This is a genomic window from Thermasporomyces composti (assembly GCF_003386795.1).
Classification (GTDB): domain Bacteria; phylum Actinomycetota; class Actinomycetes; order Propionibacteriales; family Actinopolymorphaceae; genus Thermasporomyces; species Thermasporomyces composti.
Map to the genome: position 1 here is coordinate 1 of NZ_QTUC01000001.1, position 57,455 is coordinate 57,455.

Genomic DNA, 57,455 nt, shown 5'->3' on the forward strand with positions numbered 1-57,455 from the left:
CACCACCTCGCCCGCGACCTCGCACACGCCCTGATCACTCGTTCGCAGCGGGAGGCGGCGATCCAGGCGGCCCTCGACGCGGCCGCGGCCGCGGGTCTCGGGTGCGTGCACGAGATGGCCGCGCCGCACCTCAACCCCGAGGACGACCTCGTCCTCCTCACGCAGCTGAGCGCCCGTCGTGCCACCGTCGAGGTCGTCACCTACTGGGGCGAGCACGTCTCCAGCGGTGGTGTGGCGCGCGCCCAGCAGCTGGGCTGCGCGGGGGCCGCGGGGGACCTGTGCGTCGACGGGGCGCTCGGGTCGCACACCGCGGCCCTGGACAAGCCGTACGACGACCGGCCCGACCACACCGGCTACCTCTACCTCGACGTCGACGAGATCGCCGAGCACGTCGTCGCGTGCACGAGGGCCGGGCTGCAGGCCGGCTTCCACTGCATCGGCGACGCCGCCGTCCATGCGGTCGTGGACGGTCTGCGCCGCGCCGAACAACAGGTCGGACTGGAGTCGTTGCGCGCCCGACGGCACCGGCTCGAGCACGCCGAGATGCTCGCGCCGGAGCTGCTGCCCACGCTCGCGACCTACGGCGTCGTCCTCAGCGGACAGCCGGCCTTCGACGCGGCCTGGGGCGGACCCAGCGGCATGTACGCGCGGCGGCTCGGCGCCGACCGGGCACTGCTGACCAACCCCTGGGCCCAGATCGTCGACGCGGGCGTGCCGCTGGCGTTCGGGTCGGACTCGCCCGTCACGCCCTTCGACCCGTGGGGTGCCGTTCGCGCCGCCGTCGACCACCACCATCCAGACGCCCGTATCAGTGTCGAACAGGCGTTCGCCGCCCACACCCGTGGAGGCTGGCACGCGGCCGGCCGCGACGACGGGGGAGACCTGACGGTGGGAGCCGACGCCACGTTCGTGGTGTGGGACCACGCCAGCCCGGACCTTCCCGAGCTGCACCCCGACGCACCATCCCCGGCCTGCGTACGGACCGTCGTGCGCGGCCGCACGGTCTACGACAGGGAGCGAGCATGACGAGAACGTCCCGACGCCACACACTCGACCTCGACCCGGTAGCCGTCCGCAAGGCACGGTCGCTCGCCCGCCGCGCCGGTCGTCCCATCGTGGAGCTGGCCAGGGCGCACACCACGGTCTCCGTCGAGCGTGCTGTCCTGCGCCTCGCCGGCCTGGACGGTGCCGACCCGGAGGGCACCCCGTGGGCCAACCATCTGGTGGACGCGGTGCGAGCCGATGTCGGGCTCGAGCACGGTGTCGCGCTGCCGGTGTGGGACGCGCTCGTCCGCGGCGACGCCGACGACCTCACCACGCTGGCGCAGAAGGCGGCGGCCGGGTCGACCCGGTTCCGACTGCCGGAGGGGCCGGCCGCCACCCGAGCCGCCCGCGCCGCGCGTCGGGCGGTCGCGGCAGGTATCCGACAGATCGACGCCAGACACCGGGAACGTGACCGCCTCGTCGCCCGCTGGGGTCCCGACCTGGCCACGAACGGCGGCCCCGAACGTCCGTGGATCTACCTCATCGTGGCGACCGGCGACATCTACGAGGACATCCCGCAGGCGCAGGCCGCCGCACGCGAGGGCGCCGACGTCATCGCCGTCATCCGCTCCACCGGCCAGTCGCTGCTGGACTACGTCCCCGAAGGGGCGACACGGGAGGGCTACGCGGGCACCTACGCCACGCGGGAGAACTTCCGGCTCATGCGGGCGGCGTTGGACGAGGTGAGCAAGGAGCTGCGCCGCTACGTTCGGTTGACGAACTACGCCTCCGGGCTGTGCATGCCCGAGATCGCCACGCTCGCCGCGCTCGAGCGTCTCGACATGATGCTCAACGACTCGATGTACGGCATCCTCTTCCGCGACATCAACCCCATCCGCACCTTCGTCGACCAGCGCTTCAGCCGACAGATCCACGCCCGTGCCGGCATCATCATCAACACCGGTGAGGACAACTACCTCACCACCGCCGATGCCGTGGAGGCCGCGCACACCGTCACCGTCTCCCAGCTCCTCAACGAGTACTTCGGCAAGGAAGCCGGTCTCGCTGACTGGCAGCTCGGTCTCGGCCACGCCTTCGAGATCGACCCCGACCTGCCGGACTCGTTCCGGCTCGAGCTCGCCCACGCCCTCCTGGCCCGGGAGCTGTTCCCGAAGGCGCCGCTGAAGTGGATGCCGCCGACGCGCCACATGAACGGCGACATCTTCCGGGGCTACCTGCTCAACGGCTTCTTCAACCTCGCGGGCATCCTCACCGGGCAACAGATCCTGCTCGTCGGGATGATGACGGAGGCGGTGGTGACGCCGTGGCTCTCCGACCGTGACCTCGCGCTGCGCAACGTTCGGTACGTCCTCAACGCGTGCGGCAACCTGCGGGAGGACTTCCGGCCCGCACCCGACGGCTTCATCGCACAGCGCGCCCGTCGCGTCCTCGCCGAGGCGATCGACCTCCTGGAGCGGATCTGCGATGAGGGCTTGCTCAACGCCATCGCCGAGGGGACCTTCGGGCTCATGCGCCGGCCCGCCGACGGCGGGAAAGGCCTCGACGGCGTGGCGAGGAAGTCGGACGCCTACTACAACCCCGCCAGCGAGCTGCTCGAAGCCGGTGCCTAGCCGACCCAGCCGACCACGGAAGGAACGCGCGACCGTGACCGCCGACCTTGACACCAGACCACGAGCCGACAGCACGTCCGCACCCGACGCCACACCCGCGGCCGATACCACACCAACTGCCGACAAAGGACCGACGATCATTCGCCCTTACGGCGACAGCACCGGGGACGGCATGGTGCAGCTGTCGTTCACCTTGCCCATCCCGCACGACGCTCGGGCCGAAGGCGCGGCGCTCCAGCTGGCGGAGAAGATGGGCTTGGACCCCGCGATGGTCGTCCACGCCCGCGCCGTGGGGCCGCAGTTCACGTTCTTCATCGTCTACGGCCGGGTCAACCACCTCGTCGACCTGTCGAAGGTCGAGGTCGTCGAACGCGAGTACCCCCTCCTCAGCACCAAGGAGGTCAACCTCGCCATCCGCACCGCGCTGCGGCGCAGACTGGTCGTCGTCGGCGCCTGCGTCGGCACTGACGCGCACACCGTTGGCATCGACGCCATCCTCAACGTCAAAGGGTTCGCGGGCGAGAAGGGCCTGGAGTACTACCGCGAGATCAAGGTCATCAACCTCGGCGCCCAGGTCCCGGTCGAGGACCTCATCGCACGGGCCCGTGCCGAACGCGCCGACGCGATCTTGGTGTCCCAAGTGGTGACCCAACGCGATGCCCACCTGCACGCCACCCGTGCGGTCGTGGCGGCTGTGCGGGAAGCCTTCGACGACGAGCATCGACCGCTGCTGGTGGTCGGCGGGCCGCGGTTCAAGGAGTCGATGGCGGCCGAGCTGGGTGTCGACCGCATCTTCACCAGAGGCACCACGCCTCGGGAGGTCGCGAGCTACCTGGTCCACGCCATCGTAGGCCGGCGGAAGGAGCGTGGAGCGTGAGCGACCAGGTCGACGACAGCCGGCTGGGACTCACTGTCGCCCACCGCCGGTACGTCTCGTACGCCGACGCGCACTACGCCGGCAACCTCGTCGCCGGCGGGTACGTGCTGGGCCTGTTCGGCGACGTCGCCACCGAGGTGTGCATCCGCACCGACGGCGACGAGGGCTTGCTGGCGTCCTACCACGACGTGACGTTCCACGCCCCCGTTCGCGCCGGCGACATCCTGGAGGTCGTCGCGACGGTCACCCGGGTCGGTCGCCGGAGCAGAGACCTCGACTTGACGGCGCAGGTGCTCGCCCGAAGCGCGCCGGAACGCGGCGTCTCGGCGGCTGACGTGCTGCCGGAGCCGCTGGTCGCGGTGACGGCACGGGCGACGGTGGTCGTCCCCTCATGACGTCCGGGAGACGCCGACACGCCGAGAGTCGCGACACGCCGACGCGGAAGAAAAATCTCGCCTCCGGTGAGGCTCGACGCACATGCGTCTGACCTGCACTGTTGTGCCTTTTGCGCAGGTCAGGGCGTGGTTGACAGTAGGCCACCCTCATCTGTCATCGTCTGTACTCACCGCGGTCGAATTCGACCAGGGTGTCCTGACTGCCGGGGGAACCTGACGCCAGTTCTCCCACCACGCCGCGTCAGGAGCCACCCATCATCGCGGTGGGGTGGCCACGGAGCGGCCCGCCGCCCAGTAGACAACGGCTCGCGGCGTTCCGCCGCCTGCCGGTCCGAAGGGTGGGCGGGCCGTTCCGTCTGCCTCACCGCTGCCAGGACGGCCCTCCGCCGTGTCCCGGCTCCGCCCTTCCTCGAGACGACGGGTCGCCCTCTCGCTTCTTCCTCGTTCCTCCTCGGCGGTGTCCTCAGTGGTGCGACCGATCGTTTCCGCCGCTCCCGGATCCCCGTCAGACGCTCACCCGTTGTACCTTCCTGACAGCTGGCGTGCCGGGCGCGGGCGCTCCGCCAACCACATGGTGGCCGGCATCGGATGGGACGTGGGTCTTCCCCGAAGGCCCGAACCTGGTGGAAAGGGCGTGGCGTTGGGGCTGGAGGACGGTGTCGTGGCGCACCGGTCGAGCGCCGCCCGCCGCATGACCGACGGCGCGAACCTGAGCCGGCTCGCGTTGGCGATCGGCTCCGGTGTCCTGCTGGCGTTGGCGTTCCCACCGGTGGGTTGGGCCTGGCTCACCCCCCTCGCCGCCGCCGGGTTGACGTGGGCGTGCTGGGGACAGCGCGTTCGCGACGGCGCGCTCACCGGATTGGCCTACGGGTTCGGGTTCTTCGTCGTCCTCCTGCAGTGGGTCCGAGTGATCGGCGTCGACGGCTGGCTGGCGCTGAGCCTGCTCGAGGCAGCCTTCGTCGCGGCGCTGGGGGCCGCCCTGGCCATCGTCACTCGCCTGCGATGGTGGCCGGTGTGGGCGGCGGCCTTGTGGGTCGGTCAGGAGCTCTTGCGAGGCTCTGTCCCCTTCGGTGGGTTCCCCTGGGGGCGATTGGTGTTCGCTCTCGACGACACTCCGCTGGCACGACTCGCCAGCGTGGGTGGCGCGTCATTCGTCACGTTTGTCGCAGCTTTGGCCGGGAACCTGCTGTTGTGGGCGCTGCTGGCCCGCGGCCGTCGGCTGGTACCGCGGCTCGTCGCCGGACTCGCCGCCGCTTCTCTCGCCTGCGGAGGGTTGCTCGTGCCCACACCGACCACCGGTGACGGCAGCGCGACCGTGGCGGTGGTCCAAGGCAATGTGCCCGGCCGGGGCCTGGACTTCCTCGGCAACGCCCGTACCGTCACTCGCAACCACCTGGAGGCCACCGAACAGCTCATGCGCGACGTCGCCGCCGGCCTGGTGCCCCGGCCCGACTTCGTAATCTGGCCGGAGAACTCCACCGATCTGGATCCCTTCGTCGACCAGATCACGCGCGAGGTCGTGGAGCGCGCGGTCGCGACCGCCGGGGTGCCGGTGCTGGTGGGGGCGGTTCTCCACGGCCCCGGACCCACGTATCGACGTACCACGGGCGTGGTGTGGGATCCCGAGACCGGGCCCGGACAGATCTACGTCAAGCAGCATCCGGTGCCGTTCGGGGAGTACATCCCGTTCCGGAAGCTCCTGCTGCCGCTCATCCAGCGGCTGGAGCAAGTGGGGGCCGACACCTACGCCGGATCGGAGCCGGGATTCCTGCGCATCGCCGGCTACGACGTGGGCGACATCATCTGCTTCGAGGTCGCCTACGACGGCCTCGTCCAGGAGCTGGCGCGGTTGAATCCGGAGCTGCTGGTCGTCCAGACCAACAACTCCACCTACCTCGGCACCGGCCAGCCCGAGCAGCAGTTCGCCATGACGCGGCTGCGTGCGATCGAGTTCGGCAAGACGATCCTGGTCGCCTCGCCGAGCGGGATCTCCGGCGTCATCGCGCCTGACGGGACCGTGGTAGCGCGGTCGCGGGAGGCGACCCGGGAGGTGTTCGTGGAGCGGGTGCCACTGCGCACTGCGCCCACCCTGGCGACCCGGCTCGGCCGCGTGCCCGAGTGGGTGATGACCTTCGTGGGTCTGGCCGCCCTCGCGGTGGCCTGGCGCCGCCGCGAGCGGACGAAGGCGGAGCCGCCTGCCCCGGCCGGTGCCGGACTCCCTCTCGGGCCTGCTGACCGAGTCCCGTCGACGGTCGACGGCGGAGGGCGCCCATGAGCGAGACCATGCGGGCAGGCGGCGATCTCGGCCGCGTGCTCGTCGTCCTGCCCACCTACAACGAGGCCGACAACCTGGAGCCGATCGTGAAGCGGCTCCGGGCGGCCGTTCCCGACGCCGACGTCCTCGTGGCGGACGACAACTCGCCCGACGGCACCGGTGAGATCGCCGACCGCATCGCCGCGACCGACGACCACGTCCACGTGCTGCACCGGACGCGCAAGCAGGGCCTGGGCACCGCCTACCGGGAAGGCTTCACGTGGGGACTGAACCGCGGCTACGACGTCTTCTGTGAGATGGACGCCGACGGGTCCCACCAGCCCGAGGCCTTGCCGACCCTGCTGGAGCGGTTGCGATCCGCGGACCTGGTGATCGGCTCCCGATGGGTGCCCGGCGGCCGCGTGGAGAACTGGTCGCGTGGACGCCAGCTGTTGTCCCGTGCTGGCAACCTCTACGCGCGCCTCGCCTTGGGCCTGCCACTGCGCGACGCGACCGCGGGCTACCGAGTCTTTCGCCGAGCTACCCTGCAAGGCATCGACCTGAGCGGAGTGGCGTCCCAGGGCTACTGCTTCCAGATCGACTTGGCGTGGCGGGCGTATCGTGCCGGTTTCCGCGTGGCTGAGGTGCCCATCGTGTTCCGTGAGCGAGAGCACGGCGCGAGCAAGATGGACCTGGGCATCGTGGCGGAGTCCTTCTGGCGGGTAGCCGCCTGGGGAGCGCGGCACCGCGCGCGACAGCTCCGCGAGCTCCTCACCGGCCGACGAAGGGCGAGCCCATGACGCGTCCGCTCCTGCTGCTGGCGTTCCTCACCATCCCCGTCCTGGAGATCTACGTGCTCATCCAGGTCGGTCAGGTGATCGGCGGCTGGTGGACCGTCGCCGCCTTGATCGCGGTGGCGGTTCTCGGCTCGTGGCTGGTACGGCGCGAGGGCTGGCGCACGTGGCACGCCCTGACCGACGCGCTGACGCGGGGGCGACTGCCGACCACAGAGGTGCTCGACGCGGCGCTCGTGCTCGCCGGCGGGGTCCTCATGCTGGCGCCCGGATTCGTGAGCGACGTCCTCGGGCTGCTGCTGATCCTGCCCGTGACCCGCCCCCTCGCTCGACGCGTGGTGACGTGGGCCGTTGGTCGGCACCTCGCCCGCGCCGCGGGCCGGCTCGACCCGGCTCTGTTCGGGTCCAGGACACCGCCGCCGCGCGGTCCGGTGATCCAGGGCGAGGTCGTCGACGACGAGCGCGTCAACGGCTAGCGCCGACAAGCTAGCGCCGTGCAATGACGAAGCCGCGCCGGCACGAGCCGGCGCGGCCAAGCCAGAGGGTGAGAGGTCTGTCAGGCGCTTCGCCGCTGCTCGGGCGGCTTGGGTGAGTTGTCGTCGCTCGAGTTCTCGTTGTGGCGGTGGAGGTGTTCCGGACCGATCTTCCCGGACCGAAGCAGCTCCAGCCGCTCCGCCAGCAGCTCCTCGAGCTCCTCGATCGTCCGTCGCTCCAGCAGCATGTCCCAGTGCGTCCGGGGTGGCTTCATCTGCTTCGGTTCAGGGCGGTCACCGTCGACACGGACCGCTTCTCCACCGCAGCGGGGGCATTCCCAGACCGGGGGGATCTCCGCGTCAGCGGCGAACGGCAGCTCGAAGTGATGAGACTGGGGGCAGTCATAGCCCACCAGCTGACGCGGCGCGGGAGTGATCTCCCGATCGTCTTCGTAGCTGGCCGCTCCGAGCCGGGAGCCTCGAAGTGCACGCTCCGACATACGCTCTCCATCCCCCTCCATCGATGTATGGGCCTCGATGGCCTCAACGTCTCGCCCCCGGGCAGGATTCCCGGCTCCGGTTCGGATGAACCTTTGCGAGACGCGTCAGTTTCTGGTAGTGGGACCTCGAGCCGGCTGCGTGACGACCGGGCGTCGGGGTGGCACCGTCGCGCGGGGCCACCCTCAGGCTACGTCCGGTCCGTGGAAATGACCGCTTTCGCGCCCAAAACGGTCGACGAGGACCGGCGGTCGGGCGCTTCGGCCGCTGTCAGCTCATCGACTGCGTCGCAGCAACGTCTTCTCCCCAGGGCCGTCATCGTCCAGGGCGACCGCTCACAGGACGGCGGGCTGCTCGTTACCGGCGTCCCGCACGGCGCGCCGCGGATCGACGAGGAGCAACAAGACAAATCCGACGACGAAGAAGAACACCAACGCGACGATCGCCGGTCGGTAGGAGTGGGTGATCTGGTGGACGAGCCCGAACACCAGCGTCCCGAACCAGCTCATACCGCGTTCGCACGCCTGGTACAGGCTGAAGTACTCCGCCTCTCGCCCCTTGGGAACGATCTGGCTGTACAGCGACCTGGACAACGCCTGGGTGCCGCCGAGCACGACGCCGATGGCGACCCCGAGCGCCAGCACGGGCGCCACCTGTCGGGCGGGAAGGAAGTACGCGGTCACCACGATGGCGATCCAGACCCACAGCGCGACCAGGATGGTCCGCCAGCTACCGAACCGACCAGCGATCCTGCCGAACAGCAGCGCGCCGCCGAAAGCCACGAACTGCACCAGGAGGATCGTCGCGATCAGGACATTCTGACCGAGCCCGAGCTGACTGGAGCTGTAGATCGAGGACGCATAGATGACGGTCTGCACACCGTCGTTGAAGAACAGGTACGCCACCAGGAACAGCAGCGTCATCGGGTAGGCGCGCGCCTCGCGCAAGGTCGCCAGGAGCTGACCGAGGGTCTGCCGGGCGGCATTGCCGGATTCGGCGACCACCGCGATCGGCGGCCGGTTGTACAGCCGCACCACGGGAATGATCGTGAAGGCGGCCCACCACAGTCCAGCTGACGCCAGGCTGAGCCGGACGGCCTGCTGGGTGGTCAAGCCCACGAGCTCATGGCCCTGCACGAGGGCCAGATTGAGCGCGAGCAGGAGGCCGCCGCCGAGGTAGCCGAACGCCCAGCCGCGCGAGGAGACCTGGTCCCGCTCGTCCGGGGTGGCGATGTCGCACAGGATGGAGTCGTAGACGACCAAGGACGACGCCAGGCACAGGTTGGCGACGAACAGCAGGACGACGCCGAGCAGCCAGTTCGTGCCGGCGACGAACACCATCGAGGTCGTCGCTGCCGCCCCGATCCAGGCCAAGGCACCGAGCAGGTTCTTCTTGTGACCGGAACGGTCGGCCATGGCGCCCACGAAGGGGAGCAGCAGGGCCGACAGCAGGCTGGTCGCCGTGATGACGTACAGCGGCAACGACCCGGGCGAGACCGGGATGCCCACGATCCGCAGCATCTGCGTGCACGGTCGCTCCGGAGTCCCCGGCGCCCCGCAGGCGGCGGTCTCGGCGACCGACGCCAGGTACGGGCTGAACAGCACCGTCAGGACGGTGGTGACGTACGCGGAGTTCGCCCAGTCGTAGAAGTACCAAGCGCGCTGCTGCCGCCGGCGCTCGCTGGCCTCCGGATACGTCACGGTCGCTGTCGCCACTCGTCTCACTCCACCCACTGGCCGCGGGCGGTGAGGACGTCGCGGAGAGTGTCGATCCGGTCCGTGATGATGCCGTCGACACCCATGTCCAGCAGGTCGTTCATCTGCGCGGCGTCGTCGATCGTCCACACGTGCACCTGCTTGCCCAGGGCGTGCACGCGGTCGACGAAGTCCGGCGTCACGATCCGCAGTCCGCGAAAGCTCACCGGTACCTGCACGCAGGCCGCGTCGGAGAGGACCAGGCGTCGAAGCAGCTGGGGGAGTGGCACGGTGAGCGACGCGACACCGAGCGGTGTCGCTCCGGTGGCGACGCGAGGGCCGAGCAGGCGGTACACCGCCTTGGTCCGATGTCCGGAGAACGACGAGACGCAGATGCGATCGTGGGCGTTGGTCTTGGCCACCGCTTCGGCGAGGGGACGGATGGCGTTCTCGTGCTTGACGTCGATGTTGACCCGGACGTCGGGCCAGGTTCCCAGGATCTCGGCGAGTGTGGGGATCGGCTCTCGGCCGGCGATACGGGCCCGGGCGACCTCGGCATAGGGAAGGTCGGCGATCCGCCCGGACCGATCGGTGACCCGATCGAGGGTCGGGTCATGGAACGCGACGAGCACCCCGTCCGCCGTGGCGTGGACGTCAGTCTCCAGATACCGGTAGCCGAGCTCGATGGCGTTGGCGAAGGCGGTCATCGAGTTCTCGATGCCAACGTTGGGCGGGTAGAGAGCACCGCCCCGGTGGGCGAACGGGATCGGTCCGGGATGGTCGAGGAACGGGTAGCGGCGAGACGTCGCGGGCACGTCGGCAGTATGCCGGGTCCACGGCCGACCGGGTGCGCTTTCGCGATCTTGACCACACTGCGCTCCGAACACACGGCCGGCCTAGAAGCACGCGACGAGACGTGCGACCCACTCCTCGAAGCGCGCGGCCTCGGCGCTCGGTACCGGCTCGGGATGGCTCAAGATGCCGTCCGCCGCGTCCAGCAGGTCCCAGTACGGGTGGTGCGCGTCCGGCAGACCCGTCGCCCGATAGAAGGCCAAGAACTTGTCCGCGACCTCCGTGCCGTATCGGCCGGCGAGGTTGAGTCGCATCCGAGCAAGGTCGATGCCGCGTGGCCCGAGGCAGCCAGTCGTCCAGTCGACCACGCCGACCAGCCGGCCGGTGTCCCACAACGTCTGGCCGGGGTGGTAGTCGCGGTGGATGAACCCCATCGTGGCCGTCGGCGGGCCCGCGGCCAGGATCGCGAAGACTCTCTCCCACAGGCGGGGATTCGACGACCATGCCGGTGGGCGCCGATGCCCGTCCAACTGGGGGTCGTAGTACGGACGGTAGGGCGGAAGCGCCCGAACGACCGGCAGGTCAACCCGGTGGATGGTGGCCAGAGTCTCGGCCATCGTCGCGAGGACGGCCGGGTCGTCAGGGGCTTGTGGTGGGACACCCGGGAGGCGGGTGGTGAGCAGCGTCGGGACATCGCACATGGTCGGCGCCGTGTCCGCGGCGAGCAGACGTGGCGCCGGAACGTCGGTGCTCCCGAGCAGGCCGAGCACGGTCGCCTCGTTCGACGGCGAGTACCACGGGTCGGTCCGCAGCCGGTCCAGGCGGTGGAACCGACGCAGCATGAGGTGGTGCATCACGCCGGACGCGCTCAGCACATCGACCGCGTGCAGTGTCGTGGAGTGAACGCCGAGCAACCGGACGGAGGTGACGACGCTTCCTACCCCCACCATCTCTCGCACCCACGCGAGCGTGGTCTCAGACGGCGGGGGCACACCGTCGGGGCGTCGATCAGAGCGCATGGTCCTCTGGAAGAGTACCGGCGCCACGTGTCGCGAGGGCTTCGGCAGCCTCTCCTAGGGCTGACCTCGAGCATGTCGTTTCGGTGCGGACCGGATAACCTCAGCCCAGAGTCATCGAAGGGGCCGACCACGGGTCGCGCCCACACGCGGGGGTGTCGACGAGAAGGAGGCCGGGTGCGTCGATTCGACGGACGGGTCGCGCTCGTTACCGGCGCCGCCCACGGCATCGGCCGCGCGACCGCCCAGCGCCTGGCCCGCGAGGGGGCGGCTGTCGTCGTCGCTGACATCGACGTCGACGCGGGAGAGAAGGTGGTGGCGGAGCTCGCCGCCACTGGCGCCGAGGCGCTCTGCGTCGCGTGCGATGTGACCGACCGTGAGTCGGTCCACGACGCGGTCAGCACCACGGTCGACCGGTTCGGCGGCCTCGATGTGCTCGTCAACAACGTCGGCGTCGCCACGGACACCCCCTTCGAAGACGTCGGCGAGGAGGAGTGGAGGCTCCAGGTGGACCCCACCCTGAACGGCGCCGTGCGGACCATCCAGGCGGCCCTGCCACACCTCCTCCGGGCCAAGGCTGGAGGCGCGGTGGTCAACGTCGGCTCCGTCAACGGCCTGGCCGCCTTCGGCAACGAGGCGTATTCGGCGGCCAAGGCGGGACTGATCAGCCTCACCCAGAACCTCGCCCTGCGGTACGGCCGGCGCGGTCTCCGCGTCAACCTCGTCGCACCGGGCACGATTCGAACCCGGGTCTGGAGCCAGCGACTGGACAAGGAGCCGGACGTCCTCGAGCGCATGGCCGAGCTGTATCCACTCGGCCGCGTCGGGGAGCCCGAGGACGTCGCGGCCGCCGTCGCGTTCCTCGCGTCCGACGACGCCGCCTGGATCACGGGGACGGTGCTCCGCGTCGACGGCGGTGTGCTCGCCGGCCACACCAGCTTCGTCCGTGAGGTGTTCTCGTGACCGAGTTCGACCTCCTGGTCCGTGGCGGCACGGTCGTCGACGGCACCGGCTCGGCTCCGTTCGCCGCCGACGTCGCGGTACGCAACGGTCGGATCGCCGCGGTCGGTCGGCTCGAGGGCGCCACGGCCGGAACGGTCATCAACGCGCGGGGCAGGCTCGTGATGCCGGGCTTCGTCGACGCCCACGTCCACGCGGACGCGGTGTTGGAACGCCGCGACGTGTGGGAGGCGATGCTTCGGCAAGGGGTCACCACGGTGATCCTCGGCCAGGATGGGCTCTCCTTCGCCCCTGGGACAGCGGCAACAGTCGACTACGTCGCCCGCTATTTCGCCGCGGTCGACGGTCCGCCGCCGGAGGCGTTCCGCCAGGGCTGCACGGTGGCAGAGTTCCTCGCCTACTACGACCGCAAGACCCCGCTCAACGCCGCGTACCTGGTCCCGCTCGGCACGGTGCGCCACCGCGTCCTCGGCGCCCAGGACCAGCCCGCTGGCGACCGCTTGGGAGAGCTGGTCCGGCTGGTGGACCAGGGCTTGGACGAGGGCGCGGTCGGTGTGTCGACCGGTCTGGAGTACGTGCCGGGGATCTTCGCCGACTTGGCTGAGCTCGTCGCGCTGTGCCGAACCGCCGCACGGCTGGGCGCCCCCTATGTGAGCCACCTGCGCAGCTACGAGGGTGGCACCGCGCCCGGCATGGACGAGGCGCGCGAGCTGGGGAAGGTCACGGGGGTTCCCATCCACGTCTCGCACTACCGCGGGCTGGCCGAGCCCTTGCTCGGCAGACTCGAGCAGTGTCGCGCCGACGGGGTGGATGTCACGTTCGACGCGTACCCGCACCTGTACGGCAACACGATCCTCGCGATGAAGGCACTCCCGCCGTCGGTCCAGGTCGGTGGCGTGGAGGCGACCGTCCAACGACTCGCCGACCCTTCCGTCCGCGCCGAGCTGGCGCGCAGCTGGTTCCCCAGCGTGGAGGAGAGCCTCAGCTCGGCCATCTTCGGCTACATCGCCGCCGCGTCCTATCGCTGGGCGGAAGGCCACACCGTGGCCCAGGCCTGCGAGCGGACCGGCCTGTCGTTCGGTGAGCTGATCTGCGAGGTCCTGGTGGCCAGCGACCTCGCGGTCGGTGCGATCATCCCCGCTCCCGGCGGTGACGACTCCGACGTGCGGGCGCTCTTGCGGGATGACCGGCACATGGGCTGCTCCGACGCCATCTACTTGGGTGGCCATCCCCATCCGCGTGGGTGGGGTGCCTTCGCCCGCTTCCTCGGGCACCACACCCGTGAGCTCGGCGACTGGACCTGGGCGCAGGCGGCGTGGCACCTGGCCGGGCATCCCGCTCGCCGCTTCCAGCTCGCCGACCGTGGGAGTATCGCCGAAGGTTGCGTCGCCGATCTCGTGGTCGTCGACCCCGCGACCGTCACCGACCACGCCACGTACGACAATCCTCGCCAGCTCGCCACCGGGGTGGCGGACGTGGTGGTGGCGGGGGAGCCGGTCCTGCGTGACGGCGCGCTCACCGGCGCCACACCAGGGCGGGCGCTACGGCGAGGGGAGTCTGGACTGTGACCAAGGCGTACGACCCCGAGGTGACGCGGCGCGCGTTGGAGGCGCTCCGACACCAGCGGATCGAGCCCTTTGAGAAAGGATTCACCGCTCTGGCCCCCACCACACCCGCAGAGGTTGTGGAGCGAGGGGTGAGGCTGCGGGACGGGCGGCTGACGTTCCCGCTCATGGTGCTGCGCGAGAGCGCGCTCGAGGCGAACGTCGCCACCATGGCGGCCTGGTGCCGGGAGCATGGCGTCGAGCTAGCCCCTCACGGCAAGACCTCGATGTCCCCGGAGATCACCGCCCGTCAGCTGGCTGCGGGGGCGTGGGGCGTCACCGCCGCGACCATCAGCCAGGCTCGTGCCTTCGTCGAGGTGGGGGTTCGCCGTGTCCTTCTCGCCAACCAGCTGGTGGACCCGGCCGGCATCGGATGGCTCGCCACCGCCATGAACGCCGACCCCGAGCTGACTCTCATCGGTTACGTCGACTCGGTCGATGGTGTGGCCCTGCTCGACCGGGAACTCACGCGACACGGCGCGACCCGACGGCTGCCCGTCCTGGTCGAGCTGGGCGTGCCGGGACGGCGGACCGGGGCTCGCACCCTCGACGCCGCCGTGACGGTGGCCCGCGCGGCCGCGGCGACCACCACGCTCCGCGTCGTGGGGGCGAGCGGGTTCGAAGGTGTCCTCGGTCACGCGCGCACTGAGGACGCGCTCGCGGCCGTGGCGGAGTTCTGCCGACGGATCCGTGCCCTCGGCCTGCGCCTGCTCGACGAAGGACTCATCGACTCCGACGTCGGCCTTTTGCTCTCCGCGGGCGGGAGCACGTACTTCGACGTCGTCGCCACCGAGCTGAGCGGAGCGCCCGCGACCGTCGTGCTGCGCAGCGGCGGCTACGTCACCCACGACGACGGTCTCTACGCCCACGCGACTCCACTGCCGACGGGCGGCGAACCCTACGAGCTGCGAGCGGCGCTGGAGGTCTGGGGTTGCGTGCTGTCCCGGCCTGAGCCAGGACGGGTCCTGGTGGGTGCGGGTCGGCGCGACGTCCCGTTCGACGTCGCCCTGCCGTTGGTCCGAGCCGCGTGGGGACGCGATGACGTGCCACGTCGCGTCGACGGCGTGACCGTGACCGCGCTCAACGACCAGCACGCCTTCCTCGACGTGCCGGCTGAGTGCGACGTCCGCGTCGGCGACCTGGTGTGCTTCGGCATCGCCCACCCCTGCACGGCGTTCGACAAGTGGCGGCTGGTCCCCGTGCTCGACGACGAGGATCGGGTGGTCGAGGTCGTCCACACGCTGTTCTGACCCGCCTCCCGTCGATCCCGGCCGGCCGTCGGGCAACCGACGAGCCCTGTCAAGAACCTCTTGCCAACCGTGCCTGACAACCTGCCAAGGCCGAGTCACCAGGCGTTTCTCAGGCGAGTCGACTGAATCTACTCGGGTCCGGCTAATTCGGTCATTCCTCGCGCGCATCGACCCGGCCTCCCGGAGATCACGGCGACGGCTGGTGGGCTTTGTCCCGTCCGTGCCAGCTCGCAACGACGTCGTGCCTGGCTCGCGCCTCGCAAGGGCTGCCGTGGCGCGGACGTTCGGCTACGTTGCAGAAGCAGCGCCTCCGATGACCAGCGCACAAGCAGGGGGGCGACGCCATGGCCGGGACTCACGTCTGGCACACCCAACAGTGGCGTGACCAGGCGGTCACGTGGGCCACGAGACGTCTCGCGGACCTCGGTCTGCGGGTCACCGGTCCGCCGGAGCAGCCGCATGTGCGGCCATGGTCGACTCTGCTGCGCATTCCCACCAGCGACGGACCGGTGTGGCTCAAAGCCAGTGGTCCCGGGACCGCCTACGAGGCGCGTATTCTCCAGGCCTCCCAGCACTGGGCGGTTCCCCAGTTGCCGATTCCCCTGGCGGTCGACGCCGACCGTGCGTGGTTGTTGCTGGCGGACGCGGGATCTCCGCTTCGTCGTGAGCTGGCCACCAGTAGGAACCTGCGGCAGTGGCTGGCGATCCTTCCTGAGTACGCCCAGGTGCAGATGGCGCTGACCCCACGCGTCGGCGAGATGCTTGCCCTCGGCGTCCCGGACCTACGTCCTCGCACCGTTCCCACCCACTACACGCGGCTGCTCTCGGACCATGTCTGGCTTCGGCTTGGCGCGTCGGACGGGATCTCACGCGATGACCTCCACCGGCTGCGGCAGCTGACGCCGCAGATCACCCGGTGGTCAGAGCAGCTGGAGGCTTTGGGGATCAGCCCCACCCTTCAGCACGACGACTTCCACGACGGCAATGTCTTCGTCCGTCGTTCCAGCAGGGGAGTCGCGTACGTCTTCCTGGACTGGGGTGACGCGTCCGTGGCTCACCCGTTCGGGACACTTCTGGCGAGCCTGCGCAACGTCGCGACATGGATGGACGAGCCCGTCGATCACAAGCTCCTCGGCGCGCTACGCGACGCCTACCTGGAGCCGTGGACCGCTCACTACGACCGCGCCGACCTCCTCGACGCGGTGCGGTGGGCAACCCGCTTGGCGAAGGTGGGTCGGGCTCTGGCATGGCGGCGCGCCTTGACGGGTGCCAACGGAACCGAACGAGCGACGTACGCGGAGTTCGTCGCCGGCTGGCTGCGTGACTTGCTCGCCGACGACTCGTGGTGAGCCGCCGTCAAGCTCCCGCCGCAGCCAGCCAGCACGTAGACGTCAGCGTCGTAGGAGAAACGTCACACGTCAGGCGCGCTTGCGGCGGCGCTTGGAGGCAGCGGTGGTCGGCGCCTTCGCTCCGACGACCTGTGCCCGGATGCTGTCGTAGTCGACCTCGACCTCGGCCAACGCGCGGCCAGCGGCCGAGGTGGGGACGCTCGCCAAAGCGAGAAGAAGGTGTTCGGTACCCACCTGCTCGCTGTTCGCACGCAAGGCCTCGCGTGTCGCGACGTCGAGGACCTTGACACCGCTGCGGCCGAGCGGGGGAGTCTTGACCGACCGACGCGGTCCGTCAGCCGGCAGCTGGGCCCGTGCGGCCTTGCGGACGTCGGCGACGCGCCGCCCCAGCTCCTTCAGCGCGTTGACCGCCCCACTCGAGCGGCTGGCGAGGAGGGCGAGGAGCAGGTGGATGTCCTCCACGGTCGCGTGATGGTGCTCGGCTGCCAGCTCTCGCCCTGCACGCAAGGCCGAGGACGCCCGCGAGGACAGCGGCAGCAGACCCTTGCTCGCGGCGGTCTCGACATCCAGACCCTCGGCGGGAACGAACCGCTGCTGGGCGGCCTGTCTGGTCACCCCGAGCGCGGTCCCGATGTCCGTCCACGACGCCCCTTCACGGCGCGCTTCGTCAACGAAGTGCGCGACAACGTGATGAGCGAAGGCTTCCAGGCGCGCGCCCACCTCTCGCGCGGCGGTCACCCGGTCGAGCGGTCCGCCGGAGCCCTGCTCTGCGGCGATCGTGGTGATGATCTGGTCGAGATCCAAGTCGTTGACAGCCATGGGGCAAGGGTTGTGGGATCATGGTCCACTTGTCAAGTACAAGTTGACGTGATGGACAGGCTGGTTTCGGACCTCATCCCAGCTTGACGCCACCAGTGACCGACTTCGGACATCGACACCCGCCAGCCGACCGGATTGGTCCGCTCGCCAGGCGGTGCGACGAGCCTTGACAGCTAGCCACTCCCGCCGGTGATTCCCGTCGCGCCCGGCCGCTGCACTCTTCCTCGCCCGCTTCCGCCGAAGCCGGCCAGGAGGCGGGCCACTCATCGTCGCCACCCGGCGCAAGCGCACCTTGACGCGAGGATGGGTGACCAGACTAAGGCCGACCAGTATAGGCACCGCACTCGCACCAGAGCACCGGGGGGAGGCGCCGACACGGGTGACCGCGGGACCGTCGGCCGACGGAAGCGCGGCCGCTCGATCACCCTCGCCGTCCACCGTGAGCCGTCGCGACGTCTCACCGAACCCACCGGATGACTACCCTGTGCGATGCTCGCGAAGGACGGACGCACGGAGGGGGGTCGTGGCCGAGAAACTCGTCTTTCGCGTCCTGGGGTCGCTGGAGGTCCGACGCGGTGACACTCTCATCCCCATCAGGGCCGGCAAGCACCGTGCCCTGTTAGCGAGCCTGCTGGTCTCGCCCAACCGTCTCGTCCCGGTCGACCAGCTCTGCGAACGCCTGTGGGGCGACGACCTCCCTCGGACCGCCCGCGCCACGCTGACGACGTACGTCATGCGACTGCGACGCGCCCTCGCCCAGCCGGGGACCCGACCGGACCACCTGGAAAGCGCCGGCCCCATCCGCACCCGACCCGAGGGCTACCTCATCGAGGTCGACCCCGACCAGCTCGATCTCCTCCGCTTCCAACGCCTGCTCGCCCAAGCTGACCAGCAAGCCGACGACCCCGCCGCCGCGTCGGCGACGCTCGCGAAAGCGCTCTCGTTGTGGCGCGGACCCGCGCTCGTCGACGTGCCCTCGGACTCGCTCCACCGCGAGGTCACACCGCGCTGGGAGGAACAGCGGCTGCGCGCCCTGGAACGGCGCATCGACGCCGATCTCGCCCTCGGTCGGCACGCCGAGCTCGTGGGGGAGCTGACCGCGCTGACCACCGAGCACCCGCTTCGCGAGCGCTTCTGGTACCAGCTCATGCTCGCGCTCGTCCGCTCCCACCGACCCTCCGACGCGCTCGACGCCTACACCCGGCTTCGCGCGTTCCTCATCGACACCATGGGCTTGGAGCCGAGCCCTGAGATTCGCGAGCTCCACCAACGCATCCTGGCCGAGGACGCCGCACTGCACCAGGTCACGACACCGGGGCGCGGGTCGGTGACGTCGCCGTGGCAGACGCTGTGCCAGCTGCCTCGTGACATCCCGGACATGGTCGGCCGCGCCGACCTCGTCCACCAGATCGAGAAGGCCCTCACCGCCTACGCTTGTGGGGTTCCGGTCGTCACCCTGACCGGCGCCCCGGGCACCGGGAAGAGCACGCTGGCCATCCGGGTGGCCCATCGACTCCGGTCGCGCTACCCCGACGGCCAGCTGTTCGTCCGCCTCACAGGGGCCAACGGCGCCGCGCGCGACCCTGGCGACGTGCTCGGGGAACTGCTCACCGCGGTCGGTGTCGCCCGAGAAGCCCTCCCCGACGATGTCGATGCGCGCGCGGCGGCATGGCGTGCCCGGCTCGCCGACCGCGCCGTCCTGCTCGTCCTCGACGACGCCGCCAGCACCCGACAGGTGCTGCCGCTCCTGCCGGGAACCCCAGGGTGCGGCGTTCTCATCACCGGACGTCGGCTGCTCGCCGAGGTCCCAGGCGGCGCGAACATCGCGGTGACACCGCTGGCCGTGGAGGACGCCACGACGCTGCTCGCCCGTCTCGTGGGCGCCGAACGAGTCGCACGCGAGCCGGAAGCGGCGGACGCGATCGGTCGAGCGTGTGGTGGACTCCCACTGGCCCTGCGCATCGTCGGCGCACGGCTCGCCGCCCGTCCCTCGGCGAGCCTCGCCGCCATGGCCGAGCGGCTCGCCGACGAGCAACGCCGCCTTGACGAGCTGCGCAGCGGGGACCTCGAGGTGCGCGCTGGCCTCGCACTGAGCTACGCAGCGCTGTCGCCGCGCGCCGCCACGGCGTTTCGACGGCTCGGGCTCCTGGCCAACCTCGACGTCGCTTCGTGGGTCGTCGGCGTGCTCGCCGACGACCCCGATGGCGACCTGCTGGTCGAGGAGCTGACCGAGGCTCACCTGCTCACCGAGACCGGTCCCGACGCGACGGGCGAGCCGCGGTATCGGCCGCACGACCTGGTCGCGCTGTACGCCGCCGAGCTGGCCCGGGCCGACGACGCGAGCGCCAACCGCGCCGCCCTCCGACGCCTCATCGACACCCTGCTCGTCCTCGCCGACGCGGCCTACTCCCGGCTGACCACCGTGACCTTCGACGAGGCGCCGGTCGATCCGTTGCCTGCTCGTCCCGCGCACCTTTCCGAGCGCACCGTGGCTCGGCTGACCTCCAACGGTGATGCATGGATGCTCGCTGAGCAGCTGCACCTCGACTGGGCCATCCGCTGCTGTGTCGAGCAGGGCTGGTGCCGAGACGCCGCGCTGCTGACCGAACGCGCTCTCGCCCGCCTGGATCTGCAGCTGCCCCACCACCACGTCCTCGAGCTTCTCGCCCTGGTGCGGGACGCCGCGCTCAGAGCCGGAGAGGAACGCATCGCCTGGCGCATGGACTGGCAGCGGGCGATGCAGCTCGCGACCAGAGGCCTGTCGACCGAAGTCCTCGACATCCTGACCAAGGCCGTGGACGTCTTCGAACGGCTCGGCTCCCATCTGGACCTGGCTTATGCGCTCGTCGCGCTGGCCCACTTCCGCACCGAGCAACAGGCCATCGACGAAGCGCTCCAGCTCGCCGAACGAGCGGTGGACGCCGCGTGCCGAAGTGGACACCGTCCGGCCTTCGCCTCCACGGTCCGCGAGTACGCGTCGCTGCTCGCCCAGCACGGCCGCTACGAGGAGGCGATCCCGCTTCTGGAGGAGGCTTTGGCCATCGCGAGGGAGCTCGGTGGCCCGGTCGACGAGGCGTTGGTGCTGTACCAGCAGGCGCGACACGCGCTGGCACACGACGATCTGGGCCGCGCCGCCGAAGCGGCCAGGGCCAGCGTCGAGGTGCTCGCCGACGTACCCGAGTACCGTGCCCGGGCGTACTGCACGGCCATGGCCGCACGAGTCGCCTCCGCACGTGGCGAAGGGGCCAAGGCGGTCGAGCTCGCGGAGCGAGCACGCGAGGAGTTCGCCCGCCTCGGAGATCGGCTGGGTGAGATCAACGCGATCGCCAGCCTCGCCGAGGCGTACCTGGAGGTCGGTCGGTACGACGACGTCGTGGCCCTGGCCGAGCAGACCTTGCCCCGCTACGCGGACGTGGGTGCGGTCCAACAGGAGGAACGGCTGCGACGCGCTCTGGCGACCGCTGCCCGCGCGGCTGCCGGCCGGAGCGGAGCCGGTGGCGTTAGCGAAACGTCATCGCCGCGCTAACGCGGTCGTGGAGACTTTCCTCTGCCCGTGTGGAGCGGCCCGGTCCGTGGCCATACGTCGCCCATGGCCAGGTGAGGGCTGGGCCGATCTCCTCGGGCCAGGCGCCGGCCTCAGGTCAGGGAGGGAGGGGCCGGACCACGAGGTCCGGGCACGCACTTCTGGACTCACGGGGGAGTGGCGTGCCCGGTCTTACGTGGGCGTGTCTCGCTCAGGCGGACTTCCGGCGTACCACGTCGAGGACGAACGCCTGGATCGTTGCCTCGTCCCGCCAGCTGTCGTACCGGCCGGACGGGCCGCCGTGACCCGCGCCGAGCTCGGTCTTCAACAGCACTGGCCCACCGCCGGTCATGCGGTCCCGCAGCCGCGCCACCCACTTCGCCGGCTCCCAGTAGCTGACGCGGGGGTCGTTGAGACCGGCGGTGACGTAGATCGCGGGGTAGCGACACGTGGCGACATTGTCGTAGGGCGCGTAGGACTTCATCACCTCGTAGATGTCGGGGTCCTCCAGCGGGTTGCCCCACTCGTCCCACTCGCGCACCGTCAGCGGTAGCGACGGGTCGAGGATCGTGTTCAGCGTGTCGACGAACGGCACCTCCGCGACGGCGGCCGCGAACAGGTCCGGACGCATGTTGAGCACCGCGCCGATCAACAGCCCGCCGGCCGAGCCGCCCCGGATGGCCAAGCCGTCCTTCGTCGTCCAACCCTGTGCGATCAGATGCTCGGCGCAGGCGATGAAGTCGGTGAAGGTGTTGGTCTTCTCCTTCTTCTTCCCGTGCTCGTACCAAGCCCGGCCCAGCTCGCCACCGCCGCGCACGTGCGCGATGGCGAACGCCACACCTCGGTCGAGCAGGGACAGGCGCAGGGTCGAGAAGTAGGGGTCGATGGAGTGCTCGTAGGAGCCGTAGCCATAGAGCAGCAACGGCCCGCCCGCGGGACGGTCGTCCCGCCAGACCAGCGAGATCGGCACCTTCGTGCCATCCGGCGCCGTCGCCCATTCCCTCGCCGAGCGGTACCGCGACAAGTCCACGTTGAGCACCGGCTGCTGCTTGCGCAGCGTCCGCTCGTCGGTGCGCAGGTCGACGTCGATCGTGGAGTTCGGCGTCGTGAGCGAGGTGTACTCGATCCGCAGCACGTGCGTGTCGAACTCCCGGTTGACGCCCACGTGCACGGTGTAGATGGGCTCGTCGAACCGCAGCCGGCGCCGCGGCCCAAGCGTCACCGGCTCCAGCGGCACCGACAACCGCGCGTCACGCCGCACGTCCTGCCCCTGGAGGTCGATGATGTCGAGCTCGGTACGCCCATCGGCGCGCAGGGACACCACGAGGTGATCGGCGAACGCGTCCACCGCGGCAATGCGGACGCCCGGCTGGTGGGGAATGACCGTCGTCCACCGCTCCGGGCCGAAGTCATCCACCGGAGCCTGCGCGAGCCGGAAGTCCGGTCCTTCGTCGTTGGTGACGATCAGGAACCGGTCACCGTGGTGCTCCAGGGTGTACTCGATGCCCGGCCGGCGCGGTGCCACCACCTGCCAGGTGCCCTCCGGGTCGTCGGCCCGCAGGACCCGCAGCTCGCTCGACTCGGCCGCGTGGGCGCTCAGCACCAACCACTGCCGAGACCGGGTGCGGCCCACGCCGAGGTAGAACGCCTCGTCCTCCTCGGTGTACACGCAGACGTCCTCGGACTGGGCGGTACCGAGTCGGTGACGCCACACCTTCCACGGCCGGTGGGCGTGATCGAGCGTGGTGTAGAAGAGGTATCGCTCGTCGGCCGACCACACCGCGCCGTAACCGGTGGGCTTGATCACGTCCGGCAGCAGCTCGCCGGTCCGCAGGTCCTTGATCCGAAGCTCGAACTCCTCGCTGCCGTTGGTGTCGGTCGAGTACGCCAGAAGGTTGCCGGTGGGAGAGACCGACAATGCGCCGAGGCCGAAGTACTCGCTGCCCTCGGCCTCCTTGTTGCAGTCGAGCACGATCTCCTCGTCGCCGCCGCCGATCGGACGGCGCGCGAAGATCGCGTACTGCAGGCCTTCTTCCGTACGGGTGTAGTACTCCCACGCGCCGTCCTTGGCGGGAACGTCCTCATCGGTCTCCTTGATCCGCGAGCGGTACTCGGCGAACAGCTCCTCGCGCAGACCGCCGAGGTGGGCCAGCATCTGCTCGGTGTAGGCGTTCTCCGCCTCGAGGTGCGCTCGGACGGCGGGGTTCTCCCGATCACGCAGCCACGCGTACTCGTCGACCCGCTCGTCGCCGTGGTGCCGGTGGACCGTGGGACGCTGCTCAGGACGGGGCGCGCTCAGCATGCCGATGACCTTACCCGGCGTCGTCGCGGCGACGATCGCGGTGGGCGGGAGGGAGGAGCGGATCCCGCGTCCCGGCGAGACCCGTCCGATGGCTCCCAGCTGCCCTCCGACGATCCTCCGCCCTCCGACCGCCCTCCGGCAATCCCGCGACACCGGAGGAGCGAGGGGGAGGAGTCGTGGACCGTGTCGTGCATCAGGTCTGATGCAGCTATGATGCACCTGTGCGCACCACCGTCGACCTGCCGCCCTCGGTCCACCGCCGCGCGCGGGAGCTCGCGCGTCAACGAGGCACGTCGCTCTCGGCAGTGATCGCCGACTTGACGATTCGAGGGCTCGCGGCGCTCGACGAGCCGGTCACGGTGAGGACAGACCCGGTCAGTGGGCTGCCCGCGATCACGCTGGGGCGCACCGTCACCTCCGCGGACGTCGCTGCGGCGCTGGACGACGAGTGACGGCGCCGTACCTTCTCGACACCAACGCGCTCATCGCGTTGGTGATCGCCGACCACGAGCACCACCAGCGGGTTGCCACGTGGGCGAGGGGAGTGGCGCGGATCGCGGTGTGCCCGATCGTCGAGGGCGGCTTGCTCCGTTTCCTGATCCGGATCGGGGAGTCGACGGCGACCGCCACCGCTCTGCTCGCCGCGCTCGCTGACGCGGACCGGTGCGAGTTCTGGGCCGACTCAATCTCCTACGTCGACGTGACGTTGGACCACGTCCACGGACACCGCCAGGTGACCGACGCCTACCTCGCCGCGCTCGCGGCGAGCAGGGGAGCGCGACTCGCCACGCTTGACGAGGGGCTCGCCGCAGCGCTGCCCGACCAGGTGCTGCTCATTCCGTAGTGGACGCCGGCGTTCCGGCCGCAAGCAGCCGCTCCGCCAGCACCCGACAGCGCCGTGCGAGCTCCGCCGGCTCCAGCACCGTGAAGGCGTAGCCCAAGGCGGCCATGTGCACGAGCAGCAGGTCGAGGTCGTCAGCCCCGCTGATCACCTCGCACTGGAGCGATCCGCGCTCTCGCACCGCGGCCGCCGAGGCTGGTATCCGCGCTCGCACGACGGCGGCCGGTGCCTCCACGAGGAAACGGGCCTGATGTCGGTAGACCCGGCTCGCGACGCCCTCCTGGACGTAGGAAGCCGCATCCGGCGCCGCACGCGGACGGAACCGCCACGTCCGAGCCACCACCGCGGTCATCCGGTCGACTCGGAACGTCCGCCAGTCGTCGCGGTCGAGGTCGTAGGCGAGCAGGTACCAACGCCTGTCCGAGGCGACCAGGCGGTAGGGCTCGACCCGACGCTGGTGCCGCTCGTTCCCCCGCGGGTAGTCGAAGCTGACCTCCACCTCGTCCCGGCAAGCCCGCGCCAGCGTGAGGAGGACCGTGGGGTCCACGGGCGTGCGACCTCCGCCGAACGACTCCACCGACCCGGCCAGGGTGCGGACCTGGTGCCGGAGCCGAGCCGGCAGCACCCGATCGAGCTTGGTCAGCGCTCGAAACGCCGCGTCGCCGGCACCCGCCACCGCGTCGCCGGAACCCGTGAGCAGCGCGAGCGCTGTCGCGATCGCCTCGTCGTCGTCCAGGAGCAACGGCGGCAGGTCACGCCCCGAGCCGAGCTGGTAGCCACCTCCGACGCCCTGGCTGGCGTGCACCGGGTAGCCGAGCGCCCGGAGCCGCTCGACGTCACGCCGAACCGTGCGAGGCGTGACCCCGAGCCGCTCAGCGAGCTCAGGGGCGGTCCACACCCGCCGACGTTGCAGCAGCCCGAGGAGGGCGAGCACCCGCTCGGTCGTACCCCGCCGCTCACCACCGCCCGACACCCGACCACTCTGCCAGAGATAGAGGACCGAACCTGTCCGCATTCGGTGCCAAGGTGGCCGTCATGACTGACAGGAACGTCGACTGGAACCGGGCCCTGCGGGAGCAGTGGGAGTTCCACTGGAACAGCCAGCTTCGCCGTCGTCTCGAAGGGCTTACCGACGAGGAGTACTTCTGGTCACCGGTGCCCGACGCGTGGAGCGTGCGGCCGCGCGGCACCTCGACGGCCCCGGTACAGGCCGGTGTGGGGGAGTTCACGATCGACCACGCGCTCCCCGAGCCGGTGCCGCCGCCCTTCACCACGATCGCCTGGCGGCTCGGTCACGTCATCGTCGGCGTGCTCGCCGTCCGCAACGCGGCCCACTTCGGCGCCCCGCCGGCGTCGTACGAGACCTGGGAGTACGCCGGCACCGCGGCGGAGGCGCTCCACCAGCTCGAGACGCAGCTCGACGTGTGGCTCACCGGGGTACGCGGTCTCGGTGAGGACGGGCTCGCGGTCCCGGTCGGCGAGAAGGAGCCGTACCCGGAGGCGCCCATGGCCGACCTGGTCCTCCACATCCACCGGGAGCTGATCCACCACCTGTCCGAGGTCTGCCTGCTCCGCGACCTCTACCTCCACTCGAGGGGAGGAACCCGATGAGCCGTGAGGTCCAGATCACCGTCGACTGCCACGACCCGGCGCGACTGTCGGCCTTCTGGCGGGAGGTCCTGGGCTACGTCCATCCCGCCCCGCCCGGTGTCGACCTGCCCGACGGCGCCGACCCGCTCGCCGCGTGGGACGAGTTCCTCGAGCGCATGGGCGTACCGGAGGACAAGCGCAACGAGAGGTCGGCCATCGAGGACCCGGAAGGGCGCGGCCCACGGCTGTTCTTCCAAAAGGTGCCAGAGGGCAAGACGGCCAAGAACCGCTTGCACCTGGACGTGCGGGTGGATCCCGGCCTGTCCGGAGAGGAGCGGATGGCGGCGCTGGAGACCGAGTGCGAGCGGCTCGTCGCGCTGGGAGCGACCAGGCTACGCCGCCACGAGCCCGAGCCGCCGTTCAGTGCCGGTTTCATCGTCATGGCGGATCCCGAGGGCAACGAGTTCTGTCTCGACTGAAGCCTGTGTCGAGCGAGGGCGCCGGCAGTTCACGGGAGCTCCGGCGGGCGGCCGGTGCGGTACCGCACCTGTCTCACCGGCCGATGCGCCGACTGCCACGATGGGTGGTATCCAGCTGGCCGGACGTTGAGGAGTACGCGGGTGACCCACAGGCTGCCGGACGAGTTCGTGGCTCGGCTGCGAGACGTCCTCGGGGACGAGCTGCCCGACTTCGTGGCCGCCGCCAGCCAGCCACACGTCCGTGGTCTTCGCCGCAACGCCCGCAAGGTCTCGGCCGACCAGCTCGACGCCGTCCTCGGCGTTCCGCTCGAACCCGTACCGTGGTGCGAGACCGGGTTCCGGCTGCCTGGTGGGACGCCTCTCCGGCTGGGCGATCACCCGGCCCACCGGGCTGGTCTGTTCTACCTGCAGGAGCCGTCGGCGATGAGCCCGGCGGAGATCCTGGCGCGTGGCCTCGCGGAGAGGGGACCCGGGGCGGCGGTGATCGACCTGGCGGCGGCGCCGGGCGGCAAGACCACCCGGCTCACCGAGCTGGTCGGCCCCGACGGCGTCGTGGTGGCGAACGAGGTCGAACGGAGCCGGCTCGGGGCGCTGCACCAGAACCTCGACCGCTGGGGCGCTGCCAACGTCGTGACGTGCAGCCGGCCGATCGCCGACCTAGCTCGGCTCGCGCCGGCGAGCTTCGACGGGGTGCTGCTCGACGCGCCGTGCACGGGTGAGGGCATGTTCCGCCGCGACCCGGAGGCGATCCGGCACTGGAGCGTCGCCGCCGTGCACGGCTCGGCGCGCCGCCAGGCGAGACTGCTCGCCGAGGCTGGCAAGCTCGTGGCTCCCGGTGGCGTGCTCGTCTACAGCACCTGCACCTTCGCCGTGGAGGAGAACGAGGAGCGGATCGCCGCGTTCGTCGCTGACCACCCCGGGTGGACGATCGAGGACTGCACGCAGGGATTCGCCAGGGGACGACGCGTGGGGGATGCGCCGACCGACCGAACCGCCCGGCTCTGGCCGCATCGACTGGCCGGCGAAGGCCACTTCGTCGCGCTGCTGCGGCGGGACGCCACGCCCGAGCCTGCCGCAGAGGCGGCCGGACGAGAGCGGCGTCGGCGGGCCCGCCAGCCAAAGCCGGAGCCGGCCGCCGCGTCCTGGCGCGCGTTCGCGAAGGCGACGGTTCCCGAGCTCGTCGACCTGCCGATCGTCGTTCGCGGTGACCGTGTGTTCGCGCGGCCTGCCACACCCTCTGGTCTGCCTGACGATGTGCTCACCCGGCCGGGCCTTCCGCTCGGTCGGGCCCGACCCGGCAGGTTCGAGCCCGCGCAGGCGCTGGCCGGCTACCTCGACGCGGATCGGGTCGTCGAGGCGCGTGACTGGACACCGGACGACCCGCGGTGGCACGCCTACGTCAGCGGAGCCGAGATCCCCGACACCGGTCCGGATGGGTGGGTTCTGGTCTGCGCGTACGGCTGGGGCGTCGGTTGGGCCCGCAGGCGCGGGAACCAGCTGAAGAACTTCCTGCCTCAGGCGTTGCGCAGCCAGCCGGATCGGGCGCCGAAGGCTCGTCGAGCCGCGACCCTCGACGAGCGGTGACTCGCGTCCACGGGTGTTCGTCCAGAGGCCCTGAGGGCAAGACCGTCAAGAAGCGCTTGCGCCTCGACGCGTGGTGGGCGTTCCGGGCCTCCGGGAACGAGCTGCGCGGGAGGTCCGTGCGAACGCCTCGTCGCGCTGGGCGGGTGCTCTAGCATCGGCCGCACGTCACACGAAGGGGCTCATGTGATGGCAGTGCGGGCGATCGACCTGCAAGTGGACGACGTGCCGGCGGCGACACGAATGCTGGCCGCGGCGTACGGGTGGTCGTCCTGGCGGACGGCCCGAACGTCGGTGAGCTGGACGCAGGTGGTCTCCGCGTGATGCTGACATCGACGGGACGATCCGGCAGTTCTAGCCCCCTCGATAAAGCGCCGATAATCGACATTATGTCAACTAGCCTCCGGGGAGGCCTCCGAACGGAGGCCTCATCCCGCTCTCCCAGCCGGCCCGCGCGCGGTCGTCGCTCTCGCGGCGCCGATCCCCGCGAACGGCTGGCGCACGTCGCCACCGCCGCCCACACCTGTCGTGTGTGCATGGGTCGGCACGTCGTGACGCCCACACGAGTCGCTGGTGAGACACGCCCGTGAGCGCAGACGGCACCGTGAGCTAAGACAGCATGCGAGCCGCGCGGAGATCGAACGTTGGTGCCTCGGCGGGCTGGAAGCCCGGCGCCTGGCTGCGAGGCGGCCGTGTCGAGGTGCGTGCCGTCGAGCACATCGAGCACAGCACCCGCCGCCGTCGCACGGTGTCGCTGGGCTGCCGACTCGTCCCCGGCGAGGCGAGCGGTCTCGGCGAACCGATGATCCATGTCGTGTAATAGGCAATCCACGACGTGGTATGGTTCCGCGCCATGGCGCGACCAAGATCATCGTCGGAGGTGACCGTCGAGGCCGCGACACTGGAGTACCTGGAGATCCTCGAGCGTCGCGTGGCCCGAGCCCAGCTCAGCCCCACCACCCTACTCGCCTACCGACGCGACCTCACCGAGTTCACCACTCTCCTCGGCCCGGACAAGGCCCTCGACGAGATCGAGCCGGACGACCTGGAAGTCGCGCTGACCACCCTCGCCAAGTCTCCGGACCGCCGCTACACCAAGGGCCTCAAGATCGCCGAGGACGGCTCCACTCCCCCTGGTCGCGGCCCACACTCACTGGCTCGCTGGTTCGCCGCCGTTCGCGGGCTGTTCCGCTGGGCCACCGACAAGGGGTACGTCCAGGTCGACCCGACGACCAGGGTCAGCCCGCCCCGTGTCCCCAAGCGAGCGGCGGGCGCGCGGATCGGACTCCAGCTCGACGAGGCGCTCACGCTCCGCTCCTCGCCGGCGAGCCTCCCACGCGAGGCGCTTCGGGCCGACCAGCGGTTGACCTTGCGGGACGAGGCGATCCTGCGCCTGCTCGTGGAGTCCGGACCTCGGGTGTCGGAGGTGTGTGGCGCCAACCGCAGCGACGTCCGTGTACACGAGGAGACCGGCACGCCGGTCCTGCACGTGCGCGGCAAGGGGGGCAAGAGCCGCGACCTGCCTCTCTCGAAGGCCACGCTCACGGCGATCGAGCGCTACTTGGCCGAGGAGCGACCTCCTCCCCCTACACCGAGAACGGACGACCGTGCCGAGCGCATCAAGGTGCAAGACGCCGCGAACGCATTGTTCGTCACCATCCGTGGCCGACGGCTCTCCCCGCGCGACGTCCAACGCATGGTGGAGCGCTACACCCGCCAGTTCCTCGGCCGCCGGGCCACACCTCACTCGCTCCGCCATACCGCGCTGACCATCCTGGCCAGGGCCGGCGTCGACATCGCCACCGTCGCGCAGATCGCGGGACACTCCAACCTCTCCACCACCTCCGTCTACATGGACGACTCCATGAGCGCGGCCGTCGAAGCCATCGCTCGCTCCCCCCTCGCCGGTGACTAGCACGGTCCGGTGGTCCACCAGGAGTACGGGGCACGAGGTTGGCCTGAGGTGGTTCGCTCCTCAGCCGTCGAGCAGCCGCCACGCGGTGAGAGCGAGTCGCGCCCGGGTGAGTCCAGTGGCCTCGGTGAGGTCGACATCGAAGGCCTTCCCGAGCCGGTCGAGCCGTCGAGAAACACTGCTGTGGTGCAGGTGGAGAAGCTCAGCGGCGCGCCGCAGGGACCCGGTCTCGCAGTAGGCCTCCAGGGTCTCGAGATCCTCGGCGCTCTCGGCGACCCGTGTGACCGCGGCCACGTCGGCGTTGCCTCGGACGGCGTCCGGCGGAACCTGGGCGAGCAGCGCGAGCGCACCCAGGTCGTCGTAGTGCACGACCGGCTGGCGCGACGTGGCGAAACGGAGAGCGGTACGCGCTTCCCGCCACGATCGGTCAGGGCTGTCGGCGGCGCCGATGCCGGCGCGCACCCCGGCCGGGAAACGGGTCCGGTCAACGGTCGTCGCGAGGATGACGCCCACACCGGCGAACGTCGCCACCTTCACCGGCCGGGCCGGGCACACCGCGCCGGCCACCTGGCTGAGCGGAAGCCGCGATCGTACGGCGAGGACGCGGACGGGCAGGTCGGCGGGGAAACCCAGGAGCCGTAGCGCCCGGGCTCGTGCCGCCTCGTCGCTGTCGGCGCTGATGACGAGCTCGACCAGGGCGGGGTCGGCCATGGAGGTGCGGGCCGGACCGTACCTCTCGACGACCGCCGCGACGGCGATGGCGAGCCGGTCCAGCATCACCTCGTCGAGCGGGTTCGGTGCGCCAGGGCGTTCCAGCCACACCGTGCCGATCTCCTCGTCGTCGAGCGTGATCGGTGTCGTGAGGGACGCCGGCGCCGGCGGCGAGGCCGCCGGTCGACCGTCGGGTGCCATGCGGATCGCGCGCTCCGAGCTGTGGAGGCGAATCCCAGCCACGCACGCGGCCAACCCCGCGGAGGCCCTCGCGAGCGCCGGGAGATCCACCCGTCGGCGCATCATCGTGTCGTAGAACATGACGATGCGGACCGCACCCTCGACGTGCGAGTCCAGCTGCGACAGCCGTCGGGCCAGGGCCTCCATGCGAGGAGGATAGGCGACGCTTGGCGCGAGATCCGCCTCGAGCATCCGACGGCCGGCGGCTGATCCCGGGGCGGTCGACGGCGAGGATGTCGACATGGACCCCGAGCTCGAAGCCTTCATCCCCTTCTTTCCCGAGCTGGACCTGACGGACCCGGTCGCCGCTCGCGCGACGGCCGCGGCGCTGTCGGCCTCCGCTCCAGCGCTGGACATCTCGGGTATGGAGGTCGAAGACCGCACGGTGCCCGCCGACCCAAACGTGCCAGTGCGGATCTATCGCCCACGGCTCGCCCAGGGCGCGGTCGTGTGGCTGCACGGCGGCGGCTGGGTCATGGGCGACCTCGACTCCGAGCATCCGTGGGCGGCCCGGCTCGCCGACGGCTCCGGCGCGGTGGTGATCTCGGTGGGGTACCGGCTGGCACCCGAGAACCCGTTCCCGGCCGCTCTGGACGATGCCTACGCCGCCTTGACGTGGGTGTTCGAGCATGCCGCTGACCTCGGCATCGACCCGGACCGGATCGCGGTCGGAGGCCACAGCGCCGGTGGAGGACTAGCGGCTGGCGTGGCGTTGCGGGCGCGTGACGAACAGGGCCCACCGATCCGCTTCCAGCTGCTCAACCAGCCCGCACTTGACGACCGACAGACGACCTGGTCGGCGCGACACTTCACCGACACGCCGTGGATGACCCGCGACAGGATCGCCGTGGCGTGGCGCCACTACCTGGGCTCCGCGCCCGCGTCGGCGTATGCCGCCCCGGCCCGGGCCGTCGACCTGTCCGGCCTGCCGCCTGCGTACATCGCGACCGCGGAGTTCTGTCCGAACCGCGACGAGGACATCCAGTACGCGCTTCGCCTGCTCCAGGCGGGCGTGTCGGTCGAGCTGCACCAGTGGCCCGGCACCTTCCACGGGTCGCAAGCGATCGTGTCGGCCGAGGTGTCCCAGCGGCAGATCGCCGAGCTCGGCGCGGTGCTGCGTCGGGCCCTCGCGGCGTGAAGACACGAGGGCCCGTGGACGGAGAACGGCTCCGTCATAGCCACCTGATCAGAGAAAGGACCGATTTCGTGAGGATTCGACGGATGGCATGTGCGGGCGTCGCCACGCTGAGTATCGGTGCCGGCGTGGCGGGCGCGGTCCCGACGCCCGACTCCGCGGAGGCCGCGCCGGCTCGCGGCGCGAGTCCGTCGTCCAGCCTCGACCCGGCGACGCTGGCGTCCGCCCTCGACGGTGTGCACCGTGCGGGGATGCCAGGCATCTACGCCGAAGTACGTGGTGCCGGCCGGGTGTGGCGCGGTGCCTCCGGGATCGCGGACCTCAGCACCGGCCGGCCCGTCCGGCCCGACATGCGGCAACGCGTCGGCAGCATCACCAAGACCTTCACCGCCGCCGCGATCATGCAGCAGGTCGAGAAGGGCCGGATCGAGCTTGACGCGCCGATCGGCCGCTACCTGCCACACCTCGTCCCCGGGGAGCGCGGCCAGAAGATCACCATCCGGATGCTGCTCAATCACACCAGCGGCATCCCCGAGTACCTTCCCTCTGCGTTCCCCTCACTCGCCGCGTGGCCGTCCCTACCGGACATGTCACCGGCCAGCCTGGACGACAACCGGTTCCGGCAGTTCGACCCAACCGAGCTGGTCAGGATGGGCCTCTCGGCGCCCGCCGGCGAGCCGGGCAGCACACCGGGGGTGTACTCCAACACCAACTACCTGATCCTCGGCCTACTCCTGGAGAAGGTCACCGGCACCACGGCCGAGGAGTACATCACCACGAACGTCATCGAACGGGCCGGGCTCCGGCACACCGAGTTCCCGACCAGGCCGCGGATCAAGGGGCCGCATTCGCGGATGTACGAGGCGTTCTTCGGTCTGATCGACCCGCCGCGCGACTACAGCGTCTACAACATGTCCTGGGTCACGGTGGGGGCCGGGCTGGTCTCGACCATGGAAGACCTCAACCGCTTCTACGCTCAGTTGCTCGCCGGCGAGATCGTCAGCCGGTCGTCGCTGGCGGAGATGACGCGCACGGTCCCGGTCATCAGTCAGGAAGGTGAGCTGATCGAGTACGGTCTCGGCCTGAGAAGGGTCACAACGGACTGCGGCACCTTCTGGGGCCATGACGGCTCCGTGTGGGGCGCTCTCACCGTGTCCTGGACACGGGACGACGGCGGGCGGCAGCTGTCGGTCGCGATGAACCTCGTGCGATGGAACCGTCCTGATGCCTCGGGCGTCCCGCAGGCCCATCCCATCGACGAGGCCCTGGCGACCTTCCAGCAGCAGGCGATGTGCGGGGACGCAAGCAGACAGGCCGGGTGAGCACGAGCCGTGCTCACTCCCCCAACGCTCCGAGCCGGGGCAGGACGGGGTGGGGGCGCTACGACCGTCCGGATTCGACTGGTTGCGGCGTAGCGCTCCCTCCCCCTGCGGAGTGCCCTGCGTCGCTGACCGGCCTGAGACTCGATCGACCAACCACCCCCGACCGGCCTTTCCGGAGTCGCTCACGAGTCGACGGTGAGCTGCAAGCAAGGTCGTGCCAGCCCGAGTCGATGCCCGGCCGGTAGGTGTCGTCAGACCCCTGGCAGCGGGCACTCGACCAGCGAGGATGGAGGTGTTGCCGGCCGGCTCTCTGTGCATGTGGGCTCGAGGATGGCGACAGCCCTACACCGATCGTTGAGAGGCCTCCATGCGTGAGCCCGATCCCGCCCGGGAGTCGGCCGAATACCGAGACGCTCGCGAAGAGCTACGGCGAGCCGAGGTCGAGCTGATGCTCCACCGCGAACGCGTCGCCGAGCTCCGTCGCCGTCTGCCGCCCGGCCCGAGGGTCGAGGACTACGTGTTCGAGGAAGGACCCACGGACCTGTCGGCCGGCGACGAGCCGGTGACGACCGTCCGGCTGAGCGAGCTCTTCACCGGTCCTGGACGCGACCTCGTGATCTACCACCTCATGGATGGCACATGGCAGACCGAGCCCTGTCCGACGTGCACGATGTGGGTCGACGGGATCAACGGCGTGGCTCCCCATCTCGCGCAAACCGTCGATGTCGCGATCGTCGCCACGGCCGACCTTCCGGTGCTTCGCGCTCAGGCCCGGCGTCGGAACTGGACGAACGTGCGTCTGCTCAGCGCCCGGCGGAGCACCTTCAAGCGTGACCTCGGCAGCGAGGACGCCGACGGCATACAGGACTCCGCGGTGTCCGTGTTCTACCGCGACGACGACGGATTGGTGCGCCACTTCTACACCGTCCATCCCCAGATCTCCGGCGGGGTCGAGGGACGCGGCACGGACTTGCTCAGCCTGGTCTGGCAGATCCTGGACCTGACCCGCGGCGGTCGAGGCCACTGAGTGCCTCCCGCGCCGCGTTGAGGACACCCGCCCCTGAGGAAGACTGCATTGACCCGTTCCGTCGGCCCGGTCAGAGTGTCCCGCTTTCCTTGGTGAACAGCCGGAGCTTGGCGAAGAAGTCCTCGAAGAGGAAGCGGGAGTCGATCGACTCGTAGACGCGAATGGGCCGATGGGTCACGCTGAAGTCGTACTCGCCCTCGGCGGTGAATCCGGGCGCCGGTCGCTCGACGTACCGCCCGCATTGGGGGTTGAGCATGACGCCGACCGCAGGTGAGTCGCCGAGGCAGCGGTACTCCATCGGCCGCCCGGCCCACGTCTCGTTGAACTCCACGAGCTGCCGCACCAGGTACTCGCCGATCTTCCCGCACGGCGCGACCTTCGCGTCGAGCTCGGCGTAGCTCACCGCCGTCATGACGTACGTCGACATCGGGATCTGCCAGAGCTTGATCTGCGAGCCGAAGACGACACTCGCGGCGCGGATGTCGTTGGACAGGTTGAACTCCGGGTGGTAGGCCGGTGGTCCGTCGTAGGGCGGCCCACCGATCCACACCACCGTCACGTCCTTCTCGGCGATCCGCGGTTCCATGAGCAACGCGGACGCCATGTCGGTGAGCGGACCGAAGAATGCCACGAACAGCGGATCGTCGTCCGATCGCATCGCCTCCTCGATGATGAGCTCCGCGCCCGGAGAAGGCACAGGAGTCTTGTGATCGGGCAATGCGTAGGGCGCGCCGTTCTCCACTCGCACCTGGTCGGTGAGGTCCATCAGCCGCAGGATCAGGTCGACCTCCTCGCGGCTGTCGAGCATGCTGCGCTCGCTGCGCCCGGGCCGGAAGCCGAAGTGCGCGGGGATGATGCCTCGCAGGTCGAAGCTCGGCGACAGCAGGGCGTGCACGATCGCGAACTGGTCATCCGCTTCATTCTTGGCGTCGGTGTCGATGATGACCCTGCGCCGCAAGGCCAGACGGCGGCTCGAGTAGGACGGCACGACAGCCCTCCGCTCTTCGGCCACGTGACGACGCGGACACCCGGACGCTAAGGGGACGTGCTCAGGGGGTCAAGGGAGACGGCTGGCGGATACCGGCCGCGACGCACGACCGCGCGGGTCACTCCGTGCTCGACGTCGTCGACCCTGGCTGACCCAGGGGCGGACCGTGGTCGCGTGGATGCTCTGGTGAGGTGGACGCCCGGTGCACCTCAGTAGAAGTGGCGCAACCGTGGCCAGAGTGTCGACCACGGTTCGACCGTCCCCGAGCACAGCGCGACCACACTGCCCTGCTCCTCGTTGTCGACCCCCACACCGTTGTCGACTCGGGCGACCTCCCGGCAGCCGGTGAAGAACCGCTCCGCGCCTCGGCCGCCCGCTTGCCGCACCAGGAGCACCGGTCCGTCGGCGGAGTCCGGCGGTGGCCCCCAGTCGGCGTAGCTCATGTGACCGGAGTACGCCGCCGGCAGGCCATGGTCGGGGCCGTAATGGTCGATGGCGCCCGCCTGTCCGTAGTTCTGGGTGAACACCACCGCTCGCCGTCGGTCCTGCGCGGGAATCTCGGCCCATCCACGCGCGACCGCGGCGACGAGTCGTGGCCAGCCGATCTGCTCCCCCTGCTCCTTGTTGATGGGGTTGACCACGGAGACATCGGCAGGCGGAAGCACCGGCAGGGCCACCACGGCCGACGTGACGGCCGCCGCTGCGAGGCCCGCACCGAGCAGGAACGCGCGACGTCCCCGCCGCGTCCAGGCGGCGACGGTCTCACCACCGGCCGCCATGATGACGATGAGCAGCGGCAGCGCGTAGTAGGGCTTGCCACCAACGAGCAGCACCAGGACGGCGAGTACCGGATACGCCCACGCGATCGGCCGGGCCCAGCGCATCGCTGGGTCGCGCCACAGCCGGACGAAGCCGGCGACCCAGACCGGTGCGAGCAGCGGCGAAAGCTGCAGGATCTGCATGGGGACGAACAGGAGGCGGTTCTCCGCGCCGTCGTCGGAGCTGATCCCGCCTGCGACACGGAGCTGGGGCCAGTCGTGGGTGGCCTGCCACCACAGGGTCGGTCCAGCCACCGCCACGCCCACGACGACACCAACGGCCAGCCAGCCACTGCGCAGCACCCGTCGCTGCTCCGTCACCAGCAGCGCCACGAGCACCGCCACGAGCAACAGAGCGACGAGGAACTTGTTGAGGAGGCTGACTCCCACGGCGACGCCGATCGGCACCCACCAGCGGCCATCACCGGTGCGCAGGAGGCGGAGCAGGAGCCAGCAGATCGTCACCCAGGCCAGCAGGTCGAAGGTCGCGGTGGACACCATGTGCCCCAGGCCGAGGACGAACCCCGCTACCGCCGTGCACCAGGCGGCGATCGCCTGCCCCCAGCGGCCGGCGCCGAGCTCGCGCGCCACCAGCACGACGACGACCACCGTGACGACGGAGGCGAGTGTCGCCACCACCCGCAGGCCGGCCGGCGTGTCGCCGAACAGAGCCGCCGCAACCCCGGTGAGGAACGGCGTCAGCGGTGGTTGGTCCACGTACCCCCACGCCAGGTGGCGGCTCGCGGCCAGGAAGTAGAGCTCGTCGCGGTGGAACCCGTAGCGACCGGAGACCGCGGTCAGGACACCCGCGAGGACGACCGCCACCAGCGCGACCGGTCCCGTCGCGAAGGGTGCCAGCCTGTTCGCCTGTCCCTCGGCGTTTCGTGACCGACTCTCCGGCACACGCGTGCCAGACGCAAGCGGGCCTTCGAAAGCAGCGTCCGCGCTGGCACGGTCCATGGGACGTCCTCTGGCCATCGGTGGGACGAGTCGCCTGACTATACAGAGGTTCGAGGAGAGGGACATCCCTTTTCGGATCGCCGCGCCACCGCCCCTCGGTGTCCGCTTACCATGTGCTGTGCCTTCTCCGACGCTCATCGTGGTCAGCGGCCCGCCCGGGGCCGGCAAGACCGTGCTCGCACACGAGCTGGCCCGAGCCATCGGATGTCCAGCGATCTGCCGGGACGAGATCAAGGAAGGCATGGTTCACGCCCACCCCGGATTCGTCCCAGGCCCAGGCGATGAGCTCACCAAGCGGACCACGGCCACGTTCTTCGACGTGCTCGAGCTGCTGCTCCGCGCGGGGACGACGGTGGTCGCGGAGGCCGCGTTCCAGGACAAGGTGTGGCGGCCGCGCCTGGAGCCGCTGGCCGACCTGGCCGACATCCGCATCGTCCACTGCGTCGTCGACGCGTCCGTGGCCTACGCCCGACGCGTCCGCCGCCTCGAGGAGGATCCGCGCCGGGCCGCGCACGCCGACCACGACTCCCTGCGTGGTGGCTTCGAGCAGGTCAAGGCGAGCCACGAGGCGTTCGTCCCGGTGTCGCTGCCCGTCCCGTCGATCACCGTCAACACGACGGACGGGTACGACCCGGAGCTGGCCGAGATCGTCGAGTTCGTGACCTCCCCCCGCCCAGCGGCGTCACGCTGACTCGAGGCCGGCGTCGTCGGACTCGCTCTCGGTCGGACGAACGCCGGTCGGCGGGGACCGACGTCCGCCCGCGCTACCAGCCCGCCGGCAGGGTCGGGCGCCGCTCGACGAGGATGATGCCGCGCACGATCGCCTCCTTGTAGAGGGCGGCGAGTCGACCGGTGAGCACGAGCTCCCGCGGGCTGTCGTCAGGGCGGACGAACTGGATGAGCCCGTCGCGTCGCCCGAGGCTGATGCACTGGAACGCGTAACGGAAGCGCACCGGGCGTGGTGTCCGGCCGGCGAGCCGGTCGGCCAACGCACGCATGGCCTGCTGTGCGGTGGGCAGCCCGGTGGCGCAGGCCATGCGGAGCTCCTGACCGTCCGGTCGCCGGATGGCCGCGGCGTCACCAACCCCGTAGACGTCGGGGTGCGAGACCGAACGCAACGTCTCGTCAACGACCATCCGACCGTGGTGGTCGACCGCCAGACCCGCGTCACGGGCCAACGTCGGGACCCGAAAACCAGCGGTCCAGATGACGGTGTCGGCCGGGAGGTGATGATCGTCGGCGAGCACCACACCGTCGGCTCGGACCTCCGTCACGCGTGCGTTCTCTCGCACGTCGACCCCGAGGCGAGACAGCGCCCGCCGCAGGTGCCGCTGGCCACGCTGAGACAGCGTCTCGCCGAGGACGCCGTTCGTCACCAACCGCACCTTGAGGTCGGGCCGTGACTCGGCCAGCTCCGCCGCGGTCTCGATCCCGGTCAGACCACCGCCGACGACGGTGACGCTCTGGGCGTCGACGAGGTGGTCACGGAGCCGGACCGCCTGGTCGTACGTGGCGACGGAGTAGGCATGCTCCGCTGCACCCGGCACGCTGTCGAGGTCGGCCAGGCTGCCCGCGGCGTAGACGAGGATGTCGTAGCTCACCGGCTCCTTCTCCAGCGCCAGGTGGAGCTTCTTGGCCTCAGGGTCGATGGCTTTCACCTGGTCGACGACGAGCTCCACCCCGCTGCCGTCGAGCAGATCGCGAAGCGGCAGGTCACGCAGCTGTTGGCCGGCGACGAGCTGGTGCAGACGGACGCGCTCCACGAACCGGTCGTTGTCGTTGATGAGGGTCACGGTGGCGTCGGTCCACTTCGCCGCGAGCTTGGCGGCGACAACCCCGGAGTAGCCACCGCCCACGACCATCAGACGTGTCATCTCTGACTCCTCCCGCCTGATCCCAAGCCCGACCGGATGCTAAGTCGTGACCTGGACACCGCGTCATGGCCGAGGTCACAGCGATCTGGAAGGCTCGTGGGGTAGACGGTGGACGCGAATGGCCCTGATCCGGCCCTGGCGGTACGGGTCGTCCATGGCGCGCCACCGTCGGTTCACGTCGCCGTACGGCTGGTGCGGAGATGCAGGTCCAGGTCGCCAGCCCGAGTTGGGTCAGCGACGTCTCGATGGCGCGTCGAGTGTTGTCCTGGGCCCGGCGATCCTGGTGCCCACAGCGTGGTTGGCGACCGGCGTCCGAGCCCGACGACGCCCACCCGGACCCTCAGGGCAGCCGAAAGACTGGCCGGTGCATCATCACGTCGTGCTCACCCGGGCGTCGAGAGTCCCGCACCCACGTGGCCGTGCCCAGCACTGGCACACCGCCGACGACGATCTTCGAGCCTTCGTCGACAAGACCGTGACAGAGCTGGCGAACGTGCTCGGTGACCGCCTCACCGCGGTGACGGTGCACGGCTCGCTGGCGGCCGGCTGCTTCTACCGAGCGAAGAGCGACGTGGACCTCCTGGTCGTGGTCGACCGCCGGCTGAGCGCGCCGGATCGGGACCGGGTGGCTCGTACTCTGGCGGCCGTCTCGGCCGGTCGTCCCATCGTCGGCGACCTCGAGGTGTCCGTCCTGGCCAGCGAGCACGCTCAGACGTTCCGTCACCCGAGCCGGTTCGAGGTGCACTACTCCTCCATGTGGAGGGACGCGATCGTCGACGGCCGGGTCGATCACACGGTCGACCGCACCGACGAGGATCTCGCCGCCCATGTGACGGTGGCGCGGGCACGCGGCGTGCCGCTCTACGGGCCACCACCACGCGAGGTCTTCGGCTGTGTCCCTCTGGAGGCGTACTGGGAGTCGATCAGGTCCGACGTCGCCTGGGCGCTGGACGGCGACCACCTGCTCGAGTCCCCGTTCTACGGCGTGCTCAACGCGTGCCGCATGCTTCTGACCCTCGATGTGGGCGTGGAGCGGGCGTCCGCGGCCGCGTACAGCAAGGAGGAAGGCGGCACGTGGGCGCTGACGCACGTGCCGCCGGAGCACCGTCCGCTCATCGAGCAGGCCCTGGCCTGTTACCGCTCCGACCGTGCCGTGACACCGGACGAACGTCGCACCGACGGGCACGCCTGGGACGCCGACGCGCTCCGGGCGTTCCGTGACTACGTGCGGTGCCGACTTTCCGTTTGAGGCCGAGGCCTCGAGGCACACGGTCGCGACGAGTGCGCCCCATCCCCGGCCTGGACTCCGAACGGTCAGATCGACCGGCTGCCGTCTGTCACGCGGACTGCGACCAAGTCGTCACCAAGACGGGTAACAACGTCCGTGACTGCTCGACAGTCATCCATGCGAGGGCTCCCGCACGGCAGCCCGCACCGGGGACTCAAGGGGGTGTTGATGACCTGTCCGAGAACTCACCGACGGAGACGGGATCGTGTCGCCCTTCCGAGAGCTGGGGCCGTGGCTCTCGGCGTGGCGACGGCGGCTCTGGTCTTCTCAGGTTCCGCCGCGCTGGCGACCACACTCCAGCCGGGCGCCGAAGGCACCCGAGCTGTCCACGCCGGTGACGGATCAGCCCAGTCGGAGGACGTCGGCCTGCCCAAGCAGTACCGCACCGTCGACATCCTGCGGCTCCGCCAGGGCGAGGCGCCAGCCATTCCGTGGGCCGACGGCGCGGTCCTCCAGGACGGCGACGCCCGCGTCCAGCTCGGCTCCGCACCCGACTCGTTCGTCGAGCTGACCGGCGGTTACGCGGTCCGCAGCCGGCTCGACGAGTCAGCCGACACCTGGCGGCTCGACTTCGTACGCCGGAACGGCTCGGTCGAGGAGCTCGGCCGCGGCCCGGTGTCAGCTCCGGCGGCCAGCCGTGACAAAGAGCGCTTCGTGTGGACCACCTCCAAGACGGGCCCGGACGGGTCGCACGTCGTCTCTCTCTACAGCGGTCTCGGCGACGGGTCCGTCGACAACCCCGGAACCTTCAGTCTCGTCTCCGACTCGGACTACACGCCGATGGGCTACGTCAACGAGGACTTCGGCTTCCTCCTGAACCCCGAGGGAGGGACTGGTCGAGTCGAGGCTTGGCAGCCGACGACTGATGACGGGTCGACCCTGTTCCAGGAGCTTCAGGTCACGGCGGTCTCGGAAGAGGACGCCAACCACGCGGCGTGGGCGTCTTTCGTCCGCCAGTACGACGGGGAGGGGCGTCCCTGCACCACGACGGTGGCCTTCACGGGTCTTCTCGAGTACGAGGACCAGTGGTCGAGCTGTGAGCTGTATCCGATCAGCTTCTCCCCGGACGGGCGCTACGCCGTCGCCGTCGACTCCCGCACCGACGGACTCGGCCCGGGCGAGCTCATCATCGTCGACACTGCCACCGGCAGACGCCGCATGGTCCTCGACGTCGAGGTGACCCAGCAGGTCGCCTGGGAGCCCAACGGTCGCCTGCTCTTCGACGCGTGGCACGGCACCAAGGTGGCCCTCGTCCGCTGCACGGTCGCCGGCGCCTGCGAGCGGGCCACCTCCGTCCGGACCCACGACCTCGGCCACGACCCGCGGTCACCCTTCACCCTCCCCCGGCAGTGACCATGGGCGTCACGTGACGCCAGCACGTGGACGTTGCCTGAAGGTGCCCGCCAGGGACGCCTTCAGGCAACGCCACACCCGCGAAGCGCCCACCACGGGGAGCAGCTCCGTCGCTGGACGCCTGGTGAGGGGCTGGTCAGTCATCGCTGTCGACACGAGGCGGACGGTCGTCACGTCTCAGCGACGCTCGGCGGTTCCTCCTCCCGGCGCACTCTCCCCCGATGCACCGTCCCCCGGGGTGTGCCGGTTGGCGAGGAGCCGGTCGAAGCGCGCGTGCGCGGCGGCAAGCTCCTGGCGGAGCGCGGCGAGCTCCCGCTCCAGCGCCTCGACCCGCGCCTCGGCGACCTGTCGAGCGGTGTGCTCCTCGGTCACACGTTCTTGGGCCTTGGCGACCTGCTCCTGGACGCGAGCCAGCTCAGCCCGCACCGCGGTGAGCTCGCCTTGGACGCTGTGCAGGTGGTCGCGGACCGCGTCTCGGTCGCGTTCGAGCTGGGCTCGTCGAGCCTCACTTGCCTGGAGCTGTCCGGTCAAGGTCGCCTGTGCGGCCTCGGCACGCGCGAGCGCCGCGTCCCGGTCAGCCACCTCCCGCTGCGCGGCGCGGTAGGCACCCTGGAGCTCGGCGAGCTGGGAGTGCGCGGCCCGCAGCTCGGCAGCCAGCTCATCGCGGGCGCGCTCGGCAGCGACCTGCGCGGCCTCGGCGGCGCCGCGCGCTCGCTCGTGCTCGGCGACCAGCTCCCAGGAGCGTCGACGAACCTCGTCCGCGGCTCGCTCCGCTTGGTCGGCCCGTCGTTCCGCCTGCTGCCGGGCCTCCCGGTCCTCACGCGCAGCGGCGAGGGCCTTCGCCCGGGCCTCGTCGGCCTTCTCCGCCGCCCGCTCCGCTGAGGCGGCCTCCCGACGAGCGGCCGCGGCTTCCTCCTCGGCGGCACGCACACGGCCGAGCGCTCCCTCCTCCGCGTGGGCGAGCCGCTGCTGGATCTCGTGCAGCGCCTCCACCAAGGTGCGCGCCGTCGGGTCGAAGCGCTCGACGATCCGCCCCACCTCGACGAGGGGGTCGACGATCGCCGCTGTCTGCGCGGCCCGCCGCGCTCGGGACGCCGCGTCCGCGTGCGCCTTGCAGCAGTACGCCGGCGGTCGGCCGCCCTTGCGTCGCCCGTCCGCGGTGAGGCCGCGTGGCGGCAGGGGGTTGTCGCATCCCTCGAGGGCACACACGCCTTCCCCGCCCGCGGTCTGCGCGACTCCCCCGTTCGTCTCGTCGTCGCTCCTGTCGTTCGCCGCCTCGTCGCCGGCGTCCGGGCCGCTCCTCTCCACGTCCTCCGCCGGTCGCTCCGCGACGTTCTCGCTCATCTCACGCCCTGCCATCCCACCTGACTCTGGATTTGTTTTCGCTTCATCGTTACGCGAAAACCATTACTCGCAACGTGATACGCTTAATCTAGCACAAGCGACTACCCGTGATAATCACAGTTATGACGGTGTAGGTGATCGACGGAGACGTGAGCGGCCGCGGCGTACCGGTGTGCGGCGACGGCGAGGCGCGGGACGGGCGACGGTCCGGGCGCGGAGCCGGCGCCCCCTGAGACGGCTTGGCGCGCGGTCGTGGCCGCGGCATGGTGGCCACGACCGCGCGACCTGAAGGTGAGGCGGTCAGCGACCCATCACGACGGTCGGTGAGCCGTCACCAGACCCGCCTGATTCGTCACATGGCGCGCTCGTGTGGCCGGCGCTCCCTACCGAGACGTGAGCACCGAGACGTGAGCGGTGTCGAGACGTCCACGCGTTGAGCGTTCCGCTGACTGGTCACCAGCGGTTCCAGTGCAGAACCTGGTCGCGAGGGATTCGTCGGGCCGGGCGGAAGTCCGTACCCACGGTGTACGCGAGAGGGATGAACGCGGCGAGCATGACCTCGTCGTATGGAACGCCGAGGACCTCCGCCAGCTCCCGTTCCACCGGCGCCTGGGCGGTGGTCCACACGGTGCCGAGTCCCCGAGCTCGGGCGGCGAGCATGAAGCTCCACACGGCGGGCAGGATCGAGCCCCACGTCATGGACTGCTCGTGAACTGAGGCGTGGTCGGTGCGCCCCTCCACGGCCGGGATGACGAACACGGGCACCCGGTGGATGTTGTCGTAGAGATATCGGAAGCCGTCGGCGATGCGGCGCATCGAGCCCGGATAGGCGTACATCCGCCGCAGGTCGCGCTCGCTGACCGGTTGACCGCCGCCGAGTGAGACCGCGACGCGGTAGAGGTCGGCGACCGCCTCGCGCTGCGCGGGATCGGTGACCACGATGAAGTGCCAGCGCTGGCGGTTCCGCCCCGTCGGAGCCTGGGTGGCGAGGTCGATGCATTCCTCGATCAGCTGTCGGGGCACAGGCCGGTCCAGGTCGAGGCGTTTGCGTACCGCGCGGGTGGTCGACAGCACCTCGTCGGCGGTCAGGTTCAGGCGCATGCGTGTGCCTTTCGTCGGCCCGTCAAGCTTGTCCCGGAAATAATCTGCTCTCCAATGATTGGCGAGCATACGATTCAATTCGTCTGTCGTCAAACCATCTCGGCTCAGACGGTCTGGCTAGGATGGGCCGAACGAGGAAGGGACAGATGACGACGACCACCACCCGCACCGGCTACTTCGCGCGGCTCGCCGCCGAGCGGCCCGACGTCGCCCTGTGCCGCGCATCGGCCCTCATCGCGCGTGCAGCCGACGAGCACGCGGCCGCACAAGGCCTCGGGGTCGGACAGCACCTGGTGCTGAAGATGCTCGCCGCCGTCGGACCGTGCTCCCAGCAAGCCCTCAGCGAGGAGCTCCGCATCGACCGCAGCGTCATGGTCGGCGTCGTCGACGGCTTGGAGCGCTCCGGGCTCGTACGCCGTGAACGAAACCCCAAGGACCGCCGTGCCTACGCCGTGAGCATCACGGACGCTGGCCGCGCGGCGCTCGCGCGCATCGAGGCGACGATCCCGGAGTTCCTCGCCCGTGCCTTCGCCAACCTCACCGTGGCCGAGCGCGAGCAGCTCTCCGCTCTCCTCGGCAAGCTCCTGCGCGATCCGACCCGCGACAGCGGGGCATCATCGCCGGCCCGCTGAACACGTCCGGGCACGGCCGTCACCACCTCACGTCGCCAGACGCGAGCTCGTCCAGCGTCCTGCGCCCACCCGTGTCCGCCTCAGGTCACGGTTCGTGACGACTCGGGTGAGTCACGCGACAGTACGGTGAAGGCGCGGTCAGCCGTGATCATCGCCGCGCACGCTCACCACGTCAGCGCCGGCACGTGAAGGACTCGCGATGACCTCCTCCGGTCCCCACCTCTTCCAGCCCAGCCCTTCACCCCAGTCCCAGCCGAATCAGTCGAGCGGGCGGTTCGAGCCGCCCGGTCACTCCCTCGCTCTCTCCCGCCGGGCGCTGCTGCTCGCCGGTGCGGTTGCCGCCGCCGGCACGGCATTCCCCACCGCTCGTCCCGCGACCGCCGGGACGACCGACGACCAGTTCGCCCAGATGCGGGCCCAGTGGCGTCGCCTGTGGGTGGCGGAGGAGGACTACGACCCGACCGACCCGGCCATCGCCGCCCTTCTCTCGCGCCTCACCACCGAAGCTGAGCAGTTCTGGTCGACGATGGACCGGTCCGACGGGCGGACCTACCTGTGGGAGGACGCGCAGCTGGACGTCAACCTGTCGTTCGCCATCTCGGTGTCGTTCCACCGACTGCGCCAGATGGCCCTGGCCTGGGCCACGAGGGGAACCGGACTGTTCGGCAACGCGGAGCTGCTCGCCGACGTCGTCGCCGGATACGACTGGATGGTCGCCAACTACTACCGCGAGGACGGCGAGATCATCGGCAACTGGTACGAGTGGCAGATCAGCGGACCCCAGGTCTTCAACGACGGCGTTGCCCTGCTCTACGACCGGCTGACCGCCGACCAGGTGGACGCCTACACCCGCGCGGTCGCCCACTACACCCCGGAGCCGTTCGGAACCGCCGCCAACCGGGTCTTGACGTCCAACGTCGTCGTCGGGTGGGGCACGCTCGCGGGCAACGCCGACGCCGTCCAATCAGGTGTCGACGGGCTCGCGCCGGTCTTCCAGTACGTCACGCGCGGGGACGGCTTCTACCCGGACGGGTCCTTCATCCAGCACGGGATCTACCCGTACGCCGGCTCGTACGGCGCCTCGATCCTCGACGCGCTCGTGCCGGTGCTGGCCATCGTCGCCAACTCGCCGTGGCAAGTCGACGTGTCGGTCGCGTACGCGTGGCTCCGCGACGCGTACGACCCGGTGATCTGGCGCGGCGCTCTGATGGACATGGTGAGCGGGCGCACGATCTCCCGCTACGACGAAGGCGAGCACTTCCACGGCCACTACGTCCTCCAGGCCGCGCTCGGCCTGCTCGCCAGCGCGCCACCCGACCAGGAGGCCTGGCTGCGGTCGGTCTTGAAGGAGTGGCTGGTGAGCGACACCTTCGACGACCCGACGCCGTGGCGCAACATCCCGATCGTGCTCGCGGCTCGAAGACTCGCCGCCGACGAGTCGGTACGGCCTCGCGGTGAGCTCGTACTCAGCAAGGTGTTCCACTACCAGGACCGGATCGTGCACCGCCGCCCCGACTGGGCGCTCGGCATCGCCATGAGCTCCACCAGGATCGGCCGCTACGAGTCGATCAACGACGAGAACCTCAAAGGCTGGTTCACCGCGGACGGAGCGACCTACCTCTACGCCTACGACTCCGGCCGGATGGTGAACGGGTTCTGGCCGACGATCGACCCCTACCGGATCCCAGGGACGACGGTGGACGTGCGGTCTCGCGAGCTCGGCGAAGGGGGCAACCAGGCTGCCCCCACCGCCTGGGCGGGTGGCGCCTGCTTGGCCGGCAGGTTCACCGCCGGCGGGATGGACACCGCCGTCCACGGAGGCTCGCTGACCCTCCGCAAGTCGTGGATGTGCTTCGACGACGAGGTGGTCGCCCTCGGGGCGGGGATCACCGCGCACGACGGGCTACGGATCGAGACCATCGTCGAGAACCGCCGGCTCAGCGACCCAGGCGACGAGGTGGTGCGGGTCAACGGTCAGCAGCCGGTGCCGTCGTTGGGATCGTCGGCCACCGTGGACAACGCGCGCTGGCTGCACATCGAGCAGACCGGCGGATACGTCTTCCCCGAGCCGGTGAGGCTGCACCTGTTGCGTGAGGCGCGGACCGGGAAGTGGTCCGACATCAGCCACCACCCGGTCTGGGCGAAGGACGACCAGCTCACGGCGAACTACCTCACCGCCTGGCTGGACCACGGCGTGGATCCGTCCGACGACACCTACGCCTACGTCCTGCTGCCGACGGCGAGCGCGGAGGAGACCCAGCGCTACAGCGACCAGCCCGGGACCACCGTGGTGGCGAACACCGCGTCCGTCCAGGCAGCTCGCGCTCTCGCGGCAGGCGTCCTGTGCGCGAACCTCTGGGGGCCCGGAGAGGCGTCGATCGTCTCGTCGACCGGAGGTGTGTCGGTCGTGGTCGAGGAGGGCGACACCGAGCTGGCGATCGCTCTCGCGGACCCGACCCACCTCGCGACGACCCTCGAGGTGGGTGTCGCGGTGACCGGCACGGCGGTGATCTCCGCCGACCCGGGCATCACGGTGACGTCCCTCGACCCGGTGCGTGTCTCCGTCGACTTCACCGGAACGGCGGGGGCGACGCTGACCGTGCGGCTGACCTACGTGCCACTCACCGTCGCGGAGGTCCGGGCCCGGCTGGACGCGCTCCACGCGACCGGGCAGGTGACGACCGGGGCGTACCGCTCGCTCGACCGGCAGCTCACCGCTGTCGAGGAGGCGACAACCAGAGGTCGGCCGGCACGGCCGCTGGTGCGGGCGTTCCGGCGGACCGTGGTGGCGCATCCAGGGGTGTCCGAGTCCGCGGTGCGGACGTTGGACGACCTCGCTCAGCGGCTGTTCGCCCGGGTGCCGGCCTAGGCGACCCGCACAAGCTCGTCGGCGGCCGCAACTCGCCGGACCTCCACACCGGCGGCTGCGTCCGAGACGCTTTGCGATACTGCCCGCGGGTCGCCTTGATCCTGTCGGATCCCTCGACCGGAGGCAGCCGAATGTCGTCCTCCCCTGCGCTGGTCCCGCTGGCCGCGACGCAGGACCGGTCTGTCGACGTGGCCGTACCCGCCCTGGACGTCCGCGAGGCGCTCATCGAGGCGGTGAACCTGCTGCCGGCGCTACCCGCGGATGACCCGACCGACCGCTACACGATTCGCCGCCTCACCGCGCTTTGGTTGGAGGCGGACAAGTCCCCGCACACGCGCCGGGCCTACTACGCTGACCTGGCGGCGTGGTTGAGCTGGTGTGACCGAACCGGACTGGATCCGCTCGCCGCACGTCGAGCGGACGTCGACGCCTTCAAGACCACCTTGACGGTCAGAGGCCGAGACGGCCGGCCGCGGCCGGCGGCGCCCTCCACCGTGGCGCGGGTGCTGGCCGCGATCTCCAGTTGGTATCGGTACCTGGAGTCCAACGACGCCGCCGAACGTAACCCGGTCGCCGCGGTGAAGCGCCCCAAAGCCGCTCGGTCGGCGCCCCGACCGGCGCTGGAGGAACGCTCCGTCGCCCGCCTCCTCGACCACGCCGAACGCCGCGCCGAACGGCTGGGAACGGAGGCGGCCTGGCGGGACGCCGCGCTCGTAGCCCTGCTCTTCTACACCGGGCTTCGGGTGAGTGGGCTCACCGGAACGAGCGTGCGCGACCTGGACCACGACGCGGGTCACACGATCCTGCGCTACCGCGCCAAGGGTGGTCGGGACGACTTCCTGCCGCTGCCTCCTCCGGCGTTGGCGCCCCTGCACCGGTACCTCGAGATCCGCGCCCGCAACCGTGGTGTGCCACGGGAGAAGCTCACTGGCCCGTTGCTGGCGACGTCGCCGCATCCCCATGATCCCCGCAGGAGGGGCGACAAACCCTTGACGCAGCGGGACGTGTGGCGGACGTTGCGTCAGCTGGCGACGCAGGCCGGCCTGCCCGCCGCGAGTTCGATCTCTCCTCACACGGCACGCAGGACGGCCGGCACCGTGCTGCTGGCGCACGGCGTGCCGGTGCAGAAGGTCCAGGACATGCTCGGTCACGCCGACATCCGGACCACGCGCGACCACTACGACGCCCACCGCCACAAGCTCGACAGCTCCTCCGTCTACACCCTGGCCCAGATCCTCGCCGCCCACCGGCACGGCGGCGCTCAGGAGCCGCCGGGGACGTGAGAGCGCCCGCCACCACGGCGCCCGCGCGTCGTCGTGGGGCTCCGCGACCAACCCTGGTCAACCCTCCGCCCACGTGCCGCCGGCGTCGCTACCCTGGGGCGCTCCCGTGTCCCGGTTCACCTCAACTCCCTCCTGGAGGCTCGGGTAGCTCGAGGAGGCTCTGGTGTCGAAGGACATCCGCCGCCGGACTCTGCTGACCGCCGGCATGGCCGCAGGGGCGGTCTCCCTGGCGACGGCGACGTTGACCCCCTCGGCGTACGCCGCCGGCGGCCCGCTCATCGGACGCGCCACGCGTGGCGAGGTGCACGTGATGAGCTTCAACCTCCGACTGCCGGTCGACGAGCCGCCGCGTTCGTGGACGGAGCGGCGACGATTGGTCCGAGAGCTCCTTCGAGGGGAGCGTCCGACCCTCCTCGGTACGCAAGAAGGTACCTTCGCCCAGCTGCAGGACGTCGCGGAGGACCTTGGGGAGCACTACGACTGGATCCACCTCTTCCGTCGCGGTGGCAGCGAGGGCGAGGCGACGGCGATCTTCTACGACCGCACCCGCCTGAGGGCGCTCGCCTATGACCACCTGTGGCTGTCCGCCACCCCGCGGCTGGCGGGCTCGCGGATGTGGGACAGCTCGTCTCCCCGCATGCTCACGTGGGTGAGGTTCGTCGACCGGCACACGGGGCGACAGCTCGTCCACCTCAACACCCATCTCGACCACAAGTCCGCGCGGGCTCGGCGTCGCGCCGCGGCGATGATCGCGGGGATCGTGCGCTCGTTCGACGTTCCGGTCGTCATCACGGGGGACTTCAACAGCTCCCCCGCGGGTCCCGCCCATCGCATCCTCTTGAGCGAAGGGCTGATCGACGCATGGGACGCCGCCCGAGAGCGGCTCACCGCGTCGTACGCGACCTACAACGGCTGGGATCCGAGCCCGGTCGAAGGGGGTCGGCGCATCGACTGGATCCTCGCCAGCGAGGACGTCACCGTGGTCAAAGCCGCCGTCAACACGTGGACCCTCGGCGGGGTCCCGCCGTCCGACCACTGGCCGGTCCAGGCGCTGGTCCGGCTCGCCTGACTGCTCCGCTGGGCACCTGACCCACCCTGTGCGCCCCGCGATCACGACAGCCGAGCCCAACGACTGACTCACACCCTGTCCTTCGCGTACCCGTTCGCCACCCTGGAGGACGCACAGCGGCTACGTGCTGTCCTCGACGCCACACCGCGACAGCCCCGTGGCGGTGGCGGGCGCCTGTCCCACCGGCGTCGAGACCGCCGCCGAGGCTCGGTGTCACGGTCATCGACGGCCCTGACTCGACGGTGACAGCGGTGACCCGCGGCGCCGTACGGCTCGCCGACGCTCGCGCGCTTGCGTCGGCGTCATGACGTGGCGTAGGCCACGAACGGCACGAAGTCCCCTGAGTCCGAGATCACGAGGCCGGCCGACCACACGCGGTCGCCACTGACGTCGACGGCGGTCAAGGTTCCCTCCGTCTCGGTCGGCCTCGGCGCACCGACGAAGACCGACCCGTTGTATTCGAGGACGAGGGGCTTGGCCACAACGACGTCGCCCATGCGCATGAAGCGCTCGCCGACCGCGAGCGGACGCCCGCCTCGCAGCGCCACGTCGTACAACTGCCCTGACCAGCCCGCGACCGACACCCGGGTCCAGGAGACACCGTCGTAGTGCAGCGCGAGCGGCAGCTCGCCCGAGCTGCTGTGCTCCACGCCCACCACCCAGATGTCCTTCGGTCCCGCGACCGCCAACGCCGTTGGAATGTGGGAGCCGTCGCTGGGCACCTCGTCCACGAGCTCCCACCTGGTGCCGTCGTAGTGCGCCAGACCGGCGTTCAACCCGACCCAGGCGTCGTCCTCCGCGAGGATGGCCAGCGCGTTGGCGTTGATGGACTGTTCCAGACCTGCCGTCAGCGGCTGCCAGGTGCCGTCGACGTACCGGTAGACGACCGCGTGCTCGGTTCCCTCGACATTGGCCCAGCCACCTGCCCAGACCGCGCCGTCGGGTCCGATCGCGACCTCGCCGAACGAGCCGGCCGGCACCTGGGGTCCGGCCACGGTCCGCCAGCGACGCCCGTCCCAGTGCAGCACGAGCGGTTTCGAGCTCGACGGGTCGGCACGGTTCTCACCGACCGCCCAGACGTCGTCGGGTCCGGCGATCGCCACGCTCTCCAGGACCGCGTTCGAGCTCACCGGCTGTGGCGTCTCGGTCCAACGACCATCCGCCCACCGGAGGATGAGTGGACGCTCTTCGTCGACATCGACGCCGACCGCCCAGCCCACACCCTCGTGCACGGCGACGTCGTTCAGCATCGCGTGCTTGTCGACGGTCGGGGTCTGCGTCCAGTGCAGCGACGGCTTGGGCAGCCAGTCTCCGGCTGCCGGAACCCCGATCGCGACCACGAACGCGAACGCTCCGAGTACTGCTGCGACTCCGCGGCCGATGGTTCTGGCGGCGCCCGTCGCAACGGCGCCCCGATCCTTGCGCTTCACAGTCGAGTCCCCCGTGAACGTGGCGGCAATAGGGACCAAACTCTAGTGGAGATGGCGGAGCGGCAACATCGACCGGCCGGTGAGATCTTCCCCATGGAATCCGTTCCTCGTAGGCGCGCACCGGTATCGCCGCTCCCACACCACACACGCATCACGCACCCCACATGGGAGCACCCAAAGGCTTGTTCGGGTCCTCGTCGTGGAGACCGCGCGAGGCGGAACGACCTGACGCCCGGCGAAGCTTCGCCGGCATGCGTGGTCGCGCTCGTCCGCCGGGAGACGGACGGCCGCCTCGCGCTCACCGCCGCTGGTGAGACCGGCTGGGCCCGGGTCGCTGATCAGGTCAGGACGGTTCGAGCCGCCACGGTCGACGGAATCACCGAGCGTGATTACGCCGAGACCATCCGGGTCCTCAGCCGGATGGTGGACAACCTGCTGCGTCTTGGCGGGCGGCCAGCGAATGCCTGACCGTCACTCTCGCCGATCCGTGAGTGTCGCCTCCCGAGCCTTCCACTCCTCGGCGAGCATCGCGTAGACCACTTCGTCCGTCCACTCCCCCTTGACGAACTCGTTCTGGACGAAGTGGGCCTCTCGCCGCATGCCGAGACGTTCCAGAAGGCGTGCCGAGGCGACGTTGCGCCCGTCGAGGCGGCCGACGATGCGATGCAGGCCGAGCTCCTCGAACCCGAGACGCAGCATCACCTCGGCGGCCTCGGTCGCGAAGCCGCGCCCAGCGGCGTCGGGATGGAAGACGTACCCGATCTCCCCTTGCCGATGCTCCTCACTGGTGTAGATCAGCAGCACCTCGCCCACCAGGACGCCGCTGTCGCGCCGCACGACCGCGAGCGCGAGGGCGTCGCCCTGCTCGGCCACGGTGTGCTGGGTCTTCTTCCTCTCCAGGACGTCCCGAACCTCGTCGAGGGTGCGGGGCCCCCAGTACAGGTATCGGACGACCTCGGGCCGGGACTGGATGTCGTACAGCCGATCGAGATCCTCGGACTGGAAAGGGCGCAGGAGGAGCCGGTCGGTCACGATCGGGTACCGCGGTTCAAGCACCCGTCGATGGTAGGCGGCGGGTGCTGACCGAGCCGGAGAGGGCGAGCTCGGTCGCCTCCATGCTCACGTGTCCGGTGTCAACCGGTGGTCGCGCGACGCACGTCGGCCAGCAGCTCGGCGGCGAGCCGAACTCGTCCCTCCAGATCGAGGACGTCCTCGACGCCCACACCGCCGCAGACGGCGTGAGCGCGACGGGCGAAGTCGGCGGGCGCACAGGGGAGGCGTCCGGCCGCGTCAATGAGCCCCTTCTCGTTGAGGACCCACTGCCCGTCACGAGCGTGCAGTGCGTGGGCCATGATGCCGACCGCGTGCGCCAAGCACATCGAGACGTACGCAGCGTCGCCACGCTTCACCGGTTTGCGTGCGATCTCGACGCTGAATTCCGCCTCCCACAACCAGCGCACCATGGCCTGGCGGAGCGCCTCAGGATACGGCGTCGTCCGGGCCTGGAGCTTGGCCAGCGCGCCGTGCGGATCGGCGACGACGCGCGCAACCGCCGCCTCACCCACGTAGATCGTGCTGAGGAAGCCGAACGGGTGGCCGGCCTGGTGGTGGAGGGAGAACTCACCTCGGAGTGCGCGGGAGACCTCGTGGTCGACCCGTTCCAGGTCGCGCAAAATCCAGTCGACGCGGCCTCCTGGCCAGCCGAGCGCGTCCTCGACGTCGAGCCAGGCGCCGCCGTTCACCCACGGGCCCCACCCTCCGGGCTTGGCGACCTCCGTGGGCCGCCCCGTGATGGCGGAAGCGAGGTCGCGAAGCGCGTCGACGTCGAGCGGCTCGCGATAGTAGATGCCGAGGTCGAGATCTGAGTTCTCATCGGCAGTGCCTCGAGCGTGGCTGCCGCCCACGACGACCCCGACGACCCCGGAGACCTTCACAAGCGCGCGGGCGTGCTCAGCTGCCACCGCCATCACATCCGGCTCAGCCACGGGCGGGCATGGTACGTCCAGTCGATCACGCGTCCGAATCAATAACGGACCGCGACGCACTCACCACGACCCGTTCGCCCCAAGGCCGGCGATCCCCTATGCTTCCTCCCATGACGACGCACCGCCCGCGGGCCGGCGATCCACCGGGGCACTCGCCCGGCGTCGAGCTGGCTGGGAGTCATCGCCCACTCGACGCCGTCGCGCATCGCGAGGCCGTGGTCGAGCGGCTGCGTCACGAGGCCGCCGACGACATGCGACGGTGGCCCGACCCTCATGAGCGCCACGACCAGTGGGCGGCCCGCACGTTCGGGGCGACGGTGCCACCAGCCGAGGCCTACGAGTTCTGGTTGCGCATCGCTGGTGTCCCAGAGGAACACCTCCACGACGAGGCGAAACGTCTCGCCGAGGAGGTGGCCCGACGCCGTGAGACAGTACTCGGCAAGGTCAGCTGGTCGACGCGACAGTGAGCGGGCACCTCGACATCCCACCGCCCGCCGGATGGGTCCTCGACATCGCTCCCGTCTTGGACATCGCCGACGGCCTGGTCATGGCGGAGGCTCTCATCGCCACCGCGAGGTCGCGCGCTCTCACCCTGCTCGTTCCCGACACCGTGCTCCTCGCGGCCTACGACCAGCGCCAGGAGCCCAGCGCGATCGAGCGGCTCCGCGGGCTCACCTACGACCACGACGTGTGGCTGCTGTCGTCGCTCACCGACATCCCCACCGAACAGCTGGATCGGCTCGTCGAGGCCACCGGTGACGTCTCCGCCGCGCACGCCGCCTACCTGGGTCACCAGCGGTGCTGGCCGGTGCTCACCGACCGTCCCGACGTCTTGCGGCGCGCCCACGCCGACCTTCGATTGATCCCCCTCAGCGCCTGACCAGCGTGGCGCGGCTCGCTCAGGCCGCGGACGAGAGCCGCAACCGCTCCACGCGTCGGACGAGAATCTCGCTTCCTCCCCCCAGCCCGGACGGCTAGGATGCTCGGTCCGCCCTGCGAGCGGTACCCGCACCGAGCGAACCTGACAATCCCACCTGCCGGTGGTTCACAGCGTCATTCGCGGCCCCGTGCCGCCCCACCCCCGGCCCTTCTGGGCTTGGGGGCCAACGCACGTCTGCCCTCGCCGTCCTCGGCGGTCCGACGAGAGGAGTCCCACCCCATGAGGGTCTACGCGGCGATCGCGTGGCGGACCTTCCGCCGCTACGCCAGCTACCGCGCTGCGACCGCCGCTGGCGTCTTCACCAACAGCGTCTTCGGCCTGATCCTGGCGTTCACCTACATCGCCTTGTGGGAGGCGCGACCTCAGCTCGGCGGATACGACGTCGACGACGCCGTGACCTACGTCTGGCTCGGTCAGTCGCTGGGCATGGTGGGCGCGCTGTGGGGCGGCGGCTTCCGTGAGGAGCTGGCCGAGCGCATCCGGACCGGTGACATCGCCGTCGATCTGTACCGTCCGGTCGACCTGCAGGCGTGGTGGCTGGCCAGCGACCTCGGTCGGGCTGGCTTCCACCTCCTCGCCCGCGGCATCCCGCCCACGCTGGTCGGCTCGCTGCTGTTCGACCTGTCACTGCCGACGAACCCCCTGACGTGGGCCGCGTTTCTCCTGGCGGTTCTCCTCGGGGCGATCGTGAGCTTCTCGATCAACTATCTCTTTACACTCGCCGGCTTCTGGTTGCTCGACGCCCGCGGCGTCCTCCAGCTCGCCGGCATCCTCGCCCTGTTCTTCTCCGGCATGCTGCTGCCGCTCAACATCTTCCCCGGCTGGCTGGGCGACCTCGCCAACGTGCTGCCCTGGTCCTCGATCCTCCAGCTTCCCGCCGATGTCTTCCTGGGCACGTACCAAGGGCGAGAGCTGCTCGGGGTCTTCGGGTTCCAAGCTGCCTGGGCGTCGGCGCTGTGGATCGCGGGCAGGTTCGTCACCGCGCTCGCCACGAGGAAAGTGGTGGTGCAAGGTGGCTGACGCGCTGCGGGCGTACGTCTGGATCGTCGGGATGTGGATTCGCGCGACGATGACGTACCGCGCCTCGTTCGTCATGCTCGCCGCCGGACAGTTCGCCGTCACCGGCTGCGACTTCGTGGCGATCTTCATCATGTTCGCCCACACGGAGCAACTCGGCGGGTTTCGCCTACCAGAAGTCGCCTTCCTGTACGCGACGTCCGGGTGTGCGCTGGGGTTGGCCGACCTGTTGGTGGGCAATGTCGAACGGCTCGGTCGGCGGATTCGTGACGGCTCCTTCGACGTCATGCTGGTTCGCCCGGTCTCGGCGTTCGTCCAAGCCGCGGCCGACGACTTCGCACTGCGTCGCCTCGGTCGGATCCTGCAGTCGACGGCCGTCCTCACCTGGGCGCTCGTGGCGCTCGACGTCACCTGGACGTGGGACCGGTTGCTCCTGCTCCCGGTCATGATCGTCAGTGGGACCGTGATCTTCTGCTCGATCTTCGCGCTCGGCGCAGCGTTCCAGTTCCTGGCGAATGATGCCGCCGAGGTGGCGAACGCCTTCACCTACGGCGGAAACCTCCTCACCCAGTACCCGCCGAGCATCTTCGCCAAGGACCTGGTGCGAGCCGCGACGTTCGCGATCCCGCTCGCGTTCGTCAACTGGCTGCCGTCCATGCACATCCTCGACCGGCCTGATCCCCTCGGCCTGCCGAAAGTGTTCGAGTTCGCCTCGCCCGTCGCCGCGCTGCTCCTCGCGCTGGTCGCGGCGCTGGCGTGGCGCGCAGGGGTCCGTAGCTATCGCAGTACCGGGAGCTGACCGTGACCACGATCCCCACCCCGTCCTCGTCAGCAGCGTCCTCCTCCACCGTGGCGTCGTTCGCCGCGTCCGAACCGGTGATCGAGGCCTCCGGCGTGAGCAAGACCTTCGTCGTCCGCCGCCGGGCGGGGCTGCTGCGACGCGTCAAGGCCGAGGTCCGCGCGGTCACTGACGTGTCGTTCACCATCCGCCGTGGCGAGATGGTCGGCTACATCGGCCCGAACGGCGCGGGCAAGTCGACCACGATCAAGATGCTCACGGGCATTCTCGTGCCCAGCGCGGGCACCTTGCGCGTCGCGGGCGTCGAGCCCGCGCGAGAGCGCCTCGCCCTCACCCGACGGATCGGCGTGGTGTTCGGACAGCGCACGACGTTGTGGTGGGACCTGCCCCTGCGCGACAGCTTCAGCTTGCTGCGACGCATCTACAAGATCTCCGCGACGCGCTACCGGGAGAACCTCGACCGCTTGGTGGACGCGCTCGACCTCGGATCGCTGCTCGACGTACCCGTCCGGCAGCTCTCCCTCGGCCAACGGATGCGCGGCGACATCGCCGCCGCCCTCCTCCACGACCCCGAGGTGCTCTACCTCGACGAGCCCACCATCGGCTTGGACATCGTGAGCAAGACGAAGGTCCGCGAGTTCCTGCGTGCGCTGAACGCCCAGCAGGGCACGACGGTCTTGCTCACCACCCATGACCTGACCGACATCGAGCAGCTGTGCTCACGGGTCATGGTCATCGACAAAGGAACGCTCGTGTACGACGGGGACCTCGACGGACTGCGCGAGCACGGAGAGAGCGAGCGCGTCCTCGTCGTCGACCTCGAACGGCCGCTACCGCCAATCCAGGTTCGTGGCGCGCGTGTCCTTCGCGTCGAGGGACCACGACAGTGGCTCTGCTTCCCGGCGGCCGCGAGCGCGGCGCCGCTCGTGGCCGCGATCGCCGACCGCTACCCCATCGCCGACCTGTCGATCCAAGAGCCGGCGATCGAGACGGTGATCGCGCGGATGTACGCCGAGGGACGGGCGTCCTAACCGGACCGGGCAGGCGTCACGCGTGGCGAGGCCATCCGCCGTCGGTGCTGGTGGCGGGACGACGAGCATGACGGCGGACACCGTGATCACCACGAAGAGTAGTTCAGTTACGGAGAGTTCTCCGTCGCTGGTCACGCCCGCCCTCACGGCGAGGCTCCCGAGATGTCCCAGCTGACGCATCGCCTCCGAACGTCGCAAGGACGAAGCCTCGACAGAACGACGGCGACACCCACCTCCTGGTGACTGCGCGCTGCTGACGAGCGGATACCGAAGGTGACTGTCCGCGTCAATTCTCCCTGGAAAGGGACACAGAACGTGATTTTCCGGTAGTCTCCGCTCGGACTTCGGGGGTCGGGAGGGGAGCCAGGGATGCCCGGACGCCACGCCGCAGAAGTTCCGCCGCGATCGCGGCGCCGTCGCGTCATCCTCGCCCTTGTCCTCCTCGTCGCTCTAGTCGTCCCGGCGGCCGTGTACGCCAGAGATCGAGGGTTCTCCCTCCAGGCGTTGATGGAGCCGGAACCGTGCAGCGGCGAGGTGCGAATCGAGGTGGCCGCGGCACCTGAGATCGTCGAGCCGTTGAGAGCGGTCACCGAGCGGATGGCCAAGGAGCGCGTACCGGTC

52 protein-coding genes (1 of these 52 running past the window's edge) are annotated in these 57,455 nt (G+C 70.2%); 36 read left to right on the top strand and 16 right to left on the bottom strand.

The genetic code is table 11. The annotated features are described in order from the left end of the window. From DFJ64_RS00005 to DFJ64_RS00035, 7 genes are all read left to right on the top strand, one after another. The coding region (locus DFJ64_RS00005; protein ID WP_115848568.1) for an amidohydrolase at positions 1-1,026 on the top strand (1,026 nt) is incomplete at its 5' end. Further along, a complete protein-coding gene (gene kamD, locus DFJ64_RS00010) occupies positions 1,023-2,615 on the top strand; it encodes a lysine 5,6-aminomutase subunit alpha (protein ID WP_115848569.1) in 1,593 nt (530 codons plus the stop codon). The genes DFJ64_RS00005 and kamD, both read left to right, overlap by 4 nt. A 34-nt stretch (positions 2,616-2,649) precedes the next feature. Beyond that, positions 2,650-3,492 (top strand): lysine 5,6-aminomutase subunit beta, encoded by an 843-nt coding sequence (gene kamE, locus DFJ64_RS00015; RefSeq protein WP_245940854.1) that lies wholly within the window; start codon positions 2,650-2,652, stop codon positions 3,490-3,492. Beyond that, positions 3,489-3,887, top strand: coding sequence for a 3-aminobutyryl-CoA ammonia lyase (gene kal, locus DFJ64_RS00020; RefSeq protein WP_115848571.1), 399 nt, complete (start codon positions 3,489-3,491; stop codon positions 3,885-3,887). The genes kamE and kal overlap by 4 nt, the downstream gene beginning before the upstream one ends. Before the next feature lie 520 nt (positions 3,888-4,407). Next, the gene (gene lnt / locus DFJ64_RS00025) at positions 4,408-6,162 is read left to right on the top strand and encodes an apolipoprotein N-acyltransferase (protein ID WP_245940855.1); all 1,755 of its coding nucleotides are present in this window, start codon (positions 4,408-4,410) and stop codon (positions 6,160-6,162) included. Beyond that, a complete protein-coding gene (locus DFJ64_RS00030) occupies positions 6,159-6,941 on the top strand; it encodes a polyprenol monophosphomannose synthase (protein ID WP_115848572.1) in 783 nt (260 codons plus the stop codon). The genes lnt and DFJ64_RS00030 overlap by 4 nt, the downstream gene beginning before the upstream one ends. Beyond that, on the top strand, positions 6,938-7,411 hold the full coding sequence (locus DFJ64_RS00035; protein WP_115848573.1) for an FxsA family protein: 474 nt from the start codon (positions 6,938-6,940) through the stop codon (positions 7,409-7,411). The genes DFJ64_RS00030 and DFJ64_RS00035 overlap by 4 nt, the downstream gene beginning before the upstream one ends. An 80-nt stretch (positions 7,412-7,491) precedes the next feature. Here the strand turns inward: DFJ64_RS00035 and DFJ64_RS00040 are convergent, their stop codons facing one another. The 4 genes from DFJ64_RS00040 to DFJ64_RS00055 form a co-directional block, all read right to left on the bottom strand. Then, complete coding sequence (locus DFJ64_RS00040; protein WP_115848574.1) at positions 7,492-7,908, bottom strand: RNA polymerase-binding protein RbpA; 417 nt, start codon at positions 7,906-7,908, stop codon at positions 7,492-7,494. 333 nt (positions 7,909-8,241) lie between these two features. Continuing rightward, positions 8,242-9,621, bottom strand: a complete 1,380-nt coding sequence (locus DFJ64_RS00045) for an MFS transporter (RefSeq protein ID WP_245940856.1) — start codon at positions 9,619-9,621, stop codon at positions 8,242-8,244. 5 nt (positions 9,622-9,626) lie between these two features. Continuing rightward, positions 9,627-10,415 (bottom strand): glycerophosphodiester phosphodiesterase family protein, encoded by a 789-nt coding sequence (locus DFJ64_RS00050; protein WP_115848575.1) that lies wholly within the window; start codon positions 10,413-10,415, stop codon positions 9,627-9,629. 81 nt (positions 10,416-10,496) lie between these two features. After that, on the bottom strand, positions 10,497-11,342 hold the full coding sequence (locus tag DFJ64_RS00055) for a phosphotransferase family protein (RefSeq protein ID WP_245941252.1): 846 nt from the start codon (positions 11,340-11,342) through the stop codon (positions 10,497-10,499). A gap of 243 nt (positions 11,343-11,585) precedes the next feature. On the opposite strand from DFJ64_RS00055, the gene DFJ64_RS00060 reads away from it, so the two are divergent. The 4 genes from DFJ64_RS00060 to DFJ64_RS00075 all read left to right on the top strand — a co-directional run bounded on the left by DFJ64_RS00060 (position 11,586) and on the right by DFJ64_RS00075 (position 16,571). Next, positions 11,586-12,371, top strand: coding sequence for an SDR family NAD(P)-dependent oxidoreductase (locus tag DFJ64_RS00060; protein WP_211310435.1), 786 nt, complete (start codon positions 11,586-11,588; stop codon positions 12,369-12,371). Continuing rightward, positions 12,368-13,936, top strand: coding sequence for an N-acyl-D-amino-acid deacylase family protein (locus tag DFJ64_RS00065; RefSeq protein WP_211310436.1), 1,569 nt, complete (start codon positions 12,368-12,370; stop codon positions 13,934-13,936). The genes DFJ64_RS00060 and DFJ64_RS00065 overlap by 4 nt, the downstream gene beginning before the upstream one ends. Continuing rightward, on the top strand, positions 13,933-15,222 hold the full coding sequence (locus tag DFJ64_RS00070) for a type III PLP-dependent enzyme domain-containing protein (RefSeq protein ID WP_211310437.1): 1,290 nt from the start codon (positions 13,933-13,935) through the stop codon (positions 15,220-15,222). Before DFJ64_RS00065 ends, DFJ64_RS00070 begins: the two co-directional genes overlap by 4 nt. Positions 15,223-15,566: 344 nt before the next feature. Then, complete coding sequence (locus DFJ64_RS00075) at positions 15,567-16,571, top strand: phosphotransferase (protein ID WP_115848578.1); 1,005 nt, start codon at positions 15,567-15,569, stop codon at positions 16,569-16,571. Between the two features lie 69 nt (positions 16,572-16,640). Here the strand turns inward: DFJ64_RS00075 and DFJ64_RS00080 are convergent, their stop codons facing one another. Beyond that, entirely contained in the window at positions 16,641-17,390 is a 750-nt protein-coding gene (locus DFJ64_RS00080; RefSeq protein ID WP_115848579.1) for a Clp protease N-terminal domain-containing protein, read from the bottom strand. Between the two features lie 523 nt (positions 17,391-17,913). Here DFJ64_RS00080 and DFJ64_RS00085 point away from each other — a divergent pair. Continuing rightward, the gene (locus DFJ64_RS00085; protein WP_147304549.1) at positions 17,914-20,916 is read left to right on the top strand and encodes an AfsR/SARP family transcriptional regulator; all 3,003 of its coding nucleotides are present in this window, start codon (positions 17,914-17,916) and stop codon (positions 20,914-20,916) included. Positions 20,917-21,124: 208 nt separating this feature from the next. On the opposite strand, the gene DFJ64_RS00090 is transcribed toward DFJ64_RS00085, so the two are convergent. Beyond that, complete coding sequence (locus DFJ64_RS00090; protein WP_115851686.1) at positions 21,125-23,215, bottom strand: S9 family peptidase; 2,091 nt, start codon at positions 23,213-23,215, stop codon at positions 21,125-21,127. 221 nt (positions 23,216-23,436) lie between these two features. Here DFJ64_RS00090 and DFJ64_RS00095 point away from each other — a divergent pair, with 221 nt between their 5' ends. Both DFJ64_RS00095 and DFJ64_RS00100 read left to right on the top strand, forming a co-directional pair. Further along, positions 23,437-23,667 carry a hypothetical protein gene (locus DFJ64_RS00095; protein ID WP_115848581.1) on the top strand — a complete coding sequence of 77 codons (231 nt, stop codon included), beginning with the start codon at positions 23,437-23,439 and terminating at the stop codon, positions 23,665-23,667. Then, entirely contained in the window at positions 23,664-24,059 is a 396-nt protein-coding gene (locus DFJ64_RS00100) for a TA system VapC family ribonuclease toxin (protein ID WP_115848582.1), read from the top strand. The genes DFJ64_RS00095 and DFJ64_RS00100 overlap by 4 nt, the downstream gene beginning before the upstream one ends. Here DFJ64_RS00100 and DFJ64_RS00105 read toward each other — a convergent pair. Continuing rightward, a complete protein-coding gene (locus DFJ64_RS00105) occupies positions 24,049-25,071 on the bottom strand; it encodes a helix-turn-helix transcriptional regulator (protein ID WP_115848583.1) in 1,023 nt (340 codons plus the stop codon). The two genes, DFJ64_RS00100 and DFJ64_RS00105, sit on opposite strands and share 11 nt — an antisense overlap. 20 nt (positions 25,072-25,091) lie before the next feature. Here DFJ64_RS00105 and DFJ64_RS00110 point away from each other — a divergent pair, with 20 nt between their 5' ends. From DFJ64_RS00110 to DFJ64_RS00125, 5 genes are all read left to right on the top strand, one after another. Beyond that, positions 25,092-25,667, top strand: coding sequence for a DinB family protein (locus DFJ64_RS00110; RefSeq protein ID WP_115851687.1), 576 nt, complete (start codon positions 25,092-25,094; stop codon positions 25,665-25,667). After that, positions 25,664-26,125, top strand: a complete 462-nt coding sequence (locus tag DFJ64_RS00115; RefSeq protein WP_115848584.1) for a VOC family protein — start codon at positions 25,664-25,666, stop codon at positions 26,123-26,125. The genes DFJ64_RS00110 and DFJ64_RS00115 overlap by 4 nt, the downstream gene beginning before the upstream one ends. Positions 26,126-26,266: 141 nt before the next feature. Next, on the top strand, positions 26,267-27,709 hold the full coding sequence (locus DFJ64_RS00120; protein ID WP_147304550.1) for an RsmB/NOP family class I SAM-dependent RNA methyltransferase: 1,443 nt from the start codon (positions 26,267-26,269) through the stop codon (positions 27,707-27,709). A gap of 186 nt (positions 27,710-27,895) precedes the next feature. After that, entirely contained in the window at positions 27,896-28,030 is a 135-nt protein-coding gene (locus DFJ64_RS20025; RefSeq protein WP_281268472.1) for a hypothetical protein, read from the top strand. 529 nt (positions 28,031-28,559) lie between these two features. Then, positions 28,560-29,621 carry a tyrosine-type recombinase/integrase gene (locus DFJ64_RS00125; protein ID WP_115848586.1) on the top strand — a complete coding sequence of 354 codons (1,062 nt, stop codon included), beginning with the start codon at positions 28,560-28,562 and terminating at the stop codon, positions 29,619-29,621. Positions 29,622-29,681: 60 nt separating this feature from the next. Here DFJ64_RS00125 and DFJ64_RS00130 read toward each other — a convergent pair whose 3' ends face one another. Then, on the bottom strand, positions 29,682-30,716 hold the full coding sequence (locus DFJ64_RS00130) for a PucR family transcriptional regulator (protein ID WP_115851688.1): 1,035 nt from the start codon (positions 30,714-30,716) through the stop codon (positions 29,682-29,684). A gap of 94 nt (positions 30,717-30,810) precedes the next feature. On the opposite strand from DFJ64_RS00130, the gene DFJ64_RS00135 reads away from it, so the two are divergent. From DFJ64_RS00135 to DFJ64_RS00145, 3 genes are all read left to right on the top strand, one after another. Beyond that, positions 30,811-31,707, top strand: a complete 897-nt coding sequence (locus DFJ64_RS00135; protein WP_115848587.1) for an alpha/beta hydrolase — start codon at positions 30,811-30,813, stop codon at positions 31,705-31,707. 83 nt (positions 31,708-31,790) lie between these two features. Further along, positions 31,791-33,026 carry a serine hydrolase domain-containing protein gene (locus tag DFJ64_RS00140; RefSeq protein WP_115848588.1) on the top strand — a complete coding sequence of 412 codons (1,236 nt, stop codon included), beginning with the start codon at positions 31,791-31,793 and terminating at the stop codon, positions 33,024-33,026. A 367-nt stretch (positions 33,027-33,393) separates the two neighbouring features. Continuing rightward, the gene (locus tag DFJ64_RS00145) at positions 33,394-34,053 is read left to right on the top strand and encodes a DUF899 family protein (protein ID WP_115848589.1); all 660 of its coding nucleotides are present in this window, start codon (positions 33,394-33,396) and stop codon (positions 34,051-34,053) included. A gap of 70 nt (positions 34,054-34,123) precedes the next feature. Here DFJ64_RS00145 and DFJ64_RS00150 read toward each other — a convergent pair whose 3' ends face one another. Both DFJ64_RS00150 and DFJ64_RS00155 read right to left on the bottom strand, forming a co-directional pair. Further along, on the bottom strand, positions 34,124-35,041 hold the full coding sequence (locus DFJ64_RS00150) for a nucleoside hydrolase (RefSeq protein WP_115851689.1): 918 nt from the start codon (positions 35,039-35,041) through the stop codon (positions 34,124-34,126). Between the two features lie 209 nt (positions 35,042-35,250). Then, positions 35,251-36,684 (bottom strand): ArnT family glycosyltransferase, encoded by a 1,434-nt coding sequence (locus tag DFJ64_RS00155; RefSeq protein ID WP_245940857.1) that lies wholly within the window; start codon positions 36,682-36,684, stop codon positions 35,251-35,253. Between the two features lie 253 nt (positions 36,685-36,937). Between DFJ64_RS00155 and DFJ64_RS00160 the strand changes: the two genes are divergently transcribed. Then, positions 36,938-37,510 carry a P-loop nucleotide/nucleoside kinase family protein gene (locus DFJ64_RS00160; RefSeq protein WP_245940858.1) on the top strand — a complete coding sequence of 191 codons (573 nt, stop codon included), beginning with the start codon at positions 36,938-36,940 and terminating at the stop codon, positions 37,508-37,510. A 73-nt stretch (positions 37,511-37,583) separates the two neighbouring features. Here DFJ64_RS00160 and DFJ64_RS00165 read toward each other — a convergent pair whose 3' ends face one another. Continuing rightward, positions 37,584-38,693 carry an NAD(P)/FAD-dependent oxidoreductase gene (locus DFJ64_RS00165; RefSeq protein ID WP_115848592.1) on the bottom strand — a complete coding sequence of 370 codons (1,110 nt, stop codon included), beginning with the start codon at positions 38,691-38,693 and terminating at the stop codon, positions 37,584-37,586. A 379-nt stretch (positions 38,694-39,072) separates the two neighbouring features. On the opposite strand from DFJ64_RS00165, the gene DFJ64_RS00175 reads away from it, so the two are divergent. Both DFJ64_RS00175 and DFJ64_RS00180 read left to right on the top strand, forming a co-directional pair. Then, on the top strand, positions 39,073-39,942 hold the full coding sequence (locus DFJ64_RS00175; protein WP_115848593.1) for an aminoglycoside adenylyltransferase domain-containing protein: 870 nt from the start codon (positions 39,073-39,075) through the stop codon (positions 39,940-39,942). Positions 39,943-40,212: 270 nt separating this feature from the next. Continuing rightward, a complete protein-coding gene (locus DFJ64_RS00180) occupies positions 40,213-41,334 on the top strand; it encodes a hypothetical protein (RefSeq protein WP_115848594.1) in 1,122 nt (373 codons plus the stop codon). 177 nt (positions 41,335-41,511) lie between these two features. On the opposite strand, the gene DFJ64_RS00185 is transcribed toward DFJ64_RS00180, so the two are convergent. Both DFJ64_RS00185 and DFJ64_RS00190 read right to left on the bottom strand, forming a co-directional pair. After that, the gene (locus DFJ64_RS00185) at positions 41,512-42,693 is read right to left on the bottom strand and encodes a coiled-coil domain-containing protein (protein ID WP_115848595.1); all 1,182 of its coding nucleotides are present in this window, start codon (positions 42,691-42,693) and stop codon (positions 41,512-41,514) included. A 438-nt stretch (positions 42,694-43,131) separates the two neighbouring features. Next, positions 43,132-43,779, bottom strand: coding sequence for a nitroreductase family protein (locus tag DFJ64_RS00190; protein WP_115848596.1), 648 nt, complete (start codon positions 43,777-43,779; stop codon positions 43,132-43,134). A 146-nt stretch (positions 43,780-43,925) separates the two neighbouring features. On the opposite strand from DFJ64_RS00190, the gene DFJ64_RS00195 reads away from it, so the two are divergent. The 4 genes from DFJ64_RS00195 to DFJ64_RS00210 all read left to right on the top strand — a co-directional run bounded on the left by DFJ64_RS00195 (position 43,926) and on the right by DFJ64_RS00210 (position 49,632). Continuing rightward, positions 43,926-44,411 (top strand): MarR family winged helix-turn-helix transcriptional regulator, encoded by a 486-nt coding sequence (locus DFJ64_RS00195; RefSeq protein WP_115848597.1) that lies wholly within the window; start codon positions 43,926-43,928, stop codon positions 44,409-44,411. A gap of 199 nt (positions 44,412-44,610) precedes the next feature. After that, entirely contained in the window at positions 44,611-47,280 is a 2,670-nt protein-coding gene (locus DFJ64_RS00200; protein WP_115848598.1) for a polysaccharide lyase 8 family protein, read from the top strand. 131 nt (positions 47,281-47,411) lie between these two features. Continuing rightward, complete coding sequence (locus DFJ64_RS00205) at positions 47,412-48,563, top strand: tyrosine-type recombinase/integrase (RefSeq protein ID WP_115848599.1); 1,152 nt, start codon at positions 47,412-47,414, stop codon at positions 48,561-48,563. Positions 48,564-48,726: 163 nt separating this feature from the next. Then, positions 48,727-49,632, top strand: coding sequence for an endonuclease/exonuclease/phosphatase family protein (locus DFJ64_RS00210; RefSeq protein ID WP_245940859.1), 906 nt, complete (start codon positions 48,727-48,729; stop codon positions 49,630-49,632). Between the two features lie 302 nt (positions 49,633-49,934). Here DFJ64_RS00210 and DFJ64_RS00220 read toward each other — a convergent pair whose 3' ends face one another. Beyond that, entirely contained in the window at positions 49,935-51,062 is a 1,128-nt protein-coding gene (locus DFJ64_RS00220) for a beta propeller repeat protein (RefSeq protein WP_115848600.1), read from the bottom strand. A 255-nt stretch (positions 51,063-51,317) separates the two neighbouring features. Here DFJ64_RS00220 and DFJ64_RS00225 point away from each other — a divergent pair, with 255 nt between their 5' ends. Further along, on the top strand, positions 51,318-51,530 hold the full coding sequence (locus tag DFJ64_RS00225) for a hypothetical protein (protein WP_115848601.1): 213 nt from the start codon (positions 51,318-51,320) through the stop codon (positions 51,528-51,530). Between the two features lie 3 nt (positions 51,531-51,533). On the opposite strand, the gene DFJ64_RS00230 is transcribed toward DFJ64_RS00225, so the two are convergent. Then, complete coding sequence (locus DFJ64_RS00230) at positions 51,534-52,118, bottom strand: GNAT family N-acetyltransferase (RefSeq protein WP_115848602.1); 585 nt, start codon at positions 52,116-52,118, stop codon at positions 51,534-51,536. A 77-nt stretch (positions 52,119-52,195) separates the two neighbouring features. After that, complete coding sequence (locus tag DFJ64_RS00235; RefSeq protein ID WP_211310438.1) at positions 52,196-53,047, bottom strand: nucleotidyltransferase domain-containing protein; 852 nt, start codon at positions 53,045-53,047, stop codon at positions 52,196-52,198. A gap of 110 nt (positions 53,048-53,157) precedes the next feature. On the opposite strand from DFJ64_RS00235, the gene DFJ64_RS00240 reads away from it, so the two are divergent. From DFJ64_RS00240 to DFJ64_RS00265, 6 genes are all read left to right on the top strand, one after another. Continuing rightward, a complete protein-coding gene (locus DFJ64_RS00240; protein WP_147304551.1) occupies positions 53,158-53,514 on the top strand; it encodes a hypothetical protein in 357 nt (118 codons plus the stop codon). After that, complete coding sequence (locus DFJ64_RS00245; protein ID WP_115848604.1) at positions 53,511-53,927, top strand: hypothetical protein; 417 nt, start codon at positions 53,511-53,513, stop codon at positions 53,925-53,927. The genes DFJ64_RS00240 and DFJ64_RS00245 overlap by 4 nt, the downstream gene beginning before the upstream one ends. 279 nt (positions 53,928-54,206) lie before the next feature. Beyond that, positions 54,207-55,007 (top strand): ABC transporter permease, encoded by an 801-nt coding sequence (locus tag DFJ64_RS00250; RefSeq protein ID WP_115848605.1) that lies wholly within the window; start codon positions 54,207-54,209, stop codon positions 55,005-55,007. After that, positions 55,000-55,803: an ABC transporter permease gene (locus DFJ64_RS00255; protein ID WP_211310439.1), complete on the top strand. Its 804-nt coding sequence runs from the start codon at positions 55,000-55,002 to the stop codon at positions 55,801-55,803. Before DFJ64_RS00250 ends, DFJ64_RS00255 begins: the two co-directional genes overlap by 8 nt. Before the next feature lie 2 nt (positions 55,804-55,805). Further along, positions 55,806-56,834, top strand: a complete 1,029-nt coding sequence (locus tag DFJ64_RS00260) for an ABC transporter ATP-binding protein (RefSeq protein WP_342768083.1) — start codon at positions 55,806-55,808, stop codon at positions 56,832-56,834. Between the two features lie 369 nt (positions 56,835-57,203). Then, positions 57,204-57,455 carry the 5' end (the start) of a substrate-binding domain-containing protein gene (locus DFJ64_RS00265; protein WP_115848606.1) on the top strand. It continues 1,446 nt past the right edge of the window, so only the first 252 of its 1,698 coding nucleotides appear in the window; it begins with the start codon at positions 57,204-57,206; its stop codon lies off the right edge, out of view.

Excerpts from the sequence above, each read along its gene's own strand:
- kamD (WP_115848569.1), top strand. The coding sequence starts at position 1,023 with ATGACGAGAACGTCCCGACGCCACACACTCGACCTCGACCCGGTAGCC.
- DFJ64_RS00030 (WP_115848572.1), top strand. The coding sequence starts at position 6,159 with ATGAGCGAGACCATGCGGGCAGGCGGCGATCTCGGCCGCGTGCTCGTC.
- DFJ64_RS00035 (WP_115848573.1), top strand. The coding sequence starts at position 6,938 with ATGACGCGTCCGCTCCTGCTGCTGGCGTTCCTCACCATCCCCGTCCTG.
- DFJ64_RS00040 (WP_115848574.1), bottom strand. The coding sequence starts at position 7,908 with ATGTCGGAGCGTGCACTTCGAGGCTCCCGGCTCGGAGCGGCCAGCTAC.
- DFJ64_RS00055 (WP_245941252.1), bottom strand. The coding sequence starts at position 11,342 with ATGGTGGGGGTAGGAAGCGTCGTCACCTCCGTCCGGTTGCTCGGCGTT.
- DFJ64_RS00075 (WP_115848578.1), top strand. The coding sequence starts at position 15,567 with ATGGCCGGGACTCACGTCTGGCACACCCAACAGTGGCGTGACCAGGCG.
- DFJ64_RS00080 (WP_115848579.1), bottom strand. The coding sequence starts at position 17,390 with ATGGCTGTCAACGACTTGGATCTCGACCAGATCATCACCACGATCGCC.
- DFJ64_RS00090 (WP_115851686.1), bottom strand. The coding sequence starts at position 23,215 with ATGCTGAGCGCGCCCCGTCCTGAGCAGCGTCCCACGGTCCACCGGCAC.
- DFJ64_RS00105 (WP_115848583.1), bottom strand. The coding sequence starts at position 25,071 with ATGCGGACAGGTTCGGTCCTCTATCTCTGGCAGAGTGGTCGGGTGTCG.
- DFJ64_RS00110 (WP_115851687.1), top strand. The coding sequence starts at position 25,092 with ATGACTGACAGGAACGTCGACTGGAACCGGGCCCTGCGGGAGCAGTGG.
- DFJ64_RS00115 (WP_115848584.1), top strand. The coding sequence starts at position 25,664 with ATGAGCCGTGAGGTCCAGATCACCGTCGACTGCCACGACCCGGCGCGA.
- DFJ64_RS20025 (WP_281268472.1), top strand. The coding sequence starts at position 27,896 with ATGGCAGTGCGGGCGATCGACCTGCAAGTGGACGACGTGCCGGCGGCG.
- DFJ64_RS00125 (WP_115848586.1), top strand. The coding sequence starts at position 28,560 with ATGGCGCGACCAAGATCATCGTCGGAGGTGACCGTCGAGGCCGCGACA.
- DFJ64_RS00130 (WP_115851688.1), bottom strand. The coding sequence starts at position 30,716 with ATGGAGGCCCTGGCCCGACGGCTGTCGCAGCTGGACTCGCACGTCGAG.
- DFJ64_RS00135 (WP_115848587.1), top strand. The coding sequence starts at position 30,811 with ATGGACCCCGAGCTCGAAGCCTTCATCCCCTTCTTTCCCGAGCTGGAC.
- DFJ64_RS00140 (WP_115848588.1), top strand. The coding sequence starts at position 31,791 with ATGGCATGTGCGGGCGTCGCCACGCTGAGTATCGGTGCCGGCGTGGCG.
- DFJ64_RS00145 (WP_115848589.1), top strand. The coding sequence starts at position 33,394 with ATGCGTGAGCCCGATCCCGCCCGGGAGTCGGCCGAATACCGAGACGCT.
- DFJ64_RS00165 (WP_115848592.1), bottom strand. The coding sequence starts at position 38,693 with ATGACACGTCTGATGGTCGTGGGCGGTGGCTACTCCGGGGTTGTCGCC.
- DFJ64_RS00185 (WP_115848595.1), bottom strand. The coding sequence starts at position 42,693 with ATGGCAGGGCGTGAGATGAGCGAGAACGTCGCGGAGCGACCGGCGGAG.
- DFJ64_RS00190 (WP_115848596.1), bottom strand. The coding sequence starts at position 43,779 with ATGCGCCTGAACCTGACCGCCGACGAGGTGCTGTCGACCACCCGCGCG.
- DFJ64_RS00195 (WP_115848597.1), top strand. The coding sequence starts at position 43,926 with ATGACGACGACCACCACCCGCACCGGCTACTTCGCGCGGCTCGCCGCC.
- DFJ64_RS00200 (WP_115848598.1), top strand. The coding sequence starts at position 44,611 with ATGACCTCCTCCGGTCCCCACCTCTTCCAGCCCAGCCCTTCACCCCAG.
- DFJ64_RS00205 (WP_115848599.1), top strand. The coding sequence starts at position 47,412 with ATGTCGTCCTCCCCTGCGCTGGTCCCGCTGGCCGCGACGCAGGACCGG.
- DFJ64_RS00240 (WP_147304551.1), top strand. The coding sequence starts at position 53,158 with ATGACGACGCACCGCCCGCGGGCCGGCGATCCACCGGGGCACTCGCCC.
- DFJ64_RS00250 (WP_115848605.1), top strand. The coding sequence starts at position 54,207 with ATGAGGGTCTACGCGGCGATCGCGTGGCGGACCTTCCGCCGCTACGCC.